Here is a 56,415-nt window from a genome sequence, read left to right on the forward strand (position 1 = left end):
TCATCCTCCGACAACACCAGCTCGGCCATCGGCCGCCCCATCTTCGCCATGGAGACAGCTTACTAATCCAACGAATTCCCGGCGCAGGACACTAGACACGGCTGTTGGGACCTTCGTGAAGGTCACTCTCGGACCGCTCCCGGTTATGGAGCGGACCGGTAATTCCATCAGTCAGGCCAAGATCGAGCTTGCCGAGGCCGAGGCTACGCTGGACCGACTGGAAGCAGATTACCTAGCTGGACGGTTCAAGACCGACGTTCAGGTTGAACGCTACTGGGGGCAGCACGAATTCCAGTCGGCCAAGGTTGAGCGTCTGCGGGAGGAAATCAAGACTGCCGAGGATGCCCCGGCCTGGAAGGAGACGGGGCGGACTTACTCCGAAGAGTGGACTACCAAGGATGAGGAACAGAAGCGTGTATTCCTGCAACGGCACGGCATATCTGTGACGGTGGGGGCCACGGAAGACGGGAGCCGACGAGTCGTCTGTAAGATGCCTGAGCTTGCCGAGATCGCCAAGGAAACCGGGCTTCAAGTCCCCGAGGGATACTGGTTGATCGAGCCGGAGGCGGAATACATTCTGCCGAAGCAGATGGCTTATAAGCGGAATTAAGTAGGGACGCCCAGGCTCCCAACCCTTGCCCCCGTCGCGTGTAAACGCTTCGGGGGCCTTTCCATGCCCACGCTCGGCCCCTGGCCGTTTAAACCCTCTACCTTGATTCCGCCACCCCTGGCGGGCTAAAACCTAGGCGTAGAAGACCGCACAACGGCTCCGGATGGCCGGGGCCTTTTCTGCCCCTATGTTGCCGCTGTCGCTGTCGTCCTGGGGGTTGCCGGGGTCCTCGGCCGTGAGCCACTGCTTGCGCATCTGGTTACCTCCAGTTGGATGGTGCCTCTTGAACCGTCCCGCTGTATGCGGAACGGGGTGTTGCCCGCCCCCGCCGGGATTCCGAGCCATGGGGGATAGGGGGTCGGGTCAGACCCGACAGGGGCGGAGATCAGCGAGAAATGATCAACAGACGTTGGGCAAGAGCTGACCGCCGGCACATGTAGGGCAAAGCACCTTCCGCCGGTCGTTGCAGCCCGAACAGCCCTCGAAGCCGAAGCTGATGGGGCACCAGATTTCGCGGTGTCCGGCACTCGTTCCGCAGTACTCCCCGTACGACCACAGAGTCTGAGTGATTGTTTTGGGGCGGCGCGGGTCGGTGTGCGCCATCAGAGGATTTCGCCACGGCTCCGAGCATTGGCTTCGGCGACCCGTTGACGCAGGCTCGTACGGCCCACTCCCGAATGAGGCGGAGTGTCCGCCCCTTCAGCCGTCGTTCCCAAGGGATCATCCGGGTCGTGGAACACCAACAGCATGCCGTTGCGGCCGAACACGTCGAACGCCTCAGACAGTCGGGCTCTTGCCTCGCTCGCCATGATCGATCGCCCCTCCTCTGGTCGTGCAGACCACGTTAGGAACGGGCCACATCGGGGCTCTACGAAGTTCTACGCAATTGCACGCGAGTTAGCCGAGTGCCTCGATGGCCTTCGTGATCAAGGTTCGTGCTGTGGCTCCGTAGACCGCCGCTTCCGACAGTCGTTCGAAGGCTCTCGCGTACTGCTCGATCTCCGATGGCGCGCTCACATTCACAGCGGCCGTCAGCAGCTCTACCTGGGCTTGCGCGCTGTCGTAGATCGAGAAGGTTTCCAGCGGCCACATGTGCCGGGAGGTGCTGAACGGCACGACTCCGAGGGAGACGGCCGGCAGGGACATGATCGACAGCAGATGGCCCAGTTGCCCGGCCATGACTCCGGCGTCGCCGATGCGGTACCGCAAGACGGCTTCTTCAACGAGGATGGCGAATCGGTGATCTCCTTCGCGGAGAACACGCGCCCGATCCATGCGGGCGGCCACGGCCTCCGTGACGTCGTTGGGCGTTTGCCGGAAGTCGGTGATCTCAGTCAGCAGCGCGGTTGCGTACGCGGGTGTCTGGAGCAGACCGGGCACCACGTTGGAGCAGTAGATTCGGAAGGTCCGGGTGCGCTCGAAGAGCGGTACGTATGACTCCTGGAGTCGGCGTAGCCCGGTGCGCTGGAGCCGTCGCCACTCGACGTACATCGACTCCGCCGAGCGAGACGCGGCGATCAAGTCGGCTGCTTGATCGTCGGCTCCACAGATGCGGCACCAATCGCGAATGTCGGTGTCCGCAGGGGGCGTTACGGCGTTCTCCAGCCGACTCGCCTTGGAAGGGTGCCAGCCAGCCTGTACGGCCACCTCACGGGCCTTCAGACCAGCGTCTAGGCGAATATCCCGAAGGCGTGCTGCAAGCGCCTCTCGGGCTGCCTGGACGCTGGACGAAGGGGAACGGGCCATTGGCGCTGTGCGTTCTCAGATCCTGTAGCGGTCGTGCGGAATGGCCCGGTCCCAGACGGCTTCGAACGCAGAGGCGCACAGCTTGACCACCTCTGGGCGGTCGTCCACTTCGTCGCCGAGGTAGACGCCCTCGCCGGAGAAGTGGCCGAACCTCACCAGCCGGTCATCGAAGCACCAGAAGTCATTGCCGGGAAGTGCCAGATCCGACGCATTCCGCCGGGGAAGCCAGCGGATCTGCTCACCGGCGGCGATGTTGGTGAACGTGCCGTCGTAGAGGTACCGGGTGTACTCGCTCACCGGCTCGGAAATGATCCGGGCGCGGCGGATGACGACGCCACGGGACACCGCCTCGGACACTATGTCGAGCCAGGGACGCCACCAGGACGCTCGGTCGTTCGGGTCCGGCCGATGCCCGGCCTTCCACGCGGCCACGCGCGGAGCTTCGTCGGGGTCGTCGTAGAAGTCGCGCATCTCCAGATGCACGGCGGATCGCTGGCAGTTCGCCAGCAGCTCACTGAACGGTGGGGCCGTCTGCGGCACTACAAGCCTCCCTGATGGCGGCGACCATACGCATAGGCAGCCGGACGACGGTCTCACTGTCGGGGATGGGGCCGGTCTTCAGGCACTCGGCGCGCGTCGCGTCATCCACCGTCCAACCCTGCAACACGATCTCTTGCTTCTCCTCGTCGACCCACACCGTGGGGCAGTTCGCCCCGTCCGTGTTCGGGTCCTTGGCGATGAACCGTAGCGACACAGCAGCCTCCCGGGCTACGCGGATTGCACGGACTTCTACGCATGGACCCTTGCGATGCTGCCGCGTTGGCGTCAAGGGTGCCCTTTAAGCCACGGGAGCGGGGGACTCGTAGCTGCGCCCAGGGGCGCAACAACAGACCCCCCGGCCACGCCGAGGGGTCTGGGATGCTGTTAGGGGTGGCTCAGGACAGGCCGGGGCCCCGCACCGGGATGCTGGTGAAAGTCGGCTGCTCAGGTTCCCGCGAGGTGAAGAAGTCGTTGCCCTTGTCGTCCACCACGATGAACGCCGGGAAGTCCTCGACCTCGATCTTCCAGACCGCCTCCATGCCGAGCTCCTCGTACTCGACGACCTCGACCTTCTTGATGCAGTCCTGCGCCAGGCGCGCGGCCGGGCCGCCGATGGAGCCCAGGTAGAAGCCGCCGTGCGTGCCGCACGCGTCGGTGACCTGCTTCGAGCGGTTGCCCTTGGCGAGCATCACCTTCGAGCCGCCCGCCGCCTGGAACTGCTCCACGTAGGAGTCCATGCGGCCGGCCGTGGTCGGGCCGAAGGAACCGGAGGCGTACCCTTCGGGGGTCTTGGCCGGGCCGGCGTAGTACACCGGGTGGTCCTTGAGGTACTGCGGCATCTCCTCGCCCGCGTCCAGCCGCTCCTTGATCTTGGCGTGCGCGATGTCGCGCGCCACGACCAGCGGACCGGACAGCGACAGCCGGGTCTTGACCGGGTGCTTGGTCAGCTCGGCCAGGATGTCGTCCATCGGCTGGTTGAGGTCGATCCGCACGACGTCGCCCGACTCGTCGAGGTGCTCGTCGGTGGTGTCCGGCAGGAAGCGCGCCGGGTCGGTCTCCAGCTGCTCAAGGAAGACGCCCTCGGCGGTGATCTTGGCGACGGCCTGGCGGTCGGCCGAGCAGGACACGGCGATCGCGACGGGCAGCGAGGCGCCGTGGCGCGGCAGGCGCACCACGCGCACGTCGTGGCAGAAGTACTTGCCGCCGAACTGCGCGCCGATGCCGATCTTCTGCGTGAGCTCGAAGACCTTCTTCTCCAGCTCCTCGTCGCGGAAGCCGTGGCCCAGCTCCGAGCCCTCGGACGGCAGCGCGTCCAGGTAGTGGGCGGAGGCGTACTTCGCGGTCTTCAGCGCGAACTCGGCGGACGTGCCGCCGACGACGATCGCCAGGTGGTACGGCGGGCACGCGGCCGTGCCGAGGGAGCGGATCTTCTCCTCCAGGAACTTCATCATGGAGGTCTCGTTGAGGACCGCCTTGGTCTCCTGGTAGAGGAACGACTTGTTGGCGGAGCCGCCGCCCTTGGCCATGAAGAGGAACTTGTAGGCGCCGCCGTCGGTCGCGTACAGCTCGATCTGGGCGGGGAGGTTGGAGCCGGTGTTCTTCTCGTCCCACATGGTGAGCGGCGCCATCTGCGAGTAGCGCAGGTTGAGGTTCTGGTACGCGTCGTAGACGCCGCGCGACAGGGCCTTCTCGTCCTCGCCCTCGGTCAGGACGTTCTGGCCGCGCTTGCCCATGACGATCGCCGTGCCGGTGTCCTGGCACATGGGCAGCACGCCGGCGGCCGCGATGTTGGCGTTCTTGAGCAGGTCGAGCGCCACGAACTTGTCGTTGCCCGACGCCTCCGGGTCGTCGATGATCTTCCGCAGCTGGGCGAGGTGCGCCGGACGGAGGTAGTGCTGGATGTCGTGGATCGCCTCTTCGGCGAGCTTGCGCAGCGCCTCCGGCTCGACCTTGAGGAACGTACGGCCGTCGGCTTCGAAGGTGGAGACACCCTCGGCGGTCACCAGGCGGTAGGGCGTGGTGTCCGCTCCCAGCGGGAGCAGATCGGAGTACTGAAACTCTGGCATTGCGGCCATTCCTCACTCGGCAGACGGCGACGCGGCCTCCGTTGGCAGCGCGCCCACAAGCGTAGAACGCCCCGGGGCGCCCGGACCTGTGAGGTAAGGCTCAGTTCCCCGCGTGGACCTCTGGTCGCGATGTATCGCGTTTGGCTAGGCTGGGTCCGTGGACCTCGAGAAGCAGCCCCAGAAGCCGGTCGCGCCCGCCGAACCCGCCCTGCGGGCCTCGGACGCCGACCGGGACCGGATCGCGGACATCCTCCGGGACGCCCTGGTCGAGGGCCGGATCGACGCGGAGGAGCACGCGGAGCGCGTCGACGCGGTCTACCGGGCCAAGACGCTCGGGGAGCTGGAGCCGCTCGTCCGCGACCTGCCGGCCGCCCGCCCCGGTCCCGGAGCGCCGCAGCACCCGCCGTACGCGTACGACGCCGGGGACCCGGCCGCCCCGGCCGACAAGCTGATCGCCGTCTTCTCCAGCGCCACCCGCGGGGGCCGTCGCCGGCTCGGGCCGCGCACGCACGCGTTCTCGCTCTTCGGCAGCGTGGAGATCGACCTCACCGAGGCGGTCTTCACACAGCGTCTGACCACCATTGACGCCGTCTCGGTCTTCGGCAGCGTCGAGGTGCGAGTCCCCGAGAACATCACCCTGCGGGGTGGCGGTACCGGCGTGTTCGGCAGCTTCGAGGTGGACACCCTGGAGGCCGCCGACCCCGAGGCCCCGGTCGTCGTGATCAACGGATACGCCGTCTTCGGCAGCGTGGAGGCCCGCCCCAAGCGCGGCAGTTTCCTCGCCGACCTCCACCACAAGTTGCGCAAGCACTTGGGTGGTTGACGCGCCACGGCCGGTTCGGGCCGGTGGGAATCCCGCCCCCTGGACCGGACTGCCACGCAGTGCATAGGCACGCGCACAGCGGGTAGGGCTTGCTGCATCGTCTCTCGCTCGCGAAGCCGTCGTCAGGAGTAGACCGTGCTGCAACTGCCGCCCCAGCCCCTCCAGGTCGCCGCCGCCGTTCCCTCCCAGCGCGTTTCGGCGCGGGAGGACCAGGCCGGTCCGTGGCACTCGGAGGCGGTGTGCCGCCGGGACGAAGCAGGCTTGTTCTTCGCCCCGTCCAAGGAGCCCACGGCCGCCCGGCTGGCGCGGGAGGAGGCCGCGAAACGGGTCTGCGCCCGCTGCCCGGTGATGGTCGAGTGCCGGGAGCACGCCCTGCTCCAGCCCGAGCCGTACGGCGTGTGGGGCGGCTTGACGGCGGCCGAGCGGCGCGTCGTGCTGGCCCGGCGCAGGCGCCGCGAGGTGGAGCTGAAGAAGGCCGCCTCGACCGGCCCCCGCATCGCCGCCGCCGGCTGACCCGGCACGTGCCGCACGTGCGGCACGGCACCCCGGTCCTGGCGACGCTGCTCCGGCGCACGGAACGCAGAGGGGCGCCCCCACCGCACATGGGGGGCGCCCCTCTGTCGTGTCCGCGTGGGCTACTTCGCGCGGTCGAAGTCGATCTGGCTGTACGCGCGCAGCTTCGACAGCCGGTGCGTGGAGTCGATCTGCCGGATCGTGCCCGACTTGGAGCGCATCACCAGGGACGAGGTCGTCGCCGTCTCGGCGCGGTAGCGCACGCCGCGCAGCAGTTCGCCGTCCGTGATGCCGGTCGCGACGAAGAACACGTTGTCGCCGCTGACCAGGTCGTTCGTGGACAGCACCCGGTCCAGGTCGTGGCCGGCGTCGATGGCCCGCTGCCGCTCCTCGTCGTCCTTGGGCCACAGCTTGCCCTGGATGACGCCGCCCAGGCACTTGATCGCGCAGGCGCTGATGATGCCCTCGGGCGTACCGCCGATGCCCATCAGCAGGTCCACGCCCGTGCCCTCGCGCACCGCCATGATCGAACCGGCGACGTCGCCGTCCGAGATGAACTTGATCCGCGCGCCGGTCTCGCGGATCTCCTTGACGATGCCCTCGTGGCGGGGGCGGTCCAGGATGACGACGGTGACGTCCTCGGGCGAGGAGTGCTTCGCCTTGGCGACGCGGCGGATGTTCACCGACACCGGGGCGTTGATGTCGACGTAGTCCGCGGCCTCCGGGCCGGTGACGAGCTTGTCCATGTAGAACACCGCGGACGGGTCGAACATGGTGCCGCGATCGGCGGCCGCCAGCACGGCGATCGCGTTCGGCATGCCCTTCGCGGTGAGCGTGGTGCCGTCGATCGGGTCCACGGCGATGTCGCACTCGGCGCCGGTCCCGTCACCGACGCGCTCACCGTTGAACAGCATCGGGGCTTCGTCCTTCTCGCCCTCACCGATCACGACGACGCCGTTCATCGAGACGGTGGAGACCAGGGTCCGCATGGCCCGCACCGCGGCGCCGTCGGCGCCGTTCTTGTCGCCGCGGCCGACCCAGCGACCGGCGGCCATGGCCGCGGCCTCGGTGACCCGGACCAGCTCCAGGGCCAGGTTGCGGTCGGGAGCCTCGGGAGAGACCTCGAGCTCGGACGGCAGATGATTGTCGGTCATCGGAACGCACCTTTCTGTACGGCGACGGCCGCAAGTGAAGAGGGTGCTGCGACTCTATCGGTAGGTCGACATATTGAGCAGAGGGGCCCACGTATGAGCAGGACACCCTGATGCGACCATAGGGGGCGTGGCAGGTATGCGTGGCAAGCAGACAGTGCGCGGGATGTTCCAGTCGATGGCGGTCATCCTCGCCGCCGGGGGCGTGATGTACCTCTTCATCCCCCATGACGAGAAGGCGGACCCGATCAAGCCGGTCGACTACCGGGTCGAGCTGGTGACCGCGCAGCGCGCGGCCCCCTACCCGGTCCTGGCGCCGGAGGGCCTCACCGGCGGCTGGACGCCCACCTCGGTGGCGTACGACCGCGAGGGGGGCGACGCCTGGCACGTCGGCTTCCTGACGCCGGACCGGCAGTACGTGGCGGTGGAGCAGTCGACGGCGGTGCCGGAGAAGTACATCGCCGAGGTGACCCACGAGGCGCGGGACACCGGCCGCACGCAACGGGTGGCGGGCAGGGCCTGGCAGCGCTGGGAGGGCCCGAAGTACGACGCGCTGGTCCTGCGCGAGAAGGGCGTCACCACGGTGGTGACCGGCACGGCGACCGACGAGCAGCTCGTGCGGATGGCCGCGGCGCTCCGGCCGGCGGAGAAGGTCTAGAGGAGCGGCGACTGCTCGGGGACGGCGACGGCCCCGGGGAACGGCGACGGCCCCGGGCACCAGGGGGGATGGTGCTCGGGGCCGCCGGTCCGGGGCCGTCGGTCAGACGGTGGTGATGACCTCGTCGTAGGCGAGACGGGGGCTGCGCGGGAACGAGGCGCCCTCGCCCGGCTTGCCGATGTTGACGATCATCAACGGGGTGTGGTCGTCGTCCAGGAACTCCTTCTGGACGCCCGCGAAGTCGAAGCCCGTCATGGGGCCGGCGGCGAGGCCGGCGGCGCGGACACCGACGATGAAGTACGCGGCCTGCAGGGCGGCGTTGAGGCCGGCGGCCTGCTCGCGGGCCGCGCGCTCCGAGAAGAAGACGTCCTTGGCCTGCGGGAAGTGCGGGAAGAGGTTCGGGAGCTCCTCGTGGAACTCGTTGTCCGCGGCGAGGATCGCGACCAGCGGCGCCGACGCGGTCTTGGCCTGGTTGCCCTCCGCCATCAGCGGGACCAGGCGCTCGCGGGCCTCGGCCGAGCGCACCAGCACGACGCGCAGCGGCGACTGGTTGAAGGCGGTCGGGCCGTACTTGACCAGGTCGTAGATCGCCTGGACCTGCTCCTCGGTGACCGGCTCGTCGGTGAAGGTGTTGGCGGTGCGGGCCTCGCGGAAGAGGAGGTCCTGGGCGGCGGGGTCGAGAACGAGGGTCATGCTGGTGCCTTTCGGACGCGCAAAGGATCAAGCGATGTGTCCCACCGTACGCCCGAGATAGGTTAAGTTTCAACTAAATCGGGGCGGGGTCGCCCGTGAAACCCCTCACACACGAGTTGCGGAGCTCACTCCTCCGGATCCGCCGGGGCATCCTGCCCGGCCAGCGCCGCGTCCAGCCGGGCGCGGGCGCCCTCCAGCCAGCGGCGGCACACCTTGGCCAGCTCCTCGCCCCGCTCCCACAGGGCCAGCGACTCCTCCAGCGTGGTGCCGCCCGCCTCCAGCCGGCGGACGACCTCGATCAGCTCGTCGCGCGCCTGCTCGTACCCGATCGCCGTTTCCGTGGTGTTCGCTGCCATGCCGACCACCCTAAGGGCGGGGTACGACAACCTCGGCGGCCACGCGCACGGGGAACTCGCCCCCGGCGACCCGCGCCCGCAGCTCCTCCTCCGGTGCGACCTCCTCCGGCGACCGCACCACCGCCCCGTCCGCCCGCTGCAGCACCGCGTACCCCCGCTCCAGCGTGGCCGCCGGCGAGAGGGCCACCACGCGCGCGCGGGTGTGCGCCAGCTCGGAGTCCGCCCGGTCCAGCAGGTGGCCCACGACGCGGCGGCTGCGCGCCAGCAGGGCGTCCACCTCCGTCTCCCGCTCCTCCACCATCCGCTGCGGGTGCTCCATCACGGGCCGGCCCAGCGCGTGCGCCAGACCCCGCTCCTCGCGGTCGAGCAGGCCCCGCACCGTGCGCAGCGCGCGGTCGCGCAGGCCCCGCACCCGGTCCAGCTCCTCGCCCACGTCCGGCACGACCTTCTTGGCGGCGTCGGTCGGGGTGGACGCCCGGAGGTCCGCCACCAGGTCCAGCAGCGGCGAGTCCGGCTCGTGCCCGATCGCCGACACCACCGGTGTACGGCACTCGGCGACGGCCCGCACCAGCTGCTCGTCGGAGAACGGCAGCAGGTCCTCCACGCTGCCGCCGCCCCGGGCGACGATGATCACGTCCACGTCCGGCAGCTCGTCCAGCTCCTTGACCGCCTGCACCACCTGCGGCACGGCGTGGACGCCCTGCACCGCCACGTTCCGCACCTCGAAGCGCACCGCCGGCCACCGCCGCCGGGCGTTCTCCAGCACGTCGCGCTCGGCGGCCGACGCGCGGCCGCACACCAGGCCGATCAGCTGCGGCAGGAACGGCACCGGCTTCTTGCGGTCGAGCGCGAACAGCCCCTCCGCGCCCAGGGACCGCTTCAGCATCTCCAGCCGCGCCAGCAGCTCCCCGATCCCCACCGGCTTCATCTCCGTCGCCCGCAACGACAACTGCCCGCGCGGGGCGTACCACTCGGGCTTGGCGCGCACCACGACCCGGGCGCCCTCGGAGACCACGTCCGCGACCGCGTCGAACACCTGCCGGTAGCAGGTGACGCTCACGGAGATGTCGTACGACGGGTCGCGCAGCGTCATGAACACGACGCCCGCGCCGGGCCGCCGCGACAACTGGGTGATCTGCCCCTCCACCCAGACGGCACCGAGCCGGTCGATCCACCCCCCGATGAGCCGCGACACCTCACCGACGGGCAGGGGGGCTTCGGCAGACGTATTGAGACCCATGGAGCGAGCGTACGCGCCCGGTACGACAACGCCCCGCCCCGAGACGCCCCCGGACGCCCCGGCCACCTTCCCGGCCGGAACCGTCCGCCCACGAGCCGGTGAGGGCCACCCGGGGTCATCTGGACGTGTGGCGGCCACGGCCCCCGGTCTCAGCCGCCCGGCGGATCTTCCGCGCCCTATACGCGCCCTTACGATGGGGACATGACTGCTACGCCTGCCAGCCCGTCGTCCGACAAGCGCGTCCTCCTCGCCGCTCCGCGTGGTTACTGCGCGGGCGTGGACCGTGCCGTGATCGCCGTGGAGAAGGCACTGGAGCAGTACGGCTCGCCGATCTACGTCCGCCACGAGATCGTGCACAACAAGTACGTCGTGCAGACCCTGGAGAAGAAGGGCGCCATCTTCGTCGACGAGACGGCCGAGGTGCCCGAGGGCTCGATCGTGATGTTCTCCGCGCACGGCGTGGCGCCGACCGTCCACCAGGAGGCCGCCGAGCGGCGGCTCGCGACGATCGACGCGACCTGCCCCCTGGTCACCAAGGTCCACAAGGAGGCGGTCCGGTTCGCCAACGAGGACTACGACATCCTGCTCATCGGCCACGAGGGCCACGAGGAGGTCATCGGCACCTCCGGCGAGGCCCCCGACCACATCACCCTGGTCGACGGCCCGGACGACGTCGAGAACGTCACCGTGCGGGACGACTCGAAGGTCGTCTGGCTCTCCCAGACCACCCTCTCGGTCGACGAGACCATGGAGACGGTCGACAAGCTGAAGGAGAAGTTCCCCAAGCTCGTCTCCCCGCCGAGCGACGACATCTGCTACGCCACGCAGAACCGCCAGATCGCCGTCAAGCAGATGGGCGCCGAGGCGGACCTGGTCATCGTCGTCGGCTCGAAGAACTCCTCCAACTCCGTCCGGCTCGTCGAGGTCGCCCTCGGCGCGGGCGCGCGCGACGCCCACCTGGTGGACTTCGCCGAGGAGATCGACGAGGCATGGCTGGAGGGCGTCTCCACGGTCGGCGTCACCTCCGGCGCCTCCGTCCCCGAGGTGCTGGTCGAGGGCGTGCTGGAGTGGCTGGCGGGGCGCGGCTTCGAGGACGTGGAGATCGTGAAGGCCGCCGAGGAGTCGATCACCTTCTCGCTGCCGAAGGAGCTGCGCCGCGATCTGCGCGCCGAGGCGGCGGCCCTGAGCGAAAAGCGGTGACCGAAAGCCGGTAACCGTCAGCGCCTCGCCGTAACGTTGAGTCCATGAACGTCTTCGGAGTGGACATCGGCGGGTCGGGGATCAAGGGCGCTCCCGTGGACCTGGAGCGCGGAGATCTGGCCGAGCCCCGCCACAAGGTACTGACACCGCACCCCGCGACGCCCGACGGCGTCGCGGGGTGCGTCGCTGAGGTCGTCGAGCACTTCGGCTGGTCGGGCCCCATCGGCGTCACCTTCCCCGGTGTCGTCACGGGCTCCACCATCCGCACGGCGGCCAACGTCGACAAGGGGTGGGTCGGCGTCGACGCGGCGGCGCTGATCGGGGAACGGCTGAGCGGGATGCCGGTCACCGTCCTCAACGACGCCGACGCCGCCGGCGTCGCCGAGATGAAATTCGGCGCGGGACGCGGCCGCAAGGGCACGGTGATCATGCTGACCTTCGGTACGGGCATCGGCAGCGCGCTCTTCATCGACGGCAGGCTGGTGCCCAACACGGAGCTGGGTCACCTGGAGCTGGACGGCCACGAGGCGGAGAAGCGGGCGTCGACGAAGGTCAAGGAGGACAAGGACATGAGCTGGGAGGACTGGGCGCACCGGGTGCGCAAGTACCTCGCCCACGTGGAGATGCTGTTCTCGCCCGAGCTCTTCATCGTGGGCGGCGGCGTCAGCCGCAAGGCGGAGAAGTTCCTGCCGCTGCTCACGGACGTCCGCGCCGAGATCGTCCCGGCGGAGCTGCAGAACAACGCGGGGATCGTGGGCGCGGCGATGGCGGCCGCGGCCCGCTGAGGCGCCGGCGGCCGGAGCGTCAGCGCTGGGTGGCCCGGGCGGCGGCGGCCGTGGTCCGCTGCCGCCGCCCCATCTGCCGCACCTTGCGTACGGACGTGATGAGGCCCGCCACCAGCGTGCCGCCGTAGAGCCAGCCGGCCTGCACGGCGAGCGTGGTGACCACGGCCATGATGCGGCCGCCCAGACCGCCGGGGCCGCCGGCGATCGGCACGGCGCCCACGGCGAAGGCGATGGGCACCCCGATCGGCGCGGTGACCAGGTCGGCCTCCCGCACCCACAGCGCGGTCAGGGCGCTGACCGGGAGGAAGAGCAGCCCGTACACGAGCGGGGAGCCGCCGAACAGCAGCCGGTCGAGGCAGCCGAGCACGAACATCGACGCGGCGGCGAACAGCCCGGCGCCGAGGCCCGTCAACCGGGGCGCGGGCAGCCTGCGCAGCGCCGGCACCATGGACGGCACGGGCCGCCTCCCGGGCCGGCCGCCCGGCCGCCGGGGCCCGCCGGGCGTGCCCGGCCCCGCGGGTCCGCCGCCCGCGCCGCTGCTCCGGCCGCCGGGCGCCGCCGCACCACCCTGCCTGGCGGGAGGCCGCGCCGGGCGTGCCCCGACGGAGCGGACAGCCCCGCCGTCGATGAGCGTGCCCGGGGGCAGGGCGCCCGGGGCCGCGGGGGCCGCCGACGCCGCGGGTGCCACCGGGTGCGCCGGACCCGCCGGGGCCTGCGCCCGCTGCCGGCGCTGAGGGGGACTGTTCCTGTGCTGCTCCACCTGGACAACGTAGGTCGGAACGGCCCGGGAGTCCGGCGAGGGACACGCCCTTTGGGCGACCTTGGCCAAGAGTTCGCCCAACGGCTGCCGTCACCGCCCGCTCCGCCACGCCCGTAAACTGGGGGGTCGGCCCACCATCCTCACTTCTAGGGAAGTCGCCAACGTGTCGCTCACGATCGGAATCGTCGGCCTGCCGAATGTCGGCAAGTCGACCCTGTTCAACGCCCTGACCAAGAACGACGTACTGGCGGCCAACTACCCGTTCGCCACCATCGAGCCGAATGTCGGCGTCGTCGGGGTCCCCGACGCCCGCCTCACCAAACTGGCCGAGATCTTCTCCTCGCAGCGCGTCCTGCCGGCCACGGTCGACTTCGTCGACATCGCGGGCATCGTGCGCGGCGCGAGCGAGGGCGAGGGCCTGGGCAACAAGTTCCTGGCGAACATCCGCGAGTCGGACGCGATCTGCCAGGTCATCCGCGCCTTCAAGGACGAGAACGTCGTCCACGTCGACGGCAAGGTCTCGCCGAAGGACGACATCGAGACGATCAACACCGAGCTGATCCTCGCCGACCTCCAGACCATCGAGAAGGTCCTGCCGCGCCTCCAGAAGGAGTCGAGGATCAAGAAGGACGTCGTACCGAAGGTCGCGGCGGTCGAGGCGGCAAAGGAGATCCTGGAGCGGGGCGACACCCTCTTCTCGCAGGGCATCGTCCAGGGCTCCGAGAGGGCCGAGCTGCTGCACGACCTGCACCTGCTCACCACCAAGCCGTTCCTCTACGTCTTCAACGTCGACGAGGACGAGCTGATGGACGACACCTTCAAGGACGAGCAGCGCGCCCTGGTCGCCCCGGCCGAGGCGATCTTCCTCAACGCCAAGCTCGAGGCCGACCTCGCCGAGCTCGACGAGGAGGACGCCATGGAGCTCCTCCAGTCCGTCGGCGCCGAGGAGCCCGGCCTCGCCACCCTGGCCCGCGTCGGCTTCGACACCCTCGGCCTCCAGACCTACCTGACGGCCGGCCCCAAGGAGTCCCGCGCCTGGACGATCAAGAAGGGCGCGACGGCCCCCGAGGCGGCCGGTGTGATCCACACCGACTTCCAGAAGGGCTTCATCAAGGCCGAGGTCATCTCCTTCGCCGACCTCGTCGAAACCGGCTCGGTCGCCGAGGCCCGCTCGGCGGGCAAGGCCCGCATGGAGGGCAAGGACTACGTCATGCAGGACGGCGACGTGGTGGAGTTCCGCTTCAACGTCTGAGCGGGTGAAGTGACACCACGTCGCTGACGTGGCAAACATGCAGGTCAGGAGGGGGCGGACGCTATCGAGTCAGCCCCCTTCGTCGTCACCGTGCTGGATGGGTGCTGGATGTTCTGACGGTGGGTCAGGGGCGATCGGTCTCATGAACGGTGGACCGGTGTCCCGCGTGAACGACCCGGACCACCAGGTCCCCGTTGTCGATCGTGTAGACGACGCGGTAGTCGCCGACGCGCAGACGGCGTCGCTCGGGCTGGGACACGAGTGCGGTGGTGTTGAAGCCGAGGGGGTCGGTCTCCAGTTCGGTCAGCTTGGCCAGGACGCGCAGAGCCATGTAGCGAGGGATCTTCCGAAGCTCGGCCTGCGCCTCGGGGCGGAAGACGGTTCGGTACTCACTCACCGCGGGCCAGCGTCTCCCTCATGATGTCCTCGATCGGGATGCCGGGAGCCGGGTTGGCCATGCGCTCGTCGATGATCCGGTTGATCTCGCGCTCTTCCCATTCCTGGTACTTGCGCAGCACCTTTGATGGAGACCACGGCGGCGACTTCCTTGCCCCGCCGCGTGATTACCGTGGGTACGTCGTCGCGCTCCGCGCGCTCCACGACCTCCGCCAAGTGCGCGCGCACGTCGCGGATGGACCCTACGGGCCGTGGCTGCATGCGCTCAAAGGTACCGAGTGTCCCATGTGTACACAGTGGCCGCAGGCGTGGCGATCCATCGCTCGCGGTGTGTGCCGGCCGCCCGGCCACTGGGAGTGGCGGAGGGCCGGGTGGCTGGGCGTGCACCGCTGCCCAGGTCGCGGAGGGGCGTCGGTGGCGCCGCGCGTGGGGCGGGGTTCGTCAGACCGAGAGGGTCACCTCGTGGATCTCGTCGGGGGCGTGGCCGGTGCGCTCGTGGATGCGCTGCACCGCGTCGGCCGAGGGGCCGGTGGACAGGCAGTACACCGTGCCCGACTCGGGGTCGGCCCAGGCGTGCTCGAAGTGGACCCCTTCCTCCTTCTCTATGGCGAGGTCCGCGCGGTGGGCCTCGCTCAGCTGGTCCGAGGTGATGCCCTTCATGCCTCGATGGACGTCCATGTACGTGCCCATGGCTTCCGCACCTCCGGTGACGGTTCGGTTCCGGCCCCTCTTCCATGCTGCACCCGCGGGCGCCGGGCGGCGCGGCGCGGGGATTCAGGGGGCGGCCAGGCCCGTTTTGGCGCCCGCGCCGCACAGCGGGACCACCGTGCTGCCGACGCGCGGCTCCGCGCGGATCGCCGCCCAGCACGCCACGCCCGTCGGCTCGACGAACAGCCCGCGGGCGGCCAGGTCGAGCTGGGCCTCCCGGATCCGGTCCTCCGTCACCGTGAGGAAGGTCCCGCCCGACTCGCGTACCGCCCGCAGGATCTGGCGGGCCCGCGGGGGGTTCGGGATGGCGATGCCCTCGGCGAGGGTGGCGCGCACCGGTGCGGGGGCGGCCGGCGGCTCGTCGGCGCCCGCGCGGAACGCCTCCGCCAGCGGCGCGACCGCCTCGGCCTGCACGGCCACCAGCGCGGGGCGAACCGGGATCAGGCCGTGTGCGGCCAGCTCGGCGGTGGCGAGGGCGGCGCCCAGAAGCAGGGTGCCGTTGCCCACGGGGACGACCAGCGTGTCGGGCAGCCGCCCGCCGAGGTCCTCCCACAGCTCGTACACGTACGTCTTCGTGCCGTGCAGGAAGTAGGGGTTGAAGACGTGCGAGGCGTAGAAGGTGCCAGGTTCACCGGCCGCCTCGCGGGCCGCCAGCGCCGCCGCCTCGCGGTCCCCGGGCACGACCGCGAGCCGCGCCCCGTGTGCCCGGATCTGCTCCAGCTTCTTGGCGGGGGTGCCCTCGGGGACGTACACCGTGCAGCCCAGTCCCGCGCGGGCGCAGTACGCCGCCATGGCGGTGCCGGCGTTGCCGCTGCTGTCGGCGATCACGCGGCGCGGGGCCAGGCGGCGGGCCAGTTCGGCCAGCATGACGGCGCCGCGGTCCTTGAACGACAGGGTGGGCATCAGGAAGTCGAGCTTGGCCGAGACGGTGTCGGTGAGCCGGACGAGCGGCGTACGGCCTTCGCCGAGCGAGCACCGGGGGTCGGCGAGGGGCAGCGCCTCCGCGTAGCGCCACAGCGAACCGGTCCGGCCGGCGAGGGACGCCAGGGAGAGGGGCGCGGCCCGGAAATCGAGGTCCCAGGGGCCCCGGCATTCGGGGCAGCACCAGGTCAGTGACGATACGGACGATCCGGTGCCGCACCGGGGGCACAGATAGCGGGCCGAAAGGGTCATGAAAGTCAGCATGTCATTCGTGTGGCAGGGCTGTTACCGGCGCGTCAGGACCCTTGTGGGATTCCTATGGATCGGTCAATCTTTCGGTCGGCAGACGGATTCGGGCAACGCCGCGTACAAGGCGGCGCTGTTTGTCATGCCCCTGCCGAACACCCCCACAGCAGCGCACCACCAATGAGGAGGACCCCTCACATGTCAGTGATGCGTACCCCGCGGCGAAGACTGGCCGCAGCCGGCGCCACCGTCGTCGCCGCCCTCGCGCTCGGCACCCTCTCCGCCCTCCCGGCCAACGCGGCCGCGGCCGCCCCGGAAGGTGTGATCGAGAACGCCGGAGCCCCCGGCGCCATCGCGGGCAGCTACATCGTCACCCTCGACGAGTCGGCCGCGGACGCCGAGTCCAAGGCGGGCAGGGCCGTCGCCGCCCGCTACGGCGCGAAGATCGAGAAGACGTACACCTCCGCCCTCAACGGCTACGCCGTCGAACTCTCCGAGGCGCAGGCCAAGAAGCTGGCCGCCGACCCGGCCGTCGACTCGGTCGTGCAGAACCGCGTCTTCACGATCACCGGCACCCAGCCGTCCCCGCCGTCCTGGGGCCTGGACCGGATCGACCAGCGCGCACTGCCGCTCAACCAGAGCTACACCTACCCCGAGCCGGCGGGCGAGGGCGTCACCGCGTACGTCATCGACACCGGCGTACGCATCACCCACAGCGACTTCGGCGGGCGGGCCACCTACGGCTACGACGCCATCGACAACGACAACACGGCGCAGGACGGCCACGGTCACGGCACGCACGTCGCCGGCACCGTCGCCGGGTCCTCCTACGGCGTGGCCAAGAAGGCGAAGATCGTCGGTGTCCGCGTCCTCAACAACTCCGGCTCCGGCACCACCGCCCAGGTGGTCGCCGGCATCGACTGGGTGACCCGCAACGCCGTCAAGCCGGCCGTGGCCAACATGAGCCTGGGCGGCGGCGTGGACTCCGCGCTCGACACCGCCGTGCGCAACTCCATAGCCAGCGGCGTCACCTACGCCATCGCGGCGGGCAACGACGGCCGTGACGCGTCCAACTCCTCGCCGGCGCGCGTCGCCGAGGCCATCACGGTCGGCTCGACCACCAGCACGGACGCCCGCTCCAGCTTCTCCAACTACGGCAGCCTGGTGGACCTGTTCGCGCCCGGCTCCTCCATCACCTCGTCGTGGAACACCGGCGACACCGCCACCAACACCATCTCCGGTACGTCGATGGCGACCCCGCACGTGGCGGGCGCCGCGGCCCTCTACCTGGCGAACAACCGGACGGCCACCCCGTCGCAGGTCGCCACCGCCCTCACCTCCGCCGCCACCACCGGCGTGGTGGGCAACCCGGGCACCGGCTCCCCGAACCGCCTGCTGTACGTGGGCGACGGCGGCACCACGCCGCCGCCCGGCAAGCGCTTCGAGAACACCACCGACTACGCGATCAACGACAACGCGACCGCCGAGTCGCCGGTCACCGTCAGCGGCGTCGAGGGCAACGCCCCGTCCGCCCTCCAGGTGCCCGTGAACATCGTTCACACGTACATCGGTGACCTCCAGGTGCAGTTGATCGCCCCTGACGGCACCGCCTACACGCTCAAGGCGTACGGCACGGGCGGCAGCGCCGACAACATCAACACCACGTACACGGTCAACGCCTCCTCCGAGGTCGCGAACGGAACGTGGAAGCTGCGCGTGAGTGACAACGCGAACTACGACACCGGGAGGATCGACTCCTGGGCTCTGCAGTTCTGAGCGTCCAGCGGGTGAGAAGGGGGGCGGTCGCCGTCATGGCGGCCGCCTCTCCTTTGTGCGCGGCTCGCCGGCCGTGAACCGTCGCGCCGCCCGCGTTCCGCCTCCTGTCGCGGACCGCGTACGATGCGCCAGCCGCACGCGCATTCGATCCACCCCGCCCCCGACAGGAGCACCGAGAACCGTGGAACCGTCCCCCCAGGGATCGCCCGACGGTCCGCCCGTGGACCCACTCCAGGGAACGGGCCCCCAGGGAACCGCCCCCCACGGACCCGCCCCGCGGGGCTGGCCGCCGCCCCAGCAGGCGTACCCGCAGGGTCCTCCGCCGTTCTACGGCACGCCCGGCCCGCCGCCCCCGGTGAACGTCAACGGGCTGGCCATCGCCTCCCTCGTCACCGGCATCATCTGTCTGGTGCCGCCGCTCGGCATGGTCCTGGGCGGGATCGCCCTCGGGCAGATCAGGAAGCGGGGCGAGCGGGGCACGGGCATGGCCGTCACGGGCGTGGTCCTGTCCCTGGTGAGCACGCTGCTGGTGGTGGCCGGACTCACCACGGGGGCGTTCCGGGACGTCTCCGACGGCATGCGGGACGCCGTCGACGAGGCGTCCCGGACGCGCTCGGCCTTCGAGCTGCGCAAGGGGCAGTGCTTCAACAGCCCCGGCGGCGTCGACGAGACGGAGGCCGTCGACGTCACGATCGTGGACTGCGCCGAGCCCCACGACGGCGAGGTGGCCGGCGGTTTCACGATCGGCGAGTTCGACGAGTGGCCCGGCGACAAGCCCATCGAGCCGGTCGCCGAGCGGCGCTGCGAGGCGCTGAACACCGCCTACGCGCTGGACGGCTGGGCAGTCCCCGACAACGCGTGGATGTTCTACTACCAGCCGAGCAAGGAGAGTTGGGCGGCCGGCGACCGGTCGGTGACCTGCGCCTTCGCCGCCGAGACGGGCAAGCTCACCGGATCGGTGCGCGGTGACGAGGAGACCCTCGACGAGCACCAGGTCGCCTTTCTGAAGCGGGTCAACCAGATCGACGCGGCTCTCCTGGAGGAGCCCGAGGCCGACGTCGAGGAGGACCGGAAGGCCAATGTGGCGTGGGCCGGGAAGGTGTCGGACACCGTGAACGGGACGGCGGCCGGACTGCGCGCCCACCCGTGGCCGGCCGCGGCGCGCGGGCCGGTGGCGAACCTGGCCGAGGAGCTGGACGCGGCCGGGAAGCACTGGGCGAAGATGGCGGCCGCCACGGACCCGGACACCTTCTGGGAGCACTACGAGCCCGCGTACGACGCCCTCCCCGCCGACCTGGGCGCGAAGGCGCGCGGCGCCCTGAAGCTGGACGTCACACCGCCGGCGGACGGTACGTCCGGTTCCTGAGCGGGTGCGGAGGCGGGCCGGCGCGAGGAGGGGCGACACGGGGGCCGGCGCGGCCGGGCCGGCACGGGCGGGTCGGTCGGCGGCGCGGACCGAGTGGGCCTGGCCGGGCGGGCCGGACCGGTCTTCGGATGGGCGCCGGAGCGCCGGTTCACCGGCCCGTACCCATGGTGAACTGGTGCCCAAACGGCCGTCATCACATCGGGTGAAACTCTGGCCCATGCTTGCGGTATGCGACCGACCGTTGCCAGTCTGTTGCTGTCTGTCAACCTGATGGGAGTGGCCCGTGACCTTCGGTGAGCAGCCCGCTTATCTGCGCGTTGCGAGCGATCTCCGGGAAAAGATCGTCAATGGCTCGCTCCCGCCCCACACCCGGCTCCCCTCGCAGGCGCGCATCCGCGAGGAGTACGGCGTCTCGGACACCGTCGCGCTGGAAGCCCGCAAGGTCCTGATGGCCGAGGGGCTCGTCGAGGGCCGGTCGGGTTCGGGGACGTACGTCCGGGAGCGGCCCGTGCCGCGCCGGATCGCCCGCTCCGGCTTCGGCCTGACGGCGGGCGCCAACCCCTTCCGGCAGGAGCAGGCCGCCGAGAGTGCGCGCGGCACCTGGGAGTCCCACAGCGAGCAGGAGCCGGCGAGCGCCGCCGTCGCCGAGCGCCTCGGCGTCGAGCCGGGGGACCGGGTGATGCGCACGCGGTACGTCTTCCGGGAGGCGGGAGAGCCGATGATGCTCTCCACCTCATGGGAGCCGCTCGCCGTCACCGGGCGCACACCCGTGATGCTGCCCGAGGAGGGGCCGCTGGGCGGCTGCGGGGTCGTCGAGCGGATGGCCGCGATCGACGTCGTCGTGGACAACGTGGTGGAGGAGGTCGGCGCGCGCCCGGGGCTGGCGGAGGAACTCCTGACGCTGGGAGGGGTGCCGGGACACGTCGTGATGGTGGTGGAGCGGACCTACTACGCGTCGGGGAGGGCGGTCGAGACGGCGGACGTGGTCGTGCCGGCCGACCGCTACCGCATCGCCTATCACCTTCCGGTGCGGTGACCGCGACCGGCTGACGGCTGACGGGCCTCGGCCGCGCGCCGGTTCGCGGCCGGTCCCGGCCCGGCCTCGCGTGGTGCCGCGTGACACGGTGCGCCGCGTGCGATGCCGTGGAATCCGCAAGGGGGCGCACCCGGCCGGGTGCGCCCCCTTTCCGCACCGATTCCCTGGCCGGATGCGTACCTCTTCGTAAAAAGACGTATCCGCACAGTAAAGGTCTGGCGTAGGCTCAGGCATATGCGGATCGCTGTTTCGTGTGGATGCTTAGAAGTGCGCAGGCCGGCGGAGGGTGGGCGTGATGAGTGAGAGCGGCGCGGTCCTTCCCTGGCTGGTGATCCGGCAGGACGACAACGGCAACCACTACCGGGTGGGCAGGTACGCGACGAGGGACGAGGCGCAGAAGATCGCCGACAGTCTCGACGGGCCCGGGCCCGAGCAGCTCTACTGGGTGGAGCGCGTGGGTCAGCCCGCCACCTGACCGCGGCGGGCGCGCCGCCCGCCGCGCGTTACGCTCCGGCGCATGACAGATCGTGTGGTGGTGGCCGGGGCCGTCTTCGACGAGGGGCGGCTGCTCGCCGCGCGCCGCAGCGCCCCGCCGGAGCTCGCCGGCCGCTGGGAGCTGCCGGGCGGCAAGCTGGAACCGGGCGAGACCGCGCCGCAGGCCCTCGTACGTGAGCTGCGCGAAGAGCTGGGCGTGGAGACGGAGCCGGGTGAACGGATCCCCGGCGAATGGCCGCTGGCGCCCGGTTACGTCCTCCAGGTGTGGACCGCCCGGCTCGTCTCCGGTGAGCCCCGCCCCTTGCAGGACCACGACGAGCTGCGGTGGCTGTTCCGGCATGAACTGGACACCGTCGACTGGCTGGATCAGGACCGTCCCGCTGTGGCGCAGGTCGCCCGCCGGCTCCCCACCGAGGCCCCCGGCAGCCGCCCCTGACGGACCGCCGGGCCGCCACCCCGGCTTCCCGGAGACGTGGGCGCCATGTACGCGGGCCCCGCGCCCGTACCGGCCCGGATCCCGTGCCCGTACCGCGAGCCGTGCCGCCCAACCCTTCACCCCGCCCTTCGCGCGCCCAGCCACGCGCCGGGCGCCGACCGGGACCGTCGCGCGCCGCCGCCCCCACCCGGCCGCCCCCCCCACGCGTGGGGCGCGTGCGCAGCCCGAGGGTCTGGCCGTAAGGCGGCGCCGCTGGCGCGGATGCGGCGTGCGGGGCGGCCGGTCGCGGGCGATGTCAGCGGGGGCGCCGGGGTGCGCCGGCGGACGCGGATGGCGGGGGGTCGGCGAGGAGCGCGAGGCCGAGGTGTACGCCGTTCGTGCCACGATGCGCCTGCGGTGACGATAGTCCACCCGAAATATCGGGTATGTGCTGATTAACCCACCGAAATTGGACGTGGGTCCGCCGCTGGGTCTGGAAGTGGTCGGCGTGATCGACACCGAGGGCGAGTGCGCCGAGTGGATCTTCCCTGCCGAGCTCGGCGCCGTACGCGCCGCCCGCCACGCGGTACGTGACGCGCTGCACGGCTGGCAGCTCAACCCGGCGACCGTCGACGTGACGGTGCTGCTGGTGAGCGAGCTGGTGACCAATTCCCTGCGCTACGCCTCCGGCCCGATCGGGGTCCGGCTGCTCCGGCTCCCTCCTGACGAGGAGGCCTTCCCCTACGCGCCGGCGCTCCTCGTCGAGGTGTCCGATCCCCTACCGGATCCTCCCCTGGAACGGCCCGCCGGACCGGACGACGAAGGTGGCCGGGGGCTGCAACTGGTCGCCTGCTCCGCCCGCCGCTGGGGGACTCGAATGGGCAGGTCGGGTAAGACGGTGTGGTTCGAGCTGGCCCTGCCTGGTTAGAAGAGGGAAGGGACAACGATCACCTTCGGGCTCGGCTCAAAACGAACGAGACCACCCTGTGATCGTGAACGGCGTGCCGCCGGGGGCCGTAGTGCTGAATACTGCGGGAATGGCCGGTCCGGTGCGGTGAGCTGGAGGGGACGGTCGCGTGAGCGAGATATCTGAGACGGCGAACGGCGTCGTGTGGCAGAGCAGTCCACCTGGCTCGATCTACGACTACATCAGGGTCGCCTCCTTCTCGATCGGCCCCGACGGGCTGGTCGACCAGTGGAGCCTCCGTGCCGCCGACCTGTTCGGCGTCACTGCCGAGGAGGTCAGGGGCAAGGACCCGGTCGAGGCGTTCATGCCCGCCGAACTGCGGCCGCGCGGCCACCGCAAGGTCTCCGAGATCCTCGACGGCAAGGAGTGGACCGGCCTGGTCCCCTTCCGTATGCCGGGGGAGCGCGGGCCGCGCGGGATCGCCGAGGTCTACGTGATGCCGAGCGAGACGGAACGCGGCGAGAAGGCCGCGCTCTGCATCGTCGTCGACGTCCGCGCGCTGAGGCGGATCGAGACGGACCTCGCCGCCTCGCAGGCCATTTTCGGACAATCTCCTTTCGGCTTTCTGCTGTTCGACACCGACCTCACGGTCAGGCGCGCCAACCAGCGCTTCGCGACCGTCTTCGGCGGCTCCGCCGACGACCACCGCGGCCGCACCGTCCACGACTACCTCTCCCGCCCCGAGGCCGAGCGGATGACCGCCGCGCTGCGCCGGGTCCTGGAGACCGGCGAGCCCGTCACCGACCTCGAACTCACCGGCGCGGTGCCCGGCGGCACCGACCGCCGGCACTGGTCGGTCAACCTCTACCGGGTGCACAGCGGATCCGGCCGTCCCGTCGGCGTCGCCGGCCTCGGCACCGACGTCACCCGCCGTCAGATGGCCGCCCGTGAAGCGGCCAGCGCCCGCCGCAACCTGGCCCTCCTCAACGAGGCCGGCGCCCGCATAGGCAACTCCCTGGACCTGGAGACCACCGCCCGCGAGCTTCTCGACGTCGCCGTCCCCGGCTTCTGCGACCTGGCCTCCGTCGACCTCTACCAAGGGCTGCTGAGCGGCGTGGAGGCTCCCCCCGGACGCGCCGACGGAGCCAGCGCCGAACTGCGCCGGGTCGCGTTCGCCAGCGCCGTCTCCGACGCCCCGCTGCTGAACCCCGGCACCGCGCCCGGCTGCTGCGAGCCGACACCGATAGACGTCGGCGCCCTCCACCGCTACCCCTTCAACTCGCCCTGCGCCGACGCCCTGCGCACCGGGCGGCCGAGCGCGATGTCCGGCGCGGAGGGCGGCCTCGTCCAGTCGACGCTCGTCGTGCCGATGGTGGCGCACGACACCGTCGTCGGACTGGCGCAGTTCTCCCGCACCAAGGGCAGCGAACCGTTCGGCGAACGCGACCGGGCGCTCGCCGCCGAGCTCGCCGCCCGCGCGGCGGTCTGCATCGACAACGCCCGCCTCTACCGGCGGGAGCACGAACGGGCCCTCATCCTGCAGCGCAGCCTCCTCCCGCCGGGCGACCCGGAGGCCGCCGGACTGGACATCGCCTGCCGCTACCTGCCCGGCAACACCGCCACGGAGGTCGGGGGCGACTGGTTCGACGTCATCCAGCTGCCCGGCCACCGCACCGCCCTGGTCGTCGGCGACGTCATGGGGCGCGGGCTGCGGGCCGCCGTCGCCATGGGCGAACTGCGCACCGCCGTACGCACCCTGGCCCAGCTCGACCTGGAGCCGGCCGAGGTGCTCTCCCACCTCGACGAGATCGCCCGCGGCCTCGGCACCCCCACCGGGGGCGGCCAGGCCTCGCGGGTCGCCGACACGGCGCGCGGCCCGGAGCTGTCCGAGGTCTACCTCGCGACCTGCGTCTACGCCGTGTACGACTCGGTCACCCGCCGCTGTACGTTCGCCAACGCCGGCCACCTGCCGCCGGTGCTCGTCGAACCGGGCGAGGCCGCGCTGCTGCTCGAGGTACCGCCCGGGATGCCGCTGGGTGTCGGCGGCGAGCCCTTCGAGGAGGTCGAGGTCGAACTTCCCGAGGGCGCGCTGCTCGCCCTCTACACCGACGGGCTCGTCGAGTCCCGCGACCACCCCCTCGACGAGGGTCTCCAGGCGTTCCGCAGCGCGCTGACGGACCCGGTCCGGCCGCTCGAGGACGTCTGCGACCATGTGCTGAACTCCCTGAACACCCGGCACGGCGAGGACGACATCGCCCTGCTGATGGCCCGCATCCAGGGGCTGCCGACCGAGGCCGTCGGCGACTGGCGGCTGCCGCGCGAACCGCGTTCGGTGGGACGGGCGCGGGAGCTGGCCCGGGCGCAGCTGACGGCCTGGGACCTCGAACCGCTGGTCGACACGGTCGAACTGCTCGTCAGTGAACTCGTCACCAACGCGCTGCGCTACGGCGAGGGGGAGATACGGCTGCGGCTGCTGCGCGACCGCACGCTCGTCTGCGAGGTGTGGGACGCCGGTCTGGTGCAGCCGCGGCGGCGGCGGGCCCGCGACACCGACGAGGGCGGCCGCGGGCTCCAACTGGTCGGTCTGCTCAGCGCGGGCTGGGGGTCGCGCCGTACGCCGCGCGGCAAGACGGTCTGGTTCGAGCTGGCCCTGCCGGACGGTGACGCCACCGCGGAGCCGACCGTCGACCAGTTGCTCAGCATGTTCTGACGCCCGGCGCCCCCCGGCGCCGGGGGACCGGGCCGGGGTCGGGGCTCCGCCGCCCGGCCGGCCGTGGGCCCGCCACGGCATCGGCCGGTCCCGCCGCTGCCCGGGGCCTCCGCCGCCCCGGGAGCTGCCGTCTCGCGGCTCGGCCACCAGCCGCCAAGACCCGGCTGCCACAGTGGCGTCGAGGAGGACGCCGCCGAGCGCCGCGTCCTCCCGGCCCGTCGTCAGGATCCGGCTCGGGCGTCCCCCGGCCCGGGGGTGTCCCGGGCTCCGTACCCCGCCACGTCCTGCTCCGCCAGGCCGCGGGCCTGCCGGGCCAGCACGTCCGCCCGCCGCGCCTCGGCCGCCGCGTCCCGCACGTCACCCGACCCGTCCCGCACGTCACCCGCGCCGTCGCGCGTGGCGCCGTCCCCCGCGCCGCCGTCCGCCACCATCTCCCGCGCCCGCGCCAGCCGGCGGTCCGCCTCCGCCAGGCGGGTACGGGCCCGGGCGCCCACCGTTCCCCGGTGCGTGGCGATGTAGTCCGCCGCCGCCCCGACGGCGGAGCCGGCCGTGAGCAGCGCGTGGCCGAGGAGCGCCCGCGCACGCCGCGCCCCCCGTGCGCGCTCCCGCACGCCCGCCAGCGCCTCGTCCAGCGCGGCGTCCGCCTCCCCGATCCGGCGCAGCGCGTCGATCGGGTCGTACCGCCCGGCCGCCATGGCCCGGCGTACGTCGGTGACCACCGACTCGGCACGCGCGGCCCGGCCGCGCAGGTCGGCCGTCGGCACCCCTCCCGCCGCCCCCTCCAGCGACGCGCCGGCGCCGGCGAGGTCCTCCTCCGTGTCGGCGAGGGCGACCGGCAGCCGGCCCGCGGCCTCCGCCAGTTCCCCGGCGTGCCGGTCGACGGCGTCGACGAGCCGCGTCGCCTGGGCGAGAGCGCCTTCGGCGGCCCGCACTTCGACCGCCGCCGTGGCGTTGTCGCCGCCCTCCACCGCCTGCCGCGCCCGTTCCAGGCGGGCCGCCACGAACAGCAGCCGCTCCCCGGCGCGTTCCACGCCGCTCGCGACGGGCGCGGCGGCCGACTCCCCGTACCGCTCGCGCATCGCGACGAGCGCCGCGTCCACCAGGTCCGCCCGCCCGCTCACCTCCCGGAACGCCGACTCCGCCGCTGCCAGGGCCTCGGGCGCCGTCTCCTCCAGGGCGCGCAGCCGGTCGAACGCCTCCGCCTCCGCGTCCAGCCGACGGCCGGCCTCGCCGCAGCGCGCGGTGATCTCCTCCAGCGTCCGGCGGCGCGTCGTCCCGTCCTCGGGGTGCCCCTCGTCGAGCCGCTGCCCGAGCCGGAATGCCTCGGTCAGCTCGCCCCTGGCGCAGAGCACCGCCTCGGCGAACGGCCGGGCCGCCGCCTCCCCGGACCGGGCGACGGCGAACCCGAGTTCCTCCTCACGCGCCCGGACGGCGTCGTCCGTGTCGACGAGCGCCCGCCGCGCGCGGGCGTCCAGCTCCTCCACGGCGGGCCCCGCGGGCGGACCCCACCGGTCCGGTCCGCCGTGCGGCGTGGTGCGCGTGGCGGTGCGCCGCCGGCGTGTGGTGTACGTGTACGCCGCGACCGCGCCGGCCACCACGATCAGTCCCACGGGCAGGATCAGGTCGGTGCCCGAACTCCCCCCGCCGCCCGGCTCGGCGGCCGTCCGGGCGGGGGCGGCCTCGACGGCGCGGGCGGCGCCGCCCGGCGCGCCGGGCAGGACCAGCCAGCACGCCGTCACCAGGGCACCGAGGAGGACAGCGAGACAGGACCGAGAGGCTCCGCGCGTCACGTTCGTGAGGTTATGACGGCGTTTGCCGGTACGCGACCCGGCGCCGATCGTCACTGTCAGTGGTGGGCAGTAGTGTCAAGATCGGTCGGTACGGCTGACGGGGGGCTCGATGTGAAGGTACGTGCGTGGCGAGCCGGGCTCGCGAGTCCCGGGCCCGCATGGCCCGGGTGGCTCAGGCGGCCCGGGTGGCCCAGGTGGCTCAGGCGGGTCGCGGTGGTGGCCGTCCTGCTGGTCGTGCTGCCCCCGCTCGCCGCCTGGGCGGCGTTGCGGGCGAACTACGCGGGGGAACCGCTGGAGGGGACCACCACACGCGGCAAGGACGCCGTCTGGCTCGGTCACGCCTGGGTGGACGGGCGGAAGAAGGACGCCGACCTCGCCGCGTTCGCCGCGCGGATCAGGGGGACGGGCATCCGGGACCTGTACGTCCACGCCGGCCCGCTGGAGCACGACGGGGCGCTGCCCGCCGCCCGGTACCCCCGGGCGCGGTGGCTGATCGACTCCGTGCACCGCACCATGCCCGGTATACGGGTGCAGGCCTGGCTCGGGGACGTGCTGGCCACGGAGGGGCCGGACGGGCTGCGGCTGGAGCGGGCGGGGTCCAGGGCGGCCGTCGTGCGCTCGACGCGGCAGATCCTGGACGCGGGCTTCGACGGCGTCCACTTCGACCTGGAGCCCCTGCTCTCCGGCGACCGGAACTACCTCTCGCTCCTCGACGACCTGCGTGAGGTGACCCGGGCCCGCGACGCGCCGCTGTCGGTCGCCGCCCACCAGATCGACCCGCTGCCGGCGGCCCACGCGGTGAACGGCGCGCTGAGCGGCAGCGAGAAGTGGTGGTCGCAGGAGTTCTTCGGCGAGGTGGCCCGCAGGGTCGACCAGATAGCCGTGATGTCCTACGACACCTGGATGCCGCTGGAGGGCATGTACGGCGGCTATGTCGCCCGGCAGACCTCGCTGGCGCTGGAGGTCACGCCCGAGGACACCGACCTGCTGATGGGCCTGCCGTTCTTCCACGAGGACGACCTGGGCCACCACGAGTCGGCGGAGACGGTCGCGGCCGCGGTCCGCGGCACCCGGCTGGGCCTGGGGCGCACGGACCGCGACCGCGAGCGGTTCGGGGTCGCGCTGTATGTCGACTTCGCGGCGACGGAGGAGGACTGGGCGGCGTACCGGGCCGGCTGGCACCCGCGGGTCAGGACCTCCGGCGCCTGATCTTGTCGCCGAGCCAGACCAGGGGATCGTACTTGCGGTCCACCGCCCGCTCCTTCAGCGGGATGAGGGCGTTGTCGGTGATCTTGATCTGCTCGGGGCAGACCTCGGTGCAGCACTTGGTGATGTTGCAGTAGCCGAGCCCGTGGTCCTCCTGCGCGGTGCGCTTGCGGTCGATGCCCGCCTCCGCCGCCGCGTCCAGGGGGTGCATGTCCAGTTCGGCGATGCGCATGAGGAAGCGCGGCCCCGCGAAGGCGGGCTTGTTCTCCTCATGGTCCCGGACGACATGACAGGTGTCCTGGCACAGGAAGCACTCGATGCACTTGCGGAACTCCTGGGGGCGCTCCACGTCGATCTGCTGCATCCGGTAGTCGCCCGCGGCCACACCCGGCGGCGGCACGAAGGAGGGCACCTCGCGGGCCTTCTCGTAGTTGAAGGACACGTCCGTCACCAGGTCGCGTACGACGGGGAAGGCCCGCAGCGGGGTCACCGTGACGACCTCCTCCCGCGAGAACACCGACATGCGCGTCATGCACATAAGCCGCGGCCGGCCGTTGATCTCGGCACTGCACGAACCGCACTTGCCCGCCTTGCAGTTCCACCGCACCGCCAGGTCGGGGGCCTGGGTGGCCTGGAGGCGGTGAATGATGTCCAGGACCACCTCGCCCTCGTTGACCTCGACGGTGAAGTCCTTCAGCCCGCCGCCGTCCGTGTCGCCCCGCCACACCCGGAAGTTCGCGTCATAACCGGTCACTCGTGGAGCTCCTCTTCGGCGAGGTACTTGACCAGCTCCTCCTTGTCGAACAGGGCGAGCAGGTCGGGACGGATGGGTTCGGTCGTCGTGCGTTCGAGGGCGATCTGCCCCTCGGCGGACTCGGGGTCGGCGATGCGGCACAGCAGGTTCACCCGCCGCCAGGCGCGTTCCATGTCCGGGCAGTCCTCCCGGGTGTGCCCGCCGCGGCTCTCGGTGCGCTCCAGGGCCGCGCGCGCCACGCACTCACTGACCAGCAGCATGTTCCGCAGGTCCAGCGCGAGGTGCCAGCCGGGGTTGAACTGGCGGTGGCCCTCGACGCCCGCTCCCCGGGCGCGCAGCCGCAGCTCGGCCAGGGTCCGCAGCGCCTGCCGCATCTCCTCCTCGCGGCGGATGATGCCGACCAGGTCGTTCATCGTCTGCTGGAGCTCCTGGTGCAGGGCGTACGGGTTCTCCGGCCGCTCACCCGCTCCGGCGGTCTCGCCGCTGAACGGGCGCAGCGCCTCGGCGGCCGCCGCGTGGACCTGGACGTCGGCCACCGGCGGCCGGACGGCCAGGCCGCTCGCGTACCGGGCCGCGTACAGCCCGGCGCGGCGGCCGAAGACCAGCAGGTCGGACAGCGAGTTCCCACCGAGCCGGTTGGAGCCGTGCATGCCGCCCGCGACCTCGCCGGCCGCGAACAGCCCCGGCACCCCGATCGCCTCGGCCGTGTCCGACTCGACCGCCACGCCGCCCATCACGTAGTGACAGGTCGGGCCGACCTCCATCGCCTCGGCCGTGATGTCGACGTCCGCCAGCTCCTTGAACTGGTGGTACATCGACGGCAGCCGGCGCCGGATCGCCTCGGCCGGCATCCGGGTCGACACGTCGAGGAAGACGCCGCCGTGCGGGGAGCCGCGCCCCGCCTTCACCTCGGAGTTGATCGCCCGGGCGACCTCGTCACGCGGCAGCAGCTCGGGCGGCCGCCGGTTGTTGTCCGGGTCCTCGTACCAGCGGTCGCCCTCCTCCTCCGACTCGGCGTACTTGTCCTTGAACACGTCGGGGACGTAGTCGAACATGAACCGCTCGCCCTCGGAGTTGCGCAGCACCCCTCCGTCGCCGCGCACCGACTCCGTGACCAGGATGCCCTTCACCGACGGCGGCCAGACCATGCCGGTCGGGTGGAACTGCACGAACTCCATGTTCACCAGCCGCGCGCCCGCCAGCAGGGCCAGGGCGTGCCCGTCACCGGTGTACTCCCAGGAGTTGGACGTCACCTTGAAGGACTTGCCGATCCCGCCGGTCGCCAGGACGACCGCCGGGGCCTCCAGCACGAAGAAGCGGCCGGACTCGCGTTCGTAGCAGAAGGTCCCGCCGACCCGGCCGTCGTCGTCCTTCAGCACCCGGGTGACCGTGCACTCCTGGAAGACCTTCAGCCGGGCCTCGTAGTCGCCGAAGGCGCGGAAGTCCTCCTGCTGGAGGGAGACGATCTTCTGCTGGAGCGTACGGATCAGCTCCAGGCCGGTGCGGTCGCCGACGTGGGCGAGCCGCGGGTACTCATGGCCGCCGAAGTTGCGCTGTGAGATGCGGCCGTCCTTCGTCCGGTCGAAGAGGGCGCCCCAGGTCTCCAGCTCCCACACCCGGTCCGGCGCCTCGCGCGCGTGCAGCTCGGCCATCCGCCACTGGTTGAGGAACTTCCCGCCGCGCATGGTGTCGCGGAAGTGGACCTGCCAGTTGTCCCCGGCGTTGGCGTTGCCCATGGAGGCGGCGATGCCGCCCTCGGCCATCACCGTGTGGGCCTTGCCGAACAGCGACTTGCAGATCACGGCCGTACGGGCGCCCCGCTCGCGCGCCTCGACGGCCGCCCGCAGCCCCGCCCCGCCGGCGCCGACCACGACGACGTCCCACTGCTGCCGTTCCGCTTGGGTCATCGATGAGCACCTTTTCTAGAAGAAGCGTGGGTCGTCGAAGGCACCGACGGCGAGCAGGTACACGTAGAAGTCGGCGAGCGCGACGCTGAGCAGCGACGCCCAGGCGAGCTGCATGTGCCGCGCGTTCAGCGTGCCGACCCAGCCCCACAGCCGGTAGCGGACGGGGTGCTTGGAGAAGTGCTTCAGCCGGCCGCCCACGATGTGCCGGCAGGAGTGGCAGGACAGGGTGTACGCCCAGATCAGCACGATGTTGACGAGGAAGACCAGCGTCCCGAGCCCCATGTGGCCCCAGGCGTACGACGCGTCGCGGAAGGTCAGCACGGTGTCGTAGGTGAGGATGCCCGCGACCGGCAGGGCGGCGTAGAAGAAGTACCGGTGGATGTTCTGCAGGATGAGCGGGAAGCGGGTCTCGCCGGTGTACTTCCCGTGGGGCTCGGCCACCGCGCAGGCCGGGGGCGACGCCCAGAAGCCCCGGTAGTAGGCCTTGCGGTAGTAGTAGCAGGTCAGCCGGAAGCCCAGCGGGAAGACCAGGATCAGCAGGGCGGGGGACAGGCCCCACCAGCTGCCGAACACCTCCCAGTTGGGGCCGCCCCTCATGGGCGCGCAGTTCTCCGCGAGGCAGGGCGAGTAGAACGGCGAGACGTAGGGCGCCGCGTAGTAGTCGCCGTTCGCGAAGGCCCGCCAGGTCGAGTAGACGACGAACGCCAGCAGTCCGGCGGCGGTGGCGGCGGGCGCGAGCCACCAGCGGTCGGTGCGCAGGTGGCTCGCGGCGATGGTGGCGCGGGCGGGGCCGTGGACGCCACCGCGGCCCCCGCGGGCGGCGGTGGCGGCATCGTTGCCGGGTGGAGGTTGTTCGGTGCCTGTGGCCAACGGGGGTCTCCTAGGGCGCGTGCCGGTGGTGGCGGGTGCGCCGGCCGGTGGGAGTGGTTGCCGCCGACCGGGAGGCGCGGAGCGCGGGCGGCCGGTGCGGCGGGCCCGGCGTGTCGCGGTCGCGCGGACGCCGGTACGGAGCGGGGGCCCGGGAACCGGCCGCGGCGCGGGGTGCGGGGTGCGGGCGGGTGCGGGGCGGGCGCACGGGCCGGTGGACGCGGGAGGCGCCCGCGGGCGGCACCTCCGGGAAGGCCCCGCCCGGCGCCTGTGGGGTCCCGGCCGCGCGGCGGACCGGGACCGGTGGGCCCGGCCCCTGAGCGTCCGCCCGGCCCTCCGCCCGCATCCGCCAGGGCCCGCCCGGCGGGGCCGCCGGACGCCGCCTGGGGCACGGCCCGCAGGCCCGTGCCGGTCAGGGTGCGCGGCGGTCCCGCGCGCCCAGGCCCTCGTCGTCCAGATCGGTCCACAGGGCGCTGTCGTACGGGGTGTCCGAGATGGTGACCAGCCCGTCGGGCCGGCCGGCCGCCATGGGGACGGGTTTCCCCTCGCGCTGCCGGACGAGGTTGCGTTCCAGCTGGATGACCGAGCGGGCCAGCTCTTCGAGGCGGCGTTTGACCTCGGTCAGATCGTCTTCGAGTGACATGAATTGCCCTCACTTCCGCGATAGCGGGTGGCAAACACGCGCCTGAGAGTGTCGCGCGTCACATCCCTCATTGTGAAGTCATGTGCACGGATTGCACTCATCCGGACCTTGGGCCGCACGGGTGGTGTTCGTTCGCCGTGCCGCCGTGTCGCCGCCGCGGGGCCCCGTGGGTCGTTTTCAGTGTATGAGCAATAGGTGTGATCATCTCTAAATTCCACAAAACAGGACGAAGAGGTACAAGCCATGTCCCACGTCGGCACCCCTCGGGGGAGGACATGCTCCCGGGGTCTCCGCACCCGCAGACTCCGGTCCGCCGTCCTCCTCACCACCGGCGTACTCGCCGTCTCCGTGCTGAGCGGCTGCAGCTCTCCCGAGGAGAAGATCGACGCCAAGGCCGTCCCGCAGGACGTCGCCCCCGCCGCCCGCGCCGAGGTCGCCGACGGCGGGACGCTGCGCTGGGCCGTCGACACGATGCCCACCACCCTCAACACCTTCCAGGCGGACGCCGACGCCACCACCGCCCGCATCGCCCAGGCCGTCCTGCCCACCCTCTTCACCCTCGACGACCGCGGGCGCCCCCAGCGCAACGCCGACTACCTGGAATCCGCCGAGATCGTCGAGCGCGAGCCCAAGCAGGTCGTCCTCTACAAGCTCAACCAGCAGGCGGTGTGGAGCGACGGCCGCGAGATCGGCGCCCCCGACTTCGTCGCCCAGTGGCGCGCCCTCAGCGGCAAGAACTCCGCCTACTGGACCGCCCGCAACGCCGGGTACGAGCGCATCGAGAAGATCGAGCGCGGCGCCGGGGACCTGGAGGTCCGGGTCACCTTCAACAAGCCGTACACCGACTGGCGCGCCCTGTTCTCGCCGCTCTACCCCAAGGGCGTCATGGGGACCCCGGCCGCCTTCAACGACGGTGCCCGTACGCGGCTGGCGTCGTCGGCCGGGCCCTTCCGGCTCAAGGGCCTCGACGCCCGCACCGGCACGGCGACGCTCGAGCGAAACCCCCGCTGGTGGGGGCAGCCGGCCAAGCTCGACACGATCGAGCTCCGCGCCGTCCCGCGCGCCGCCCGCGCCGCCGCGCTCGCCGCCAACACCCTCGACCTCGCCGAGGTCGACCCCACCACGGCGAGCCGCATCACCCGGGCGGCGAAGGGCGCCGGCGACGCCGCCCACGGCAAGCCCGCGCCGCCCGCGCCCGGCGCCGGTGCCGTGAAGGCCCGGCCCTCCGAGGCGGCGGCCCCGCGCAACCCGCAGGTGCTCGCGGCGTACGCGGCCGAGCAGAAGGCGCTGCGCGGCTACGTCGTCCGCAAGTCCCTGGAGCCCGCGTACACCCAGCTGGCCCTGAACGGCGAGAGCGGCCCGCTCTCCGACGAGCGGGTCCGCCGGGCGGTGGCCCGCGCCCTGGACCGCCGGGCACTGGCGGAGGCGGTCCTGAAGCCGCTCGGACTGCCCGCCCACCCGGTCGGCAGCCACCTCGCGCTCGCCGGGCAGCAGGCGTACGCCGACAGCAGCGGCGCCCTCGGCGGCCAGGACACCGAGGAGGCCCGGGAACTGCTGGCCGACGCGGGCTGGACGCGGGGCGGGGCCCGCAAGCCTGCCGCCCCGAAGGACGGCACCAAGGCGGGCTCCGAGGCCTCGCCGGCCGCGCACCGGCCCGTCACGGGTGGCAAGAACGGCGGAGAGGGCGACGTCCCGTCCGACGAGGGCCTGTACATCGTCGGCGACGACAAGCCCGGGCTCAGCGGCGACAAGCCCGCCATCGGCGGCAACGACGGTCCGGAGGGCACGCACGTCCTGGCCCCCGCCCCAGGCGCGGCCGTCCAGGGCGTCGCCCTGCACCGCCAGGCCGAGCGCCAGGCGCGGGCCGACGGCACCGCCCCGGCCGAGGCGCGGGCGGAGTCCCGGCCGGCGGTCCTCGGGGACACCGACAAGGGCGCGGCCGGCGCGCCCAAGGCCCAGGGCGGCGGCGCTCCCGGCGCCTACGCCCCGCGGGGCACCGCGGCTCCCGCTCCGGCGGCCGGCGCGGCGGCGGGCCCGCTCGGCAAGGACGGCGAGTCGCTCACGCTCCGCTTCGTCCTGCCGGCCGGCGCCGACTCCGAGTCGCTGCGCACCGTGGGCGACCGGATCTCCGCGATGCTGGGCCGGGTCGGCATCGGCACCGAGATCGTCAAGGTCCCCGACGACAGCTACTTCAAGGACCACATCGCCTCCGGCGACTACGACCTGGCCCTGTACTCCTGGCCCGGCACCGCGTACCCGGCCACCGACGGACGGCCCATCTTCGCCAAGCCCCAGCCCGCCGCCGACGGCTCGCTGCTGGTGGAGCAGAACTACACCCGGGTGGGTACGGACCACATCGACCAGCTCTTCGACCAGGCGGCCGCCGAACTGGACGAGAACGCCGCCCGCGACCTGGTGAAGCAGGCCGACGCCCGGATCTGGGCCGCCGCCGGCTCCATCCCTCTCTACCAGCGTCCGCAGCTCGTGGCGGCCAGGCCGACGGTGCTCAACGCCGGGGCGTTCGGGTTCGCCACCCCGCGCTACGAGAACATCGGCTTCGGACGGAAGTAGGACGGAAGTAGGGCAGCGGAGGGCCCACGAGCACGACCAACCTCAGAATCCCCTCAAGTCCCTTGCCCGCCGGTGTCACCGGCGGGCAAGCTCCGTTGCGGACCATGACCCGGGCCACACTCACGCATCACCCCGAGCGCACCGCAGCACCGGCGTACGGGCCCGTACCCGCCCCCGTACGCGCCTCCGCACCACCCCGCCACACACCTGTTCGATCTTCTCCGGATGGGCCGGGACGCCTTGTGCGCCTCGGCCCCGTACCATGGACACAGCCGTGGCGCGTCCGCCCGGCGGGCGTACGAGGAACAAAGAGACGCCGCACCCACGATCCGAGAGAAGCGCCAGCCACTCATGCCCACGCGCCACGACATCCGTAACGTAGCCATCGTCGCCCACGTAGACCACGGCAAGACGACCATCGTCGACGCCATGCTCAAGCAGGCCGGCGCCTTCGCCGCCCACCAGCTCGACTCGGTCGACGACCGCATGATGGACTCGAACGACCTGGAGCGTGAGAAGGGCATCACGATCCTCGCCAAGAACACGGCGGTGAAGTACCACCCCAAGGACGGCGGGGCCCCGATCACCATCAACATCATCGACACTCCCGGCCACGCCGACTTCGGCGGTGAGGTCGAGCGCGGCCTGTCGATGGTGGACGGCGTGGTGCTGTTGGTGGACGCCTCCGAGGGTCCGCTGCCGCAGACCCGCTTCGTGCTCCGCAAGGCGCTGCAGCGCCGGATGCCGGTGATCCTCTGCATCAACAAGACGGACCGCCCGGACTCCCGGATCGACGAGGTCGTCAACGAGACCTACGACCTCTTCCTGGACCTGGACGCGGACGAGGAGCAGATCGAGTTCCCGATCGTCTACGCCTGCGGCCGCGACGGCATCGCGTCGCTGACCAAGCCGGAGGACGGCACGGTCCCGGCCGACTCCTCCAGCCTGGAGCCGTTCTTCTCCACCATCCTGGAGCACATCCCGGCCCCGGTGTACGACGAGGAGGCCCCGCTCCAGGCCCACGTCACCAACCTGGACGCCGACAACTTCCTCGGCCGTATCGCGCTGGTCCGCGTCGAGCAGGGCGAGCTGCGCAAGGGCCAGACGGTCGCGTGGATCAAGCGGGACGGCACCGTCGCCAACGTACGCATCAGCGAGCTGATGATGACGGAGGCGCTCACCCGCAAGCCGGCCGAGGTGGCGGGCCCCGGTGACATCTGCGCCGTCGCCGGTATCCCGGACATCATGATCGGCGAGACGCTGGCCGATCCGGAGAACCCGATCGCGCTGCCGCTGATCACGGTCGACGAGCCGGCGATCTCGATGGTCATCGGCACGAACACCTCGCCGCTGGTCGGCCGTGGCGCCACCGGCAAGGGCGCGGACAACAAGGCGGCCGTCAAGGACCGCAAGGTCACCGCCCGCCAGGTGAAGGACCGCCTGGACCGCGAGCTGGTCGGCAACGTCTCGCTGCGTGTCCTGGACACCGAGCGCCCCGACGCCTGGGAGGTGCAGGGCCGCGGTGAGCTGGCGCTGGCCATCCTGGTCGAGCAGATGCGCCGCGAGGGCTTCGAGCTGACCATCGGCAAGCCGCAGGTGGTCACCAAGGAGATCGACGGCAAGGTCCACGAGCCGGTCGAGCGCATGACCATCGACGTGCCCGAGGAGCACATGGGCGCCGTCACGCAGCTCATGGGCGTCCGCAAGGGCCGCATGGACAACATGTCCAACCACGGCTCCGGCTGGGTGCGCATGGAGTTCGTCGTGCCGTCGCGCGGCCTCATCGGCTTCCGTACCGAGTTCCTGACGCAGACGCGCGGCACGGGCATCGCCCACTCCATCCACGAGGGCCACGAGCCGTGGTTCGGCACGCTGACGACCCGCAACAACGGTTCGCTCGTCGCCGACCGCTCCGGCGCGGTCACCGCCTTCGCGATGACCAACCTCCAGGAGCGCGGCGTCCTCTTCGTGGAGCCGGGCACCGAGGTGTACGAGGGCATGATCGTCGGCGAGAACTCCCGCTCCGACGACATGGACGTCAACATCACCAAGGAGAAGAAGCTCACGAACATGCGGTCGTCCTCGGCCGACTCGTTCGAGGCGATCGTCCCGCCGCGCAAGCTCTCGCTGGAGCAGTCGCTGGAGTTCTGCCGCGACGACGAGTGCGTCGAGGTCACCCCGGAGGCCGTTCGCATCCGCAAGGTGAAGCTGGACCAGCGCGAGCGCGCCCGTGCCGCCTCGCGGGCCAAGAACGGCTGATCCGGGCTCCCGCCGGGCCCCGGAGGTCCGGCAGCGCCCCTGAGCGGCCCATGAGCCGTCAACTCCCCGTTCCGGAAGGGCTGATCCCCTTCCGGGGCGGGGAGTTTTCGCTGTCACCGCGCCGGGCGGGCAGGGGCACCACCGGCCCATACCAGAGCGGGCGGACGCCCCCGTACCGGCCGCACCCCGGTGGCGCCGGCCGACGGCGCGTCAACGTGTTTTCCCCGACGAAGCGTCCGCATATCGACCGTCGCTCTCCGGAACATGTGTTAACGGTCCGTTTCGCGGGTGTCTGTCTGTGCTCGCTTTGTCCGGATTTCGGTCTTCGGGCCCTTGGTGATGTTGCCAAAACGAGACCCTTTAAGTGTGGTTTACCGCCCGGACGTACTTAATAGTTGGCTCCATTGAGCTCGGGTCAATGGGTCACGCGCTGTGGGGAGCGCCGACTCACGAGCACACTCGGGGCACTTGGGTCATCGCCGTCAGGGGTGTCGGCGTACCACCTCGAAGTGCCCCTCTTGTAGTGACAAGTGGACTCATGAGGAGGAACCCATGCGCGGTGCCAAGAGCGCCAAGTGGGTCGCGGGCGCGATAGTCGTCGCCCTGGCAGCCACGGCCTGTGGCGGTGGCGGTAGCGACACCAAGGCCAACGGTGCCAAGCAGGTCGTGATGGAGCTCGGAGAGCCCCAGAACGGTCTGATCCCGTCGAACACGTACGAGTCCGAGGGCTCGGAGGTCATGAACGCCCTGTTCACCGGCCTCGTGCGGTACGACGAGAAGAACGAGACCCAGCTCGACATGGCCGCGTCGATCGAGACCAAGGACAGCAAGGTCTGGACGATCAAGCTGAAGGACGGCTACACCTTCCACAACGGTGAGGCCGTCACCGCGCAGTCCTTCGCGGACGCCTGGAACTACGGCGCCAACCAGGACAACACCCAGGAGACGAACCCCCTCTACAACAAGATCGAGGGCTACGCCGACCTGAACCCGGGCGAGGGCAAGAAGCCCGCGACCGACAAGATGAAGGGCCTGAAGGTCGTCGACGAGAAGACCCTCGAGGTCACGCTCACGGCTCCGTTCAGCGCCTTCAAGACCATGCTGGGCTTCAACGCGTTCTACCCGCTGCCGAAGGCCTTCTTCAAGGACCCGAAGGGCTTCGAGACCGCGCCCATCGGCAACGGCATGTTCAAGATGGACGGCAAGTTCGTCCGCAACCAGCAGATCAAGACCGTCAAGTACGACAAGCACCCCGACGCGGGTCAGATCAAGATCCCCGGCGTGACGTTCAAGATCTACAACAACCAGGACACGGCCTACCGTGACCTGCTCGGCGGCCGCGTCGACATCATGGACACCGTTCCGCTGTCCGCGATGACCACCGCCGCCAAGGACCTCGGCGACCGCTACATCCAGGGCACCGACTCCGGCGTCGGCTACATCGGCTTCCCGATCAAGTACAACAAGGTCTACGCGAAGCCGGAGATCCGCAAGGCCATCTCCCAGGCGATCGACCGCAAGTCGATCACCGAGAAGATCTTCGTCAACACCCGTACGCCGGCGGACGACTTCATCAACCCGCTCGTCCCGGGCTACCGCAGCGGCGCCTGTGGCGCGCCCTGCACCTTCGACCCGGCCGCGGCCAAGAAGGCGTTCGACGCCGCGGGCGGTCTGCCGGGCAACAAGATGGAGCTCGGCTACAACGCCGACGGCGGCCACAAGGACTGGATCGAGGCCGTCGCCGCGCAGCTCGAGAAGAACCTCGGCGTCGACGTCACCGTCAAGCCGTTCGAGCAGTTCCAGACCATCCTGAACGACCTCGGTGACAAGAAGTACAGCGGCGCGTTCCGCCTGGCGTGGTCCATGGACTACCCGCACCCGGAGAACTACCTGCGCCCCGTCTTCTCCCAGGACGCCATCGAGCACGGCTCGAACTACTCGGGCTACGTCAACCCGCAGGTCGAGAAGCTCCTCGACCAGGGTGACACGGCGACCACCGAGGATGCCGCGATCAAGGCCTACCAGCAGGCCGACGACCTCATCCTGAAGGACATGCCGTACATCCCGGTGTACTTCTACAAGCTGAACGCCGGCCTCAGCAAGAACCTCAAGCCGGGCGTGCGGATCGACAACATGACCCAGATCGACTGGACCACGGTCAACCCCGCCTGACGGTGCGAAGGATCTCCCCAGGGAGATCCTGACAGCAGTGGGGGTGACGGGGTTCTGCCCCGTCACCCCCCTTCTGCCGTCTCGTTGTCGATTACCCCTCACCCGGGCCGGGGCCCACTGGTGTGCCCGCTCCCGGTATCCGTACAACTGGAGACCTGATGGGTCGTTATGTGATCAGGCGTCTTCTGCAGGCGATACCCGTACTGCTCGGCGCGACAATTCTTATCTACTGCCTCGTCTTCCTGCTGCCCGGCGACCCCATCCAGGCGCTGGCCGGGGAGAAGAAGGCAGACCCCAACATCACCGCCATCCTGCGGGAGCAGTACCACCTCAATGACCCGCTCTACCAGCGGTACTGGTACTACATCTCGGGCGTGCTGACGGGCGATTTCGGCACCGACTTCACCGGCCGGCCGGTGGCCGAGATCATGAGCGAGACCTTCCCGGTCACCCTCAACCTGGCCACCATCGCGTTCGCCGTCGAGGCGGTCGTCGGTATCGTCGCGGGTGTCTTCTCCGCGCTCGGCCGAGGCAAGTTCCTCGACAACGTGGTGCTGCTGTCGACCCTTCTCCTGGTCTCCGTCCCGGTCTTCGTCATGGGCAACGTGCTCCAGCTGGTGCTCGGCGTCAAATGGGCTGTGGCGCCCATCAGTTACGACTCCGAGGACATGACCACCCTCATCCTCCCCGCGGTGGTGCTCGCCTCCGCGTCGCTCGCGTACATCACGCGGCTGACGCGCACGAGCATGATGGAGACCATGCGCGCCGACTACGTGCGCACCGCCACCGCCAAGGGCCTGAGCCGGACGCGGGTCATCGTGCGGCACGCCCTGCGCAACGCCATGATCCCGATCGTCACGTTCCTCGGTGTCGACCTCGGCGCCCTGATGGGCGGAGCGATCATCACCGAGCGCATCTTCAACATCCCCGGCATCGGCGGCACGCTCTACCAGGCCGTGTACCTGCGCCAGGGCACGACCGTCGTCAGCATCGTCACCGTGCTCGTCCTCGTCTACATCGCCGCCAACCTGATCGTGGACCTGCTCTACGCCGTGCTCGACCCGAGGATCCGCTATGCCTGAGAACACCTCCACCACCGTCGAGGAGAGCGCGGTCCCGGTCGCCACCGCGGCCGGCAGCGCCGTCAAGGGCACGAAGAAGGACAAGCCCGAGCGGGTCGCCAGCATGTGGAGCGACGCCCGGCGCGACCTGATGCGCAACTGGGTGTTCCTGGTCTCCGCCGTGCTGATCCTGGCCCTGCTGGTCATCGCCGCCTTCCCGGGGCTGTTCACCAGCGGCGACCCGTATGCCAAGGGTTTCTGCGACCTCGCGAACTCGGTCGTCCCGCCCAGCGGCTCGCACTGGTTCGGCTTCGACGTCCAGGGCTGCGACATCTACACGCGGACGATCTACGGCACCCGCAACTCGATCATCGTCGGCGTGCTGACCTCCGTCCTGACCACTCTGGTCGGCTGCGTCCTCGGCATGGTCGCCGGTCTGCGCGGCGGCTGGCTGGACGTCCTCGTCTCGCGCTTCACCGAGATCTGGTTCGCCATCCCGACCATGCTCGGCGGTCTGCTCGTGCTGGCCATGCTCGGCACCGGCAACGTCGTCACGGTCTCGCTGATCATGGCGGTGCTCGGCTGGCCGCAGCTGTTCCGCATCATGCGCGGCTCGGTGATCACCAACAAGCAGAACGACTACGTGATGGCCGCCCGCGCGCTCGGCGCCGGTGGCTGGCGCATCGCGATGCGGCACATCCTGCCGAACGCGCTCGCCCCGGTGATCGTGGTCAGCACCATCAACCTCGGCGTCTACATCTCGGCCGAGGCGGCGTTCTCGTACCTCGGCATCGGTGTCCAGTCCCCGAACATTTCCTGGGGCCTCATGATCAGTGATGGCCAGGACCGCTTCCTGAGCGCCCCGCACATGGTGCTCTTCCCGTCGCTGTTCCTGAGCATCACGGTCCTGGCGTTCATCATGCTCGGCGAAGCGGTCCGCGACGCCCTCGACCCCAAGCTGCGCTAGGAGGGCGTACGTTGACCACCATCGACAAGAAGACGAGCGCCACGAGCGCTCCGCTCCTCGAAGTGCGCGACCTGCACGTCGAGTTCCACACCCGGGACGGCGTCGCCAAGGCGATCAACGGCGTGAGCTACAGCGTCGAAGCCGGCGAGACCCTCGCCGTCCTCGGCGAGTCGGGCTCCGGCAAGTCGGTCACCGCCCAGGCCGTCATGGGCATCCTCGACATGCCGCCCGGCCGCATCCCCAAGGGCGAGATCCTGTTCCACGGCGAGGACATGCTCAAGATGTCCGCCGAGGAGCGCCGCAAGATCCGCGGCCGCCGTATCGCGATGATCTTCCAGGACGCGCTGTCCTCGCTGAACCCGGTGCTGTCCGTCGGCTACCAGCTCGGCGAGATGTACCGGGTCCACCTGGGCCTGTCCCGCAAGGAGTCCAAGGCCCGGGCGATCGAGCTGATGGACCGGGTGAAGATCCCGGCCGCCGCGGCGCGGGTGAACGACTACCCGCACCAGTTCTCCGGCGGTATGCGCCAGCGCATCATGATCGCCATGGCGATGGCGCTGGAGCCGGACCTGATCATCGCGGACGAGCCGACCACCGCGCTCGACGTGACCGTCCAGGCCCAGGTCATGGACCTGCTCGCGGAGCTCCAGCGCGAGGAGAACATGGGCCTGATCCTCATCACCCACGACCTGGGGGTCGTCGCCGACGTCGCCGACAAGATCGCGGTGATGTACGCGGGCCGGATCGTCGAGCAGTCGCCCATCCACGACCTGTACAAGCGCCCCGCGCACCCGTACACCCGTGGCCTGCTCGACTCCATCCCGCGCCTGGACCAGAAGGGCCAGGAGCTGTACGCGATCAAGGGCCTGCCGCCCAACCTGATGAAGATCCCCACGGGCTGCGCCTTCAACCCGCGCTGCCCCAAGGCGCAGGACATCTGCCGTACGGAGCTCCCGCCCCTGGTGCCGGTGACGGAGCAGGACGGCGCAGAGCTGCCCGGCCGCGGCAGCGCGTGCCACTTCTGGAAGGAGACGATCCATGGCTGAGCTCAGGAAAGAGGACGAGGCCGTGGACGCGACCCCGAACGTCACCGAGGTGGAGACGGTCGACGCGGCCACCGAGACCGCCGCGGTCGCGGCGATCGAGGCCCCGGTGGAGCGCGGTGAGCCGATCCTCCAGGTGCGGGGTCTGGTCAAGCACTTCCCGCTGACCCAGGGCATCCTGTTCAAGAAGCACGTGGGTGCGGTCAAGGCCGTGGACGGGGTCTCCTTCGACCTCTACCAGGGCGAGACGCTCGGCATCGTGGGCGAGTCCGGCTGTGGCAAGTCCACGGTCGCCAAGCTGCTGATGATGCTGGAGACGGCGACCGCGGGCGAGATCTTCTTCAAGGGCCAGGACATCACCAAGCTGTCCGGCCGGGCGCTGAAGGCGGTCCGCCGCAACATCCAGATGGTGTTCCAGGACCCGTACACCTCGCTCAACCCCCGGATGACGGTGGGCGACATCATCGGCGAGCCCTTCGAGATCCACCCGGAGGTGGCTCCCAAGGGCGACCGGCGCCGGAAGGTGCAGGAGCTGCTGGACGTGGTCGGGCTGAACCCCGAGTACATCAACCGCTACCCGCACCAGTTCTCCGGCGGCCAGCGCCAGCGCATCGGCATCGCCCGCGGCCTGGCGCTCAACCCGGAGATCATCATCTGCGACGAGCCGGTCTCGGCGCTGGACGTCTCGGTGCAGGCGCAGGTCGTCAACCTGATGGAGAAGCTCCAGGACGAGTTCAACCTCTCCTACCTCTTCATCGCGCACGACCTGTCGATCGTCCGGCACATCTCCGACCGCGTCGGTGTGATGTACCTGGGCAAGATGGCGGAGATCGGCACCGACACGCAGATCTACGACCACCCGACGCACCCCTACACCCAGGCGCTGCTGTCGGCCGTCCCGGTGCCCGACCCCGAGGCCCGCGAGGGCCGGGAGCGGATCATCCTCACCGGTGACGTCCCCTCGCCGGCGAACCCGCCGTCCGGCTGTCGCTTCCGCACCCGGTGCTGGAAGGCGCAGGACAAGTGCGCCACCGACGTGCCGCTGCTGGCGATCCCGGAGCGCTTCCGGGGCTCCGACACCCCGGCGGCGCACGAGTCGGCGTGCCACTTCGCCGAGGAGAAGGACGTCGTCCACGCCGCGTAGCGCGTGACGGTACGCAGGAGGAAGTGCCCCGGCCGGTCGACGGCCGGGGCACTTCCGCGTCCCGGGGCGCCCGCCCGTCCGGTCCGCTCGCAGCCGGTGGCCGGTGCGCGGGGGTCAGCCGCCCGAGGCTCGCGCATGTGGGTGGTGCGGCGCACGGACGGGTGGGTACAGCGTGCACCGGTGCACCTTATGCGGTGGTATGTGGGCCTGGGCCGTACCGACCCGACCGCACCGAGGACCACGGGAGGCACCCATGCGCCGAGCCACCAGGCACGCCAGGTGGGCCGCGTGCGCGACGGCCGTCGCCCTCGCGGCGACCGCCTGCGGCGGCGGTGACAGCGGGGCCGGTGGTGCCGACGGGGTCCTCAGCTCCTCATGGGGTGACCCCCAGAACCCGATCGAGCCGGCCAACACCAACGAGGTCCAGGGCGGCAAGGTCCTCGACATGCTCTTCCGCGGTCTGAAGAGGTACGACCCGAAGACCGGCGAGGCCCGCGACATGCTCGCCGAGAAGATCGAGACGACCGACTCGCGGAACTTCACCGTCACCCTCAAGCCCGGCTGGAAGTTCAGCAACGGCGAACCGGTCACCGCCACCTCCTTCACCGACGCCTGGAACTACGGCGCCCACGTCGACAACAAGCAGGCCAACTCGCCCTTCTTCAGCGACATCGTCGGCTACGAGGACGTCCACCCCGCCTCCGGACCCGCCAGGGCGAAGACCATGCGCGGCCTGGTCGTCAAGAACGACCGCACCTTCACCGTCGCCCTGAAGGACACGTTCTCCTCCTGGCCCGAGACCCTCGGCTACCAGGCCTTCGTCCCGCTGCCGAAGGCGTTCTTCACCGACCACGACGCCTGGCTCGCCAGGCCCATCGGCAACGGCCCCTACACGGTCGAGTCGTACACCCGGGGCAGCGGCATGAAGCTGCGCCGGTGGGACGGCTACACGGGGGCGGACAAGGCGCGGAACGGCGGTGTGGACCTCGTCGTCTACACCGACAACAACACCGCCTACACCGACCTGATCGCCGGGAACCTCGACCTCGTCGACGACGTGCCCGCGCAACAGCTCAAGAACGTCAGGAACGACCTCGGCGACCGCTACATCAACCAGCCCGCCCTCATCGTCCAGACGCTGGTCTTCCCGCTCTACCGCCCCGAGTGGAACAAGGCCGGGACGGAGAAGGTCCGCCAGGGCCTGTCCAGGGCGATCAACCGCGACGAGATCACCAAGCAGATCTTCCAGGGCACCCGCACCCCGGCCAAGGACTGGACGTCGCCCGCCCTCGGCGGCGACGGCGGCTACAAGGAGATCTGCGGCGACGCCTGCACGTACGACCCCGCCGAGGCCAAGCGGCTCATCGAGGAGGGCGGCGGCCTGCCCGGCGGCAAGGTGACGCTGACCTCGAACGTCGACACCGGCTCGCACCGCGCCTGGATGGACGCCGTCTGCAACAGTGTCAACAACGCCCTCGGCCGGGGCGCCGTCTGCACCGTCAACCCCATCGGCACCTTCGCCGACTTCCGTAACCAGCAGACCACGTTCAAGTTCAGCGGCCCCTTCCGCTCCGGCTGGCAGGCCGACTACCCGCTGATCCAGAACTTCCTGGAGCCGCTCTACTACACCGGCGGGTCCTCCAACTACGGCAAGTTCAGCGACAAGGAGTTCGACGGCCTCGTCGACAAGGCGAACCGCGAGGCCGACCGGGCGCAGGCCGTCAAGGACTTCCAGGCGGCCGAGCAGATCCTCGCCGAGAAGATGCCGGCCATCCCCCTCTGGTACCAGAACGGCAGCGCCGGCTACTCCGAGCGGCTCTCCGACGTCACCCTCAACCAGTTCAGCGTTCCCGTCTACGACCAGATCGAGGTCGGCTGACGCCCGCCAACTCCACCACCGGAGCCCCCATGGGACGCTATGTGATCCGGCGGCTGCTCCAGATGATCCCGGTGTTCATCGGCAGCACGTTCCTCATCTTCTTCATGGTGTACGCGCTCGGCGACCCGGTCGCGGCCCTCTTCGGCGACAAGGCTCCCGACCCCGCCACCGCCGCCCGCATCCGCGCGGACCTCCACCTCGACCAGCCGCTGTGGAAGCAGTACCTGCTCTACATGGGCGCGATCTTCCAAGGCGACTTCGGCACCGCGTTCAACGGCCGGCCGGTCACCGAACTGATGGCCTCCGCCTTCCCCGTCACCCTCCGCCTCACCATCGTCGCCATCGTCATCGAGATCGTCATCGGCATCACACTCGGCGTCGTCAGCGGCCTCAAGCGCGGCCGTCCCCTCGACACCGGCCTGCTCGTCCTCACCCTCGTCGTCATCTCCGTCCCCACCTTCGTCTCCGGCTACCTCCTCCAGTTCCTCCTCGGCGTCAAATGGGGCTGGGTGAGACCCTCCGTCTCCCCCGACGCCCGCCTCGACGAGCTGATCCTCCCGGGCGTCGTCCTCGCCCTCGTCTCCCTCGCCTACGTCACCCGCCTCAGTCGCACCTCCATCGCCGAGAACGTCCGCGCCGACTACGTCCGCACCGCCGTCGCCAAGGGCCTGCCGCGCCGCCGGGTCGTCACCCGCCACCTCCTGCGCAACTCCCTCATCCCCGTCGTCACCTTCATCGGAGCCGACATCGGCGCGCTGATGGGCGGCGCCATCGTCACCGAGCGGATCTTCAACATCCACGGTGTCGGCTACCAGCTCTACCAGGGCATCCTCCGCAACAACGCCCCCACCGTCGTCGGCTTCGTGACGATCCTCGTGATCGTCTTCCTGGTGGCCAACCTGCTCGTCGACCTGCTGTACGCGGTCCTGGACCCGAGGATCCGCTATGCCTGAACCCGACCCGTACGAGAACCCGAGAGAGGCCGTCGCCCCGACCGGCGCGGGCGGCGCCATGGACCTGGCCATGAGCGAGGCCGAGACCCTGGAACGGGGCGGCACCGGCCGCCCGCGCAGCCTGTGGTCCGACGCCTGGCACCAGCTGCGCCGCAACCCCGTCTTCCTGGTCTCCGCGCTGCTCATCGCCTTCCTCGTCCTCATCGCCGTCTGGCCGCAGATCCTCACCGGCGCGGACCCGCTCCGCTGCGACCTGTCCAAGTCGCAGCAGGGCTCCGCCCCCGGCCACCCCTTCGGGTACGACACCCAGGGCTGCGACGTCTACACCCGCACCGTCCACGGGGCGCGGGCCTCCATCACCGTCGGCGTCTGCGCCACCCTCGGCGCCGCGCTGCTCGGCAGCCTGCTGGGCGGGCTCGCCGGCTTCTTCGGCGGCTGGTGGGACGCGCTGCTCTCCCGGGTCGCCGACGTGTTCTTCGGCATCCCCGTCGTCCTGGGCGGCCTCGTCTTCCTGTCCGTCGTCACCAGCTCCACCGTCTGGCCGGTGGTCGGCTTCATCGTGCTGCTCGGCTGGCCCCAGATCGCCCGCATCGCCCGCGGCTCGGTCATCACCGCCAAACAGCACGACTACGTCCAGGCCGCCCGGGCCCTCGGCGCCGGCAGCGGACGGATGCTGCTGCGCCACGTGGGGCCCAACGCCGTCGCCCCCGTCATCGTCGTCGCGACCATCGCCCTCGGTACGTACATCGCGCTGGAGGCCACCCTGTCGTTCCTGGGCGTCGGGCTGCGGCCGCCCACCGTCTCCTGGGGCATCGACATCTCCAACGCCGCCCCGCAGATCCGCAACGCCCCGCACATGCTGCTGTGGCCCGCCGGCGCCCTGAGCGTCACCGTCCTCGCGTTCATCATGCTCGGCGACGCGGTGCGCGACGCCCTCGACCCCAAGCTGCGGTAGGCCACCATGCTGCTCGAAGTGCGCGACCTGTACGTGGAGTTCCGTACCCGGGACGGAGTGGCCAAGGCCGTCAACGGCGTCACGTACTCCGTGGACGCGGGCGAGACGCTCGCCGTCCTCGGCGAGTCCGGTTCCGGCAAGTCCGTCACAGCCCAGGCGATCATGGGCATCCTCGACACGCCGCCCGGCCGGATCACCGGCGGCGAGGTCCTCTTCCGGGGCCGGGACCTGCTGAAACTCAAGGAGGACGCCCGGCGCGGAGTGCGCGGCGCCGAGATGGCGATGATCTTCCAGGACGCGCTGTCGTCCCTCAACCCGGTGCTCACCGTCGGCGACCAGCTCGGCGAGATGTTCGTCGTCCACCGGGGCATGTCCCGGAAGGACGCCCGCGCCAAGGCCGTCGAGCTGATGGACCGGGTCCGCATCCCGGGCGCCCGCGAACGCGTCGGCCAGTACCCGCACCAGTTCTCCGGCGGCATGCGCCAGCGCATCATGATCGCCATGGCGATGGCGCTGGAACCCGCGCTCATCATCGCCGACGAACCCACCACCGCCCTCGACGTCACCGTCCAGGCCCAGGTCATGGAGCTCCTCGCCGAACTCCGCCGGGAACTGGGCATGGGCCTCATCCTCATCACCCACGACCTGGGCGTCGTCGCCGACGTCGCCGACCGGATCGCCGTGATGTACGCCGGGCGGATCGTGGAGACCGCCCCCGTCCACGACATCTACAAGGCCCCCGCCCACCCCTACACCCAGGGGCTCCTCGACTCCATCCCGCGCCTGGACCACAAGGGCCGGGAGCTGTACGCCATCAAGGGCCTCCCGCCCAACCTGACCGCCATCCCGCCCGGCTGCCCCTTCCACCCGCGCTGCCCCCGCGCCCGCGACCTGTGCCGGATCGACGTGCCCCCGCTGTACCGGGTCTCGGAGGACCGGCGCAGCGCCTGCCACTTCTGGGAGGAGACGGTCGATGCCTCCTCTGCTTGAGGTCCGCGACCTCGTCAAGCACTACCCGCTCACGCGCGGCGTCCTGTTCAGGAAGCAGATCGGCGCCGTCAAGGCGGTCGACGGGGTCTCGTTCGACCTCCGCCCCGGGGAGACCCTCGGCATCGTCGGCGAGTCCGGCTGCGGCAAGTCCACGGTCGCCAAACTGCTCGTCAGCCTGGAGCGGCCCACGTCCGGCCGGATCCTGTACAAGGGCGAGGACATCGCCGGGCTGTCCGGCCGGGCGCTGAAGGCGGTGCGGCGCAACATCCAGATGGTGTTCCAGGACCCGTACACCTCGCTCAACCCCCGGATGACGGTGGGCGACATCGTCGGCGAGCCGTACGAGATCCACCCGGAGGTGGCTCCCAAGGGCGACCGGCGCCGGAAGGTGCAGGAGCTGCTGGACGTGGTCGGGCTCAATCCCGAGTACATCAACCGCTACCCGCACCAGTTCTCCGGCGGCCAGCGCCAGCGCATCGGCATCGCCCGCGGCCTCGCCCTCCAGCCCGAGGTCATCGTGGCCGACGAGCCGGTCTCGGCCCTCGACGTCTCCGTACAGGCCCAGGTCGTCAACCTGATGGAGAAGCTCCAGGCGGAGTTCGGCCTCGCCTACGTCTTCATCGCGCACGACCTGTCGATCGTCCGTCACATCTCCGACCGGGTCGGCGTGATGTACCTCGGGCGGATCGTCGAGACCGGCACGGACACCGAGATCTACGACCATCCCACCCACCCCTACACCCAGGCGCTGCTGTCGGCCGTCCCCGTGCCCGACCCCGAGGCCCGGGAACAGCGGGAGAGGATCCTGCTGACCGGCGACGTGCCCTCGCCCACCGACATCCCGTCCGGCTGCCGCTTCCGCACCCGCTGCTGGAAGGCGCGCGAGCGGTGCGCCCTGGAGGTGCCGCTGCTGGCCGTCCCGGCGGCCTTCCGGGACGCGGACACACCGGCGCGGCACGACTCGGCGTGCCACTTCGCCGAGGAGAAGCAGGTGGTCCCCGGCGACGCGCGGGGGCGTACGGGCTGATCCGCCCGCGATCCCGTCGACGGCCGGGTCACTCGGCCGGCTCCGTTCCGACAGGACGGCGCGCGACGCTGGACGGCGTACGGCCGTGCGGGTGCCGTGGACCGGCCGGGGCACGGCACGCGGCCCCGGCCGGTCGCCGCACTACGCGACCCCGAGCGACCGCTTCAGGAAGTCCACCTGGAGCAGCAGCAGGTTCTCGGCGACCTGCTCCTGCGGCGTCATGTGCGTCACGCCCGTCAGCGGCAGCACCTCGTGCGGCCGGCCCGCCGCCAGCAGCGCCGACGACAGCCGCAGCGTGTGCGCCGCCACCACGTTGTCGTCCGCCAGCCCGTGGACCAGCATCAACGGCCGGGCGGGGTTCTCCGGCGCCGACAGACCGTCGTCCGTGATCAGCGAGTTCTCGGCGTACACCTCCGGCGCCTCCTCCGGCAGCCCCAGGTACCGCTCCATGTAATGCGTGTCGTACAGCCGCAGGTCGGACATCGGCGCGCCCGCCACCGCCGCGTGGAAGACGTCCGGCCGCCGCAGCACCGCCATCGCCGCCAGGTACCCGCCGAACGACCAGCCCCGCACCGCCACCCGGCCCAGGTCCAGCGGGAACCGGTCCGCCAGCCCGTGCAGCGCCTCGACCTGGTCGTCCAGCGTCAGCGTCAGCCGGCCCTTCACCGCCTTCTCCCAGGCCGGCGAGCGCCCCGGCGCGCCCCGCCCGTCCGCCACGACCACCGCGAAACCCTGCTCGGCGAACCACTGCGAGGTCAGGTGCGGATGGTGCGCCGCCAGCACCCGCTGCCCGTGCGGCCCGCCGTAGGGGTCCAGCAGCACCGGCAGCGGCCCGTCGCCCTCCCGGTGGCCGCGGGGCAGCAGCACCGCGCACGGGATGCGGCGCGGCCCCGACTCGGTGAGCGTCAGGCGCGGCGACAGCACCGGCCGTTCCGCGTACGACGCCACCTCCGCCACCGGCTCGCCGTCCCGCAGCACCCGCACCGTCGTCCCCGGCTCGCCGGGGCGCGCCGACGCCAGGACGGCCACCGCCCCGGACCGGACCGCCGAGTGGATGCCGGGCCCTTCGGAGACCCGCAGGACGTCCCGTTCGCCGACCCGGTACACATGGATCTCACCGATCTCCGCCGCCTGCGCCTCCTCGCCCGCCGACGCCGACACCAGCACGTCGTTCGTACCGACGTCCAGCACGCCCCGGAGGTGGAGCCGGGCATCCGTCAGCGTCCGGTCGCCGACCGCCAGTACCCGCGCCCCGCCCTCGTCGGCGATCCGTACCAGCCGCCCGTCCGGAGTCCAGGCCGGAACCCCACCGAGCAGTTCCAGCCAATCCGGGTCCTCGTCGGCATGGACCGTCCGGGTCGCCCCCGTGGCGGTGTCCACCGCCAGGTACAGCGCCGTGCGCTGGTCGCGTGCCTGCACCAGCAGCAGCGGTGCCCCGCCGGACGACCAGTGGACCCGGGCCAGATACGGGTAACGCCTACGGTCCCACTCGACTTCCGTACGCGTTCCGTCCAGGCCGAGCAGACACAGCGACACCTCCGCGTTGTCCGTCCCCGCCGCCGGGTAGGCCACCTCCGCCGGCTCTCGGTCCGGATGCGCCGGATCGGCGATCCACCAGCGCCGTACGGCACTGTCGTCGACCCGCGCGACCAGCAGCCGGTCCGACTCCGGGGCCCACCAGAACCCCCGCGAGCGACCCATCTCCTCGGCCGCGATGAACTCCGCCGACCCATACGTGACCTGCGGGTTCTCCGGCTCGGCCAGCGCCCGGTCGCCGCCCTCCTCCCCGGTGCCCGCCACCCGCAGGGCGCCCCCTCGGACGTACGCGACGTACCGCCCGTCCGGCGACGGCCGCGGGTCGATCACCGGGCCGGGCACCCGCAGCTCGCGCGCCGTCCCGGCCCTGAGCTCCGCGACGAACAGCCGCCCCGACAGCGCGAAGGCCGCCAACTCGACCGCCCCGTCCACCGCGTACCCCACGATGCCGCCCGCGCCCTCCCGGCTGCGCTCGCGGCGAGCGCGCTCCTCGGGCGCCAACTCCTCGTCCACGCCGCCCAGCAGCGCCTCGGGGTCGGCGGCGACCCGCTCGCGCGCGCCGTCGTCCAGGTCGAGCACCCACAGCCGGTTCGCTCTGTCGGTGCCCGACGGGGAGCGGAGGAACACCACCCGGGATCCGTCGGGCGAGACGGTGAACGCCCGGGGAACACCGAGGGTGTAGCGCTGGGTCCGTGCGTACTGCCGGGGGAATGAGAGCTGCTGCCTGGAGGTCATACGACCGAAAGTAGCGGTCATACGACCGAAAGTAGCGGTCGTGCGCCCCCATGTGCTGCCGTGCACCGATCGATGCGTGGGAACGGAAAGTTATGATCCGTAGCGCCGGGTGGGTATGTACTCTCCGGCACGTGCGCCCTGCCCGGTCGGAAACGAACACGTATGGAGGTGAACCGCCGTGGCACTCTCGATTTCGGCGGTGGTGCTGCTGGCGATCGTCGTCTTCCTGCTGATCCGGAAGTCCGGCCTGAAGGCCGGGCACGCGGTCGTCTGCATGTTGCTCGGCTTCTACCTGGCGAGTTCCTCCATCGCCCCGACCATCAGCGAGCTGACGACGAACGTGGCGGGCATGATCGGCGGCATCAAGTTCTAGGGGGTGTCCGGGAGAGTGTCGGCGTCCGCCCGGAGGGCGGGCCGGGCGAGACTCCACGGAGACGTCCCTGGGTGGTGTCCTCTTAGAGTGTCCGTATGACGGAACTTCCCGCCCGTCGTCTGCTCCTGGTGCACGCGCACCCCGACGACGAGTCGATCAACAACGGCGCCACCATGGCCAAGTACGCGGCCGAGGGTGCCCAGGTCACCCTGGTGACCTGCACACGGGGCGAGGAGGGCGAGGTCATCCCGCCCGCCCTCGCCCACCTGGCACCGGACCGGGACGACCGGCTCGGCCCTCATCGCGCCGGTGAACTGGCCGCCGCGATGAAGGAGCTGGGCGTCACCGACCACCGCTTCCTCGGCGGTCCCGGCCGGTTCCGCGACTCCGGGATGATGGGTGCCGAGCAGAACCGCCGCGACGGCGCCTTCTGGAACACGGACGTGGACGCCGCCGCCCCCTACCTCGTCGAGGTCGTCCGGGAGGTCCGCCCGCAGGTCCTCGTGACGTACGACCCGGACGGCGGCTACGGCCACCCCGACCACATCCAGGCCCACCGCGTCGCCATGCGCGCCGCCGACCTGGCCGCCGATCCGGCCTTCCGGCCCGACCTCGGCGCACCGCACCGGATCGCGAAGATCTACTGGAACCGGGTGCCGCGCTCGGTCGCCGAGGAGGGCTTCGCCCGCCTGCGGGCGGCGGGCGCCTTCCCGCGCACCGCCTCCGTCGAGGACGTGCCCGGCGTCGTCGACGACGCCCTCGTCACCGCCGGGATCGGCGGGGCGGAACACGCCGGACGGAAGGCCGCCGCGATGCGCGCCCACGCCACGCAGATCGCCGTGGAGGGCGCCTTCTTCGCCCTCTCCAACGACCTGGGGCAGCCCCTCTTCGAAACGGAGTACTACCAGTTGGTGCGGGGCGAACCGGGCGCCCCGGCCGGCCGGCGGGAGGACGACCTGTTCGCCGGGGTGACGTCGTGAGCCGGGGCGTGCGGGCCGGGCGGATCGCCGCGTACGCGGGGCTGGCGGTCCTCGGCGCCGTGGTCGGGATCGCCGGGGCGCTGGTCCAAGGCGCCTGGTTCCCGGGCGGGTTGCTGCTGGCGCTGGCCGCGTGCACGGGCCTCTTCTACGGCGGGCTGCGCGCGACCGGCACGCAGGCGGGCGTGATGGCGCCGGGCGCCGGATGGCTGCTCGCCGTCGTGCTGTTGAGCCTCGGCCGGCCCGAGGGCGACCAGGTGTTCTGGGGCGGCCTCGCCGAGCTGGTGTACCTCGTCGGCGGCATGGCCACCGCTGTGATGTGCGCCACGATTCCCCGGCTTCCCCATCAGGGCGGCCGATCCGGGGCACTTGGTGCGTGACGTGCCCTGACTTGGGGCGGAATGACCGCTCGGGTATTCGTGGTCGTGGGATACCCGGCGGCGGTGGCCAGTATGGTGGTGCGCGCCGCCGAGCGCCCGCACGTGTAAGAGCGGGCGGCGGAGCCAACCGGGAGAACCTGCTTTGAGTCGTGAAACTGACAGTTCGTCCTCCGGCCCGCAGGGGCGCGGCGGAGCCGCGTACCCCTCGGGTACACCGCCGTACGGATCGCGCCAGTATCCGTCGCTGCACCCGACGCAGGACGCACCGGAGGAGGGCACCGGAGCCGCCGCCGCGGAGCCGGGCGAGCCCAGGACCGAGACCACGCTGACCACCCGCATCCGGATCAACATCCCGGGCTCGCGGCCGATCCCGCCGGTCGTCGTGCGCAAGCCGGTGACCGGCACCGACGGTTCCGCGACCGGAGCCGCTCCGGCCCCCCGGCCCGCCGTCGAGCGGCCGCCGGCGGCCGAGGCGCCGAAGCCGGTGGAGGAGCCGCAGGCGGGGGAGAAGGCGCCCAGCGACTGGTTTGCCCCCCGCAAGCCCCCGGCCGCCGCACCCGGCTCCGGCCCTGCTCCCGCCCCCGCGCAGCAGGCCGCGCCGGCGCCGGGCCGCCCGCCCGCCCACGGCGCACCGCACCCGGCCGAGGCCCCGCAGGCCCCGAACGTGCCGCAGGCCCCGCACGCGCCGCGCGCCGACGGCCCCCGCGCCGGCGCCCCGCGCCCGCACAGCTCGCTCGCCGACCTGGCGGGGGACGCCGCGTTCCCCGGCCGCCCCGCGCACCCGAGCGGTCCGACCACCGGCCCGGTGACCGGCACCATGGGCCCGGCGGCCGGCGTCCCGGGTCCTGTCGCCGGTGACCCGGGCCCCGTGGCCGGCGGAGCCGGTCAGGCGCCGTGGATCTCCGACGACACCGCCGTACTGACGCCGCAGCAGCCCGTGCCGGAGCCCGGCTTCGACTACGAGCCGGGCCCGCCGGCCGGCGGCAACGTCTCGGGCGACACCCTCACCAGCGGCATCCCCGTGGTGACGCCGGAGCGCCGCGGTCCGTCGCCGTTCCCGGTCTCGGGCCCGGCGCAGGTGGCCGCCGACCCGGTCCACCCGGCGTTCGACGACCCGGAGCCCGCGGCCGCCCCCGCGCCGCCCGCCCCGGCGGCGCCGGCCGCTGCCGCGCCGGCCCGCCCGCAGAAGAAGGGCCGCTCCAAGCTGGTCCTCCTCGGCGTGGCCGCGGTCGTCCTGGCGGGTGTCGCGTACGGCGCCGGTCTGCTCCTCAACCACTCCGACGTACCGAAGGGCACCACGGTCCTCGGCGTCGACATCGGCGGCGGCACCAAGGAGCAGGCGGTGCAGAAGCTGGAGAGCGCCTTCGGCGAGCGGGCGTCCGCCCCGCTCCAGCTCAGCGTGGGCGGCAAGAAGGAGGAGCTGGCCCCGGACAAGGCCGGGCTCTCCCTCGACGCCCAGGAGACCGTGCGGGCCGCCGCGGGCGCCGACTACAACCCCGTCTCCGTGATCGGCTCCCTCTTCGGCGGCGAGCGCGTCGCCCAGCCGGTCATCCCGGTCGACGAGGAGAAGCTGAGCGTCGCCCTGACCGACCTGGCGGGCACGTCCGGCTCGGTCACCGAGGGCACGATCGAGTTCAAGCCGGACAAGGCCGTCGCCGTGCCCGGCAAGCCCGGCAAGGCCCTGGACGTGCGGCGTTCGATGATCTCGGTACGGGACGCCTACCGCGCCCAGGTCGAGACGGGCCGGACGAATCCGGTGGAACTGCCCGTCGTCGCCAAGGAACCCACCATCACCCGGGCCGAGCTCGACCGGGCGATGAGGGAGTTCGCCGAGCCGGCGATGTCCGCCCGGATCACCATCAGGGCGGGCGGCAAGGAGATCCAGTTCGGGCCGTCCCGGTCCCTGCCGCAGATCCTGTCCATGAAGCCGGTCGGCGGCCGTCTGGTGGAGGTCTACGACAAGCAGGCCATCGAGAAGCTCCTCGACGGCGTCTTCGAGGGCGTCATGATCACCAAGGGTGACGGCAAGCAGCACGAGGTCTCCGTCGACGACGTGGCCCACGCGATGCAGAAGGCCCTGCTCGGCAAGACCCCCGCCGAGCGCACCGAGACGATCGAGCTCAACCCCCAGGGCTGAACCCCGGCCCCGGTCCGGCGCGAGGCCCCCGTCCCTCCGGGCGGGGGCCTTCCGGGTGAGCAGGGGCCGACTCGGCATGCGCGGCCGCCGAAGGGGTCACCGGTGCCGGCATGACCGCTCGCCCCCGCCTCCGTGTCATCGCCGCCGTCGCCGCCGTGTGCGCCGCCACCGCGACCGCGCCGCTCCTCACCGGGTGCGGGGGACGCCCGGGAACCGCGGGTCGCCGCCGCCGCGCCCTCGGCCGCCGCGTCCTCGCCGTCCCGCGGCCCCGCCGGGAGCCGGCCGCCCAAGCGCCTGACCCAGGACCAGGCGGAACGGACGGCCCTGCTCCGGGCGACCGAGGTGCCGCGGGACAAGGCGGCCGGGACGGCGCGCCGGGGTACGGGAGGGCAGGCTCGCCGGGACCGAGCCGGAGTGGGCCCGCTCGGCCGTCGGCAGCCCGAGCCCCGGCCCGCGCACCCCCGAGTGGGTCACCGCGGTCGCCGCCCAGGACGGCACCGTCCACACCGTCCGGGCCGACGCCGTCTCCGGCGAGGTGAGCGAGTCGCGGGTCGACCCGGCCAGGACCGGGACGACGAGCGCGAGCTCACCGACCGGCTCCGCGCCGCCGCGGTCACCCCGCACCAAGCCGCCCGGACGGCCACCGACCGGAAGAAGGGCGCGGTCACCGCGGTCCAGTCGGACGACGGTGTGTGGTCGGTCGACGTCGTGACGACGAAC

General features: G+C 71.4%; 52 protein-coding genes and 2 pseudogenes (1 of these 54 only partly in view). 32 read left to right on the top strand and 22 right to left on the bottom strand.

Annotated features, from left to right (window positions below):
- Nucleotides 1-115 precede the first annotated feature (115 nt).
- Nucleotides 116-610, top strand: coding sequence for a hypothetical protein (locus AC07DW_RS26195; RefSeq protein ID WP_478860144.1), 495 nt, complete (start codon nucleotides 116-118; stop codon nucleotides 608-610).
- Between the two features lie 132 nt (nucleotides 611-742).
- On the opposite strand, the gene AC07DW_RS26200 is transcribed toward AC07DW_RS26195, so the two are convergent.
- The 6 genes from AC07DW_RS26200 to AC07DW_RS26225 form a co-directional block, all read right to left on the bottom strand.
- Complete coding sequence (locus tag AC07DW_RS26200) at nucleotides 743-865, bottom strand: hypothetical protein (RefSeq protein ID WP_478860145.1); 123 nt, start codon at nucleotides 863-865, stop codon at nucleotides 743-745.
- A gap of 347 nt (nucleotides 866-1,212) precedes the next feature.
- A complete protein-coding gene (locus AC07DW_RS26205) occupies nucleotides 1,213-1,419 on the bottom strand; it encodes a hypothetical protein (RefSeq protein ID WP_478860146.1) in 207 nt (68 codons plus the stop codon).
- Nucleotides 1,420-1,507: 88 nt separating this feature from the next.
- On the bottom strand, nucleotides 1,508-2,356 hold the full coding sequence (locus AC07DW_RS26210) for a helix-turn-helix domain-containing protein (protein ID WP_478860147.1): 849 nt from the start codon (nucleotides 2,354-2,356) through the stop codon (nucleotides 1,508-1,510).
- A gap of 15 nt (nucleotides 2,357-2,371) precedes the next feature.
- A complete protein-coding gene (locus AC07DW_RS26215) occupies nucleotides 2,372-2,896 on the bottom strand; it encodes a DUF6879 family protein (protein WP_478860148.1) in 525 nt (174 codons plus the stop codon).
- Nucleotides 2,868-3,110: a hypothetical protein gene (locus AC07DW_RS26220; protein WP_400117415.1), complete on the bottom strand. Its 243-nt coding sequence runs from the start codon at nucleotides 3,108-3,110 to the stop codon at nucleotides 2,868-2,870. The genes AC07DW_RS26215 and AC07DW_RS26220 overlap by 29 nt, the downstream gene beginning before the upstream one ends.
- A 181-nt stretch (nucleotides 3,111-3,291) precedes the next feature.
- Nucleotides 3,292-4,971 (bottom strand): fumarate hydratase, encoded by a 1,680-nt coding sequence (locus AC07DW_RS26225; protein ID WP_478860149.1) that lies wholly within the window; start codon nucleotides 4,969-4,971, stop codon nucleotides 3,292-3,294.
- A gap of 148 nt (nucleotides 4,972-5,119) precedes the next feature.
- Between AC07DW_RS26225 and AC07DW_RS26230 the strand changes: the two genes are divergently transcribed.
- Nucleotides 5,120-5,785 carry a DUF1707 SHOCT-like domain-containing protein gene (locus tag AC07DW_RS26230; RefSeq protein WP_478860150.1) on the top strand — a complete coding sequence of 222 codons (666 nt, stop codon included), beginning with the start codon at nucleotides 5,120-5,122 and terminating at the stop codon, nucleotides 5,783-5,785.
- Nucleotides 5,786-5,920: 135 nt separating this feature from the next.
- Nucleotides 5,921-6,298, top strand: coding sequence for a WhiB family transcriptional regulator (locus tag AC07DW_RS26235; protein ID WP_478860151.1), 378 nt, complete (start codon nucleotides 5,921-5,923; stop codon nucleotides 6,296-6,298).
- 122 nt (nucleotides 6,299-6,420) lie between these two features.
- Here AC07DW_RS26235 and glpX read toward each other — a convergent pair whose 3' ends face one another.
- Nucleotides 6,421-7,452: a class II fructose-bisphosphatase gene (glpX, locus tag AC07DW_RS26240; RefSeq protein ID WP_031078366.1), complete on the bottom strand. Its 1,032-nt coding sequence runs from the start codon at nucleotides 7,450-7,452 to the stop codon at nucleotides 6,421-6,423.
- A 127-nt stretch (nucleotides 7,453-7,579) separates the two neighbouring features.
- On the opposite strand from glpX, the gene AC07DW_RS26245 reads away from it, so the two are divergent.
- Nucleotides 7,580-8,107, top strand: a complete 528-nt coding sequence (locus tag AC07DW_RS26245) for a DUF4245 domain-containing protein (protein ID WP_478860152.1) — start codon at nucleotides 7,580-7,582, stop codon at nucleotides 8,105-8,107.
- 102 nt (nucleotides 8,108-8,209) lie between these two features.
- On the opposite strand, the gene AC07DW_RS26250 is transcribed toward AC07DW_RS26245, so the two are convergent.
- From AC07DW_RS26250 to xseA, 3 genes are all read right to left on the bottom strand, one after another.
- A complete protein-coding gene (locus AC07DW_RS26250; RefSeq protein WP_478860153.1) occupies nucleotides 8,210-8,800 on the bottom strand; it encodes a malonic semialdehyde reductase in 591 nt (196 codons plus the stop codon).
- Nucleotides 8,801-8,925: 125 nt separating this feature from the next.
- The gene (locus AC07DW_RS26255; RefSeq protein ID WP_478860154.1) at nucleotides 8,926-9,156 is read right to left on the bottom strand and encodes an exodeoxyribonuclease VII small subunit; all 231 of its coding nucleotides are present in this window, start codon (nucleotides 9,154-9,156) and stop codon (nucleotides 8,926-8,928) included.
- Nucleotides 9,157-9,166: 10 nt separating this feature from the next.
- Nucleotides 9,167-10,396 carry an exodeoxyribonuclease VII large subunit gene (xseA, locus tag AC07DW_RS26260; RefSeq protein WP_478860155.1) on the bottom strand — a complete coding sequence of 410 codons (1,230 nt, stop codon included), beginning with the start codon at nucleotides 10,394-10,396 and terminating at the stop codon, nucleotides 9,167-9,169.
- 201 nt (nucleotides 10,397-10,597) lie between these two features.
- Between xseA and AC07DW_RS26265 the strand changes: the two genes are divergently transcribed.
- Nucleotides 10,598-11,596, top strand: a complete 999-nt coding sequence (locus AC07DW_RS26265; RefSeq protein ID WP_478860156.1) for a 4-hydroxy-3-methylbut-2-enyl diphosphate reductase — start codon at nucleotides 10,598-10,600, stop codon at nucleotides 11,594-11,596.
- A 44-nt stretch (nucleotides 11,597-11,640) separates the two neighbouring features.
- Nucleotides 11,641-12,381 carry a polyphosphate--glucose phosphotransferase gene (gene ppgK, locus AC07DW_RS26270; protein WP_478860157.1) on the top strand — a complete coding sequence of 247 codons (741 nt, stop codon included), beginning with the start codon at nucleotides 11,641-11,643 and terminating at the stop codon, nucleotides 12,379-12,381.
- A 19-nt stretch (nucleotides 12,382-12,400) separates the two neighbouring features.
- Here the strand turns inward: ppgK and AC07DW_RS26275 are convergent, their stop codons facing one another.
- Nucleotides 12,401-12,829, bottom strand: coding sequence for a DUF6542 domain-containing protein (locus AC07DW_RS26275; RefSeq protein ID WP_478860197.1), 429 nt, complete (start codon nucleotides 12,827-12,829; stop codon nucleotides 12,401-12,403).
- A 475-nt stretch (nucleotides 12,830-13,304) separates the two neighbouring features.
- Here AC07DW_RS26275 and ychF point away from each other — a divergent pair, with 475 nt between their 5' ends.
- Nucleotides 13,305-14,393 (top strand): redox-regulated ATPase YchF, encoded by a 1,089-nt coding sequence (ychF, locus tag AC07DW_RS26280; protein ID WP_478860158.1) that lies wholly within the window; start codon nucleotides 13,305-13,307, stop codon nucleotides 14,391-14,393.
- A gap of 124 nt (nucleotides 14,394-14,517) precedes the next feature.
- Here ychF and AC07DW_RS26285 read toward each other — a convergent pair whose 3' ends face one another.
- The 4 genes and pseudogenes from AC07DW_RS26285 to AC07DW_RS26300 all read right to left on the bottom strand — a co-directional run bounded on the left by AC07DW_RS26285 (nucleotide 14,518) and on the right by AC07DW_RS26300 (nucleotide 16,682).
- Nucleotides 14,518-14,790, bottom strand: a complete 273-nt coding sequence (locus tag AC07DW_RS26285) for a type II toxin-antitoxin system RelE family toxin (protein ID WP_478860159.1) — start codon at nucleotides 14,788-14,790, stop codon at nucleotides 14,518-14,520.
- A pseudogene (locus AC07DW_RS26290) lies at nucleotides 14,783-15,050 on the bottom strand (type II toxin-antitoxin system Phd/YefM family antitoxin). Before AC07DW_RS26290 ends, AC07DW_RS26285 begins: the two are co-directional and overlap by 8 nt.
- A gap of 180 nt (nucleotides 15,051-15,230) precedes the next feature.
- Nucleotides 15,231-15,479, bottom strand: a complete 249-nt coding sequence (locus AC07DW_RS26295; protein WP_478860160.1) for an SCO4226 family nickel-binding protein — start codon at nucleotides 15,477-15,479, stop codon at nucleotides 15,231-15,233.
- A gap of 84 nt (nucleotides 15,480-15,563) precedes the next feature.
- Nucleotides 15,564-16,682 (bottom strand): threonine synthase, encoded by a 1,119-nt coding sequence (locus AC07DW_RS26300; protein ID WP_478860161.1) that lies wholly within the window; start codon nucleotides 16,680-16,682, stop codon nucleotides 15,564-15,566.
- A gap of 180 nt (nucleotides 16,683-16,862) precedes the next feature.
- Here AC07DW_RS26300 and AC07DW_RS26305 point away from each other — a divergent pair, with 180 nt between their 5' ends.
- The 7 genes from AC07DW_RS26305 to AC07DW_RS26335 all read left to right on the top strand — a co-directional run bounded on the left by AC07DW_RS26305 (nucleotide 16,863) and on the right by AC07DW_RS26335 (nucleotide 25,369).
- Nucleotides 16,863-18,440: a S8 family peptidase gene (locus tag AC07DW_RS26305; RefSeq protein ID WP_478860162.1), complete on the top strand. Its 1,578-nt coding sequence runs from the start codon at nucleotides 16,863-16,865 to the stop codon at nucleotides 18,438-18,440.
- 220 nt (nucleotides 18,441-18,660) lie between these two features.
- Entirely contained in the window at nucleotides 18,661-19,806 is a 1,146-nt protein-coding gene (locus AC07DW_RS26310) for a DUF4190 domain-containing protein (RefSeq protein WP_478860163.1), read from the top strand.
- Between the two features lie 283 nt (nucleotides 19,807-20,089).
- The gene (locus AC07DW_RS26315) at nucleotides 20,090-20,842 is read left to right on the top strand and encodes a GntR family transcriptional regulator (RefSeq protein WP_478860164.1); all 753 of its coding nucleotides are present in this window, start codon (nucleotides 20,090-20,092) and stop codon (nucleotides 20,840-20,842) included.
- A gap of 295 nt (nucleotides 20,843-21,137) precedes the next feature.
- Complete coding sequence (locus AC07DW_RS26320) at nucleotides 21,138-21,317, top strand: SPOR domain-containing protein (protein ID WP_478860165.1); 180 nt, start codon at nucleotides 21,138-21,140, stop codon at nucleotides 21,315-21,317.
- A 42-nt stretch (nucleotides 21,318-21,359) separates the two neighbouring features.
- On the top strand, nucleotides 21,360-21,773 hold the full coding sequence (locus AC07DW_RS26325; RefSeq protein WP_478860166.1) for a (deoxy)nucleoside triphosphate pyrophosphohydrolase: 414 nt from the start codon (nucleotides 21,360-21,362) through the stop codon (nucleotides 21,771-21,773).
- 478 nt (nucleotides 21,774-22,251) lie between these two features.
- A complete protein-coding gene (locus AC07DW_RS26330) occupies nucleotides 22,252-22,680 on the top strand; it encodes an ATP-binding protein (protein ID WP_478860198.1) in 429 nt (142 codons plus the stop codon).
- A 148-nt stretch (nucleotides 22,681-22,828) separates the two neighbouring features.
- Nucleotides 22,829-25,369: a SpoIIE family protein phosphatase gene (locus tag AC07DW_RS26335; RefSeq protein ID WP_478860167.1), complete on the top strand. Its 2,541-nt coding sequence runs from the start codon at nucleotides 22,829-22,831 to the stop codon at nucleotides 25,367-25,369.
- Between the two features lie 221 nt (nucleotides 25,370-25,590).
- On the opposite strand, the gene AC07DW_RS26340 is transcribed toward AC07DW_RS26335, so the two are convergent.
- On the bottom strand, nucleotides 25,591-27,159 hold the full coding sequence (locus AC07DW_RS26340) for a hypothetical protein (RefSeq protein ID WP_478860168.1): 1,569 nt from the start codon (nucleotides 27,157-27,159) through the stop codon (nucleotides 25,591-25,593).
- A gap of 12 nt (nucleotides 27,160-27,171) precedes the next feature.
- Between AC07DW_RS26340 and AC07DW_RS26345 the strand changes: the two genes are divergently transcribed.
- Entirely contained in the window at nucleotides 27,172-28,368 is a 1,197-nt protein-coding gene (locus tag AC07DW_RS26345; protein ID WP_478860169.1) for a glycoside hydrolase family 18 protein, read from the top strand.
- Here AC07DW_RS26345 and AC07DW_RS26350 read toward each other — a convergent pair.
- The 4 genes from AC07DW_RS26350 to AC07DW_RS26365 form a co-directional block, all read right to left on the bottom strand.
- Nucleotides 28,349-29,119, bottom strand: a complete 771-nt coding sequence (locus tag AC07DW_RS26350; RefSeq protein ID WP_478860170.1) for a succinate dehydrogenase/fumarate reductase iron-sulfur subunit — start codon at nucleotides 29,117-29,119, stop codon at nucleotides 28,349-28,351. The genes AC07DW_RS26345 and AC07DW_RS26350 overlap by 20 nt on opposite strands.
- Nucleotides 29,116-31,026: a fumarate reductase/succinate dehydrogenase flavoprotein subunit gene (locus AC07DW_RS26355; protein ID WP_478860171.1), complete on the bottom strand. Its 1,911-nt coding sequence runs from the start codon at nucleotides 31,024-31,026 to the stop codon at nucleotides 29,116-29,118. Before AC07DW_RS26355 ends, AC07DW_RS26350 begins: the two co-directional genes overlap by 4 nt.
- Nucleotides 31,027-31,041: 15 nt before the next feature.
- Nucleotides 31,042-31,896 (bottom strand): hypothetical protein, encoded by an 855-nt coding sequence (locus AC07DW_RS26360; protein WP_478860172.1) that lies wholly within the window; start codon nucleotides 31,894-31,896, stop codon nucleotides 31,042-31,044.
- A 409-nt stretch (nucleotides 31,897-32,305) separates the two neighbouring features.
- The gene (locus AC07DW_RS26365; protein WP_478860173.1) at nucleotides 32,306-32,536 is read right to left on the bottom strand and encodes a hypothetical protein; all 231 of its coding nucleotides are present in this window, start codon (nucleotides 32,534-32,536) and stop codon (nucleotides 32,306-32,308) included.
- A 243-nt stretch (nucleotides 32,537-32,779) separates the two neighbouring features.
- Between AC07DW_RS26365 and AC07DW_RS26370 the strand changes: the two genes are divergently transcribed.
- The 12 genes from AC07DW_RS26370 (at nucleotide 32,780) to AC07DW_RS26425 (ending at nucleotide 49,557) form a co-directional block, all read left to right on the top strand.
- Nucleotides 32,780-35,107, top strand: a complete 2,328-nt coding sequence (locus AC07DW_RS26370) for an ABC transporter family substrate-binding protein (RefSeq protein WP_478860174.1) — start codon at nucleotides 32,780-32,782, stop codon at nucleotides 35,105-35,107.
- A 351-nt stretch (nucleotides 35,108-35,458) separates the two neighbouring features.
- Nucleotides 35,459-37,366 carry a translational GTPase TypA gene (gene typA, locus AC07DW_RS26375; RefSeq protein ID WP_478860175.1) on the top strand — a complete coding sequence of 636 codons (1,908 nt, stop codon included), beginning with the start codon at nucleotides 35,459-35,461 and terminating at the stop codon, nucleotides 37,364-37,366.
- A gap of 552 nt (nucleotides 37,367-37,918) precedes the next feature.
- Nucleotides 37,919-39,538 (top strand): peptide ABC transporter substrate-binding protein, encoded by a 1,620-nt coding sequence (locus tag AC07DW_RS26380; RefSeq protein ID WP_478860176.1) that lies wholly within the window; start codon nucleotides 37,919-37,921, stop codon nucleotides 39,536-39,538.
- Nucleotides 39,539-39,696: 158 nt separating this feature from the next.
- A complete protein-coding gene (locus AC07DW_RS26385) occupies nucleotides 39,697-40,620 on the top strand; it encodes an ABC transporter permease (RefSeq protein WP_478860177.1) in 924 nt (307 codons plus the stop codon).
- Nucleotides 40,613-41,566 carry an ABC transporter permease gene (locus AC07DW_RS26390; RefSeq protein WP_478860178.1) on the top strand — a complete coding sequence of 318 codons (954 nt, stop codon included), beginning with the start codon at nucleotides 40,613-40,615 and terminating at the stop codon, nucleotides 41,564-41,566. Before AC07DW_RS26385 ends, AC07DW_RS26390 begins: the two co-directional genes overlap by 8 nt.
- 11 nt (nucleotides 41,567-41,577) lie before the next feature.
- The gene (locus AC07DW_RS26395; protein ID WP_478860179.1) at nucleotides 41,578-42,612 is read left to right on the top strand and encodes an ABC transporter ATP-binding protein; all 1,035 of its coding nucleotides are present in this window, start codon (nucleotides 41,578-41,580) and stop codon (nucleotides 42,610-42,612) included.
- The gene (locus AC07DW_RS26400; RefSeq protein WP_478860180.1) at nucleotides 42,605-43,753 is read left to right on the top strand and encodes an ABC transporter ATP-binding protein; all 1,149 of its coding nucleotides are present in this window, start codon (nucleotides 42,605-42,607) and stop codon (nucleotides 43,751-43,753) included. Before AC07DW_RS26395 ends, AC07DW_RS26400 begins: the two co-directional genes overlap by 8 nt.
- Before the next feature lie 253 nt (nucleotides 43,754-44,006).
- Entirely contained in the window at nucleotides 44,007-45,632 is a 1,626-nt protein-coding gene (locus tag AC07DW_RS26405; protein ID WP_478860181.1) for a peptide ABC transporter substrate-binding protein, read from the top strand.
- A gap of 29 nt (nucleotides 45,633-45,661) precedes the next feature.
- Complete coding sequence (locus tag AC07DW_RS26410) at nucleotides 45,662-46,585, top strand: ABC transporter permease (protein ID WP_478860182.1); 924 nt, start codon at nucleotides 45,662-45,664, stop codon at nucleotides 46,583-46,585.
- Nucleotides 46,578-47,540, top strand: a complete 963-nt coding sequence (locus AC07DW_RS26415; protein WP_478860183.1) for an ABC transporter permease — start codon at nucleotides 46,578-46,580, stop codon at nucleotides 47,538-47,540. The genes AC07DW_RS26410 and AC07DW_RS26415 overlap by 8 nt, the downstream gene beginning before the upstream one ends.
- A gap of 6 nt (nucleotides 47,541-47,546) precedes the next feature.
- Nucleotides 47,547-48,530, top strand: coding sequence for an ABC transporter ATP-binding protein (locus tag AC07DW_RS26420; protein ID WP_478860184.1), 984 nt, complete (start codon nucleotides 47,547-47,549; stop codon nucleotides 48,528-48,530).
- Nucleotides 48,514-49,557: an ABC transporter ATP-binding protein gene (locus AC07DW_RS26425; RefSeq protein ID WP_478860185.1), complete on the top strand. Its 1,044-nt coding sequence runs from the start codon at nucleotides 48,514-48,516 to the stop codon at nucleotides 49,555-49,557. The genes AC07DW_RS26420 and AC07DW_RS26425 overlap by 17 nt, the downstream gene beginning before the upstream one ends.
- Nucleotides 49,558-49,698: 141 nt before the next feature.
- On the opposite strand, the gene AC07DW_RS26430 is transcribed toward AC07DW_RS26425, so the two are convergent.
- The gene (locus AC07DW_RS26430) at nucleotides 49,699-51,828 is read right to left on the bottom strand and encodes a prolyl oligopeptidase family serine peptidase (protein WP_478860186.1); all 2,130 of its coding nucleotides are present in this window, start codon (nucleotides 51,826-51,828) and stop codon (nucleotides 49,699-49,701) included.
- 178 nt (nucleotides 51,829-52,006) lie between these two features.
- Here AC07DW_RS26430 and AC07DW_RS26435 point away from each other — a divergent pair, with 178 nt between their 5' ends.
- The 4 genes from AC07DW_RS26435 to AC07DW_RS26450 all read left to right on the top strand — a co-directional run bounded on the left by AC07DW_RS26435 (nucleotide 52,007) and on the right by AC07DW_RS26450 (nucleotide 55,695).
- Nucleotides 52,007-52,201, top strand: a complete 195-nt coding sequence (locus tag AC07DW_RS26435; protein ID WP_189550932.1) for a hypothetical protein — start codon at nucleotides 52,007-52,009, stop codon at nucleotides 52,199-52,201.
- A gap of 95 nt (nucleotides 52,202-52,296) precedes the next feature.
- Complete coding sequence (gene mshB, locus AC07DW_RS26440) at nucleotides 52,297-53,181, top strand: N-acetyl-1-D-myo-inositol-2-amino-2-deoxy-alpha-D-glucopyranoside deacetylase (protein WP_478860187.1); 885 nt, start codon at nucleotides 52,297-52,299, stop codon at nucleotides 53,179-53,181.
- Nucleotides 53,178-53,558 carry a DUF6113 family protein gene (locus AC07DW_RS26445; protein ID WP_478860188.1) on the top strand — a complete coding sequence of 127 codons (381 nt, stop codon included), beginning with the start codon at nucleotides 53,178-53,180 and terminating at the stop codon, nucleotides 53,556-53,558. Before mshB ends, AC07DW_RS26445 begins: the two co-directional genes overlap by 4 nt.
- A gap of 142 nt (nucleotides 53,559-53,700) precedes the next feature.
- On the top strand, nucleotides 53,701-55,695 hold the full coding sequence (locus AC07DW_RS26450) for a peptidoglycan binding domain-containing protein (protein WP_478860189.1): 1,995 nt from the start codon (nucleotides 53,701-53,703) through the stop codon (nucleotides 55,693-55,695).
- A gap of 186 nt (nucleotides 55,696-55,881) precedes the next feature.
- Here AC07DW_RS26450 and AC07DW_RS26455 read toward each other — a convergent pair whose 3' ends face one another.
- Nucleotides 55,882-56,319 (bottom strand): hypothetical protein, encoded by a 438-nt coding sequence (locus AC07DW_RS26455; protein WP_478860199.1) that lies wholly within the window; start codon nucleotides 56,317-56,319, stop codon nucleotides 55,882-55,884.
- Between the two features lie 48 nt (nucleotides 56,320-56,367).
- On the opposite strand from AC07DW_RS26455, the pseudogene AC07DW_RS26460 reads away from it, so the two are divergent.
- Nucleotides 56,368-56,415 (top strand): annotated as a pseudogene (locus tag AC07DW_RS26460) (PepSY domain-containing protein) (its annotated part continues 75 nt past the right edge of the window); the annotation flags it as partial.

Source organism: Streptomyces sp. NPDC045701, assembly GCF_056432045.1.

What these genes read in the sequence shown, in the direction of transcription:
- AC07DW_RS26200 (WP_478860145.1), bottom strand. Translation starts at nt 865, where the DNA reads ATGCGCAAGCAGTGGCTCACGGCCGAGGACCCCGGCAACCCCCAGGAC.
- AC07DW_RS26205 (WP_478860146.1), bottom strand. Translation starts at nt 1,419, where the DNA reads ATGGCGAGCGAGGCAAGAGCCCGACTGTCTGAGGCGTTCGACGTGTTC.
- AC07DW_RS26210 (WP_478860147.1), bottom strand. Translation starts at nt 2,356, where the DNA reads ATGGCCCGTTCCCCTTCGTCCAGCGTCCAGGCAGCCCGAGAGGCGCTT.
- AC07DW_RS26225 (WP_478860149.1), bottom strand. Translation starts at nt 4,971, where the DNA reads ATGGCCGCAATGCCAGAGTTTCAGTACTCCGATCTGCTCCCGCTGGGA.
- glpX (WP_031078366.1), bottom strand. Translation starts at nt 7,452, where the DNA reads ATGACCGACAATCATCTGCCGTCCGAGCTCGAGGTCTCTCCCGAGGCT.
- AC07DW_RS26250 (WP_478860153.1), bottom strand. Translation starts at nt 8,800, where the DNA reads ATGACCCTCGTTCTCGACCCCGCCGCCCAGGACCTCCTCTTCCGCGAG.
- AC07DW_RS26255 (WP_478860154.1), bottom strand. Translation starts at nt 9,156, where the DNA reads ATGGCAGCGAACACCACGGAAACGGCGATCGGGTACGAGCAGGCGCGC.
- xseA (WP_478860155.1), bottom strand. Translation starts at nt 10,396, where the DNA reads ATGGGTCTCAATACGTCTGCCGAAGCCCCCCTGCCCGTCGGTGAGGTG.
- AC07DW_RS26265 (WP_478860156.1), top strand. Translation starts at nt 10,598, where the DNA reads ATGACTGCTACGCCTGCCAGCCCGTCGTCCGACAAGCGCGTCCTCCTC.
- ppgK (WP_478860157.1), top strand. Translation starts at nt 11,641, where the DNA reads ATGAACGTCTTCGGAGTGGACATCGGCGGGTCGGGGATCAAGGGCGCT.
- AC07DW_RS26275 (WP_478860197.1), bottom strand. Translation starts at nt 12,829, where the DNA reads ATGGTGCCGGCGCTGCGCAGGCTGCCCGCGCCCCGGTTGACGGGCCTC.
- AC07DW_RS26295 (WP_478860160.1), bottom strand. Translation starts at nt 15,479, where the DNA reads ATGGGCACGTACATGGACGTCCATCGAGGCATGAAGGGCATCACCTCG.
- AC07DW_RS26300 (WP_478860161.1), bottom strand. Translation starts at nt 16,682, where the DNA reads ATGCTGACTTTCATGACCCTTTCGGCCCGCTATCTGTGCCCCCGGTGC.
- AC07DW_RS26305 (WP_478860162.1), top strand. Translation starts at nt 16,863, where the DNA reads ATGTCAGTGATGCGTACCCCGCGGCGAAGACTGGCCGCAGCCGGCGCC.
- AC07DW_RS26320 (WP_478860165.1), top strand. Translation starts at nt 21,138, where the DNA reads ATGAGTGAGAGCGGCGCGGTCCTTCCCTGGCTGGTGATCCGGCAGGAC.
- AC07DW_RS26325 (WP_478860166.1), top strand. Translation starts at nt 21,360, where the DNA reads ATGACAGATCGTGTGGTGGTGGCCGGGGCCGTCTTCGACGAGGGGCGG.
- AC07DW_RS26345 (WP_478860169.1), top strand. Translation starts at nt 27,172, where the DNA reads ATGACGGCGTTTGCCGGTACGCGACCCGGCGCCGATCGTCACTGTCAG.
- AC07DW_RS26355 (WP_478860171.1), bottom strand. Translation starts at nt 31,026, where the DNA reads ATGACCCAAGCGGAACGGCAGCAGTGGGACGTCGTCGTGGTCGGCGCC.
- AC07DW_RS26365 (WP_478860173.1), bottom strand. Translation starts at nt 32,536, where the DNA reads ATGTCACTCGAAGACGATCTGACCGAGGTCAAACGCCGCCTCGAAGAG.
- AC07DW_RS26370 (WP_478860174.1), top strand. Translation starts at nt 32,780, where the DNA reads ATGTCCCACGTCGGCACCCCTCGGGGGAGGACATGCTCCCGGGGTCTC.
- typA (WP_478860175.1), top strand. Translation starts at nt 35,459, where the DNA reads ATGCCCACGCGCCACGACATCCGTAACGTAGCCATCGTCGCCCACGTA.
- AC07DW_RS26380 (WP_478860176.1), top strand. Translation starts at nt 37,919, where the DNA reads ATGCGCGGTGCCAAGAGCGCCAAGTGGGTCGCGGGCGCGATAGTCGTC.
- AC07DW_RS26385 (WP_478860177.1), top strand. Translation starts at nt 39,697, where the DNA reads ATGGGTCGTTATGTGATCAGGCGTCTTCTGCAGGCGATACCCGTACTG.
- AC07DW_RS26390 (WP_478860178.1), top strand. Translation starts at nt 40,613, where the DNA reads ATGCCTGAGAACACCTCCACCACCGTCGAGGAGAGCGCGGTCCCGGTC.
- AC07DW_RS26400 (WP_478860180.1), top strand. Translation starts at nt 42,605, where the DNA reads ATGGCTGAGCTCAGGAAAGAGGACGAGGCCGTGGACGCGACCCCGAAC.
- AC07DW_RS26405 (WP_478860181.1), top strand. Translation starts at nt 44,007, where the DNA reads ATGCGCCGAGCCACCAGGCACGCCAGGTGGGCCGCGTGCGCGACGGCC.
- AC07DW_RS26410 (WP_478860182.1), top strand. Translation starts at nt 45,662, where the DNA reads ATGGGACGCTATGTGATCCGGCGGCTGCTCCAGATGATCCCGGTGTTC.
- AC07DW_RS26415 (WP_478860183.1), top strand. Translation starts at nt 46,578, where the DNA reads ATGCCTGAACCCGACCCGTACGAGAACCCGAGAGAGGCCGTCGCCCCG.
- AC07DW_RS26420 (WP_478860184.1), top strand. Translation starts at nt 47,547, where the DNA reads ATGCTGCTCGAAGTGCGCGACCTGTACGTGGAGTTCCGTACCCGGGAC.
- AC07DW_RS26425 (WP_478860185.1), top strand. Translation starts at nt 48,514, where the DNA reads ATGCCTCCTCTGCTTGAGGTCCGCGACCTCGTCAAGCACTACCCGCTC.
- AC07DW_RS26430 (WP_478860186.1), bottom strand. Translation starts at nt 51,828, where the DNA reads ATGACCTCCAGGCAGCAGCTCTCATTCCCCCGGCAGTACGCACGGACC.
- mshB (WP_478860187.1), top strand. Translation starts at nt 52,297, where the DNA reads ATGACGGAACTTCCCGCCCGTCGTCTGCTCCTGGTGCACGCGCACCCC.